Origin of the sequence: Cytobacillus praedii (genome assembly GCF_001439605.1) — a bacterium.
In the GTDB taxonomy this organism is placed as follows: domain Bacteria; phylum Bacillota; class Bacilli; order Bacillales; family Cytobacillaceae; genus Cytobacillus; species Cytobacillus praedii.
Genome location: NZ_LMBX01000022.1, coordinates 671 through 58,341 on the forward strand (window position 1 = coordinate 671; position 57,671 = coordinate 58,341).

62 protein-coding genes and 1 tRNA gene (1 of these 63 cut by a window edge) are annotated in these 57,671 nt (G+C 36.7%); 9 read left to right on the plus strand and 54 right to left on the minus strand.

From position 1 onward, the window contains the following. The 3 genes from ASU02_RS27080 to ASU02_RS19550 form a co-directional block, all read right to left on the minus strand. Positions 1-168, minus strand: a 168-nt coding sequence (locus tag ASU02_RS27080; protein WP_232426303.1) for a transposase, incomplete at both ends; no start/stop codon positions are given. Between the two features lie 312 nt (positions 169-480). After that, on the minus strand, positions 481-795 hold the full coding sequence (locus tag ASU02_RS19545) for a metal-sulfur cluster assembly factor (RefSeq protein WP_057766753.1): 315 nt from the start codon (positions 793-795) through the stop codon (positions 481-483). Between the two features lie 117 nt (positions 796-912). Beyond that, entirely contained in the window at positions 913-1,656 is a 744-nt protein-coding gene (locus ASU02_RS19550; protein WP_057766755.1) for a hypothetical protein, read from the minus strand. Between the two features lie 178 nt (positions 1,657-1,834). Here ASU02_RS19550 and ASU02_RS19555 point away from each other — a divergent pair, with 178 nt between their 5' ends. After that, on the plus strand, positions 1,835-2,071 hold the full coding sequence (locus ASU02_RS19555; protein ID WP_057766757.1) for a helix-turn-helix domain-containing protein: 237 nt from the start codon (positions 1,835-1,837) through the stop codon (positions 2,069-2,071). 91 nt (positions 2,072-2,162) lie between these two features. Next, entirely contained in the window at positions 2,163-2,360 is a 198-nt protein-coding gene (locus ASU02_RS19560; RefSeq protein ID WP_057766760.1) for an alpha/beta-type small acid-soluble spore protein, read from the plus strand. Between the two features lie 46 nt (positions 2,361-2,406). Here the strand turns inward: ASU02_RS19560 and ASU02_RS19565 are convergent, their stop codons facing one another. Next, entirely contained in the window at positions 2,407-3,537 is a 1,131-nt protein-coding gene (locus ASU02_RS19565; protein ID WP_057766762.1) for an amidohydrolase, read from the minus strand. Positions 3,538-3,796: 259 nt separating this feature from the next. On the opposite strand from ASU02_RS19565, the gene ASU02_RS19570 reads away from it, so the two are divergent. Both ASU02_RS19570 and pepT read left to right on the plus strand, forming a co-directional pair. Then, positions 3,797-4,279: a hypothetical protein gene (locus ASU02_RS19570; RefSeq protein ID WP_057766764.1), complete on the plus strand. Its 483-nt coding sequence runs from the start codon at positions 3,797-3,799 to the stop codon at positions 4,277-4,279. A gap of 94 nt (positions 4,280-4,373) precedes the next feature. Further along, entirely contained in the window at positions 4,374-5,612 is a 1,239-nt protein-coding gene (pepT, locus tag ASU02_RS19575; protein WP_057766766.1) for a peptidase T, read from the plus strand. A gap of 127 nt (positions 5,613-5,739) precedes the next feature. On the opposite strand, the gene ASU02_RS19580 is transcribed toward pepT, so the two are convergent. The 11 genes from ASU02_RS19580 to ASU02_RS19630 form a co-directional block, all read right to left on the minus strand. Beyond that, positions 5,740-7,020, minus strand: a complete 1,281-nt coding sequence (locus tag ASU02_RS19580) for a TRAP transporter large permease (protein ID WP_057766768.1) — start codon at positions 7,018-7,020, stop codon at positions 5,740-5,742. Continuing rightward, the gene (locus ASU02_RS19585) at positions 7,017-7,499 is read right to left on the minus strand and encodes a TRAP transporter small permease (protein WP_057766770.1); all 483 of its coding nucleotides are present in this window, start codon (positions 7,497-7,499) and stop codon (positions 7,017-7,019) included. The genes ASU02_RS19580 and ASU02_RS19585 overlap by 4 nt, the downstream gene beginning before the upstream one ends. A gap of 16 nt (positions 7,500-7,515) precedes the next feature. Further along, complete coding sequence (locus tag ASU02_RS19590) at positions 7,516-8,541, minus strand: TRAP transporter substrate-binding protein (RefSeq protein WP_057766772.1); 1,026 nt, start codon at positions 8,539-8,541, stop codon at positions 7,516-7,518. Positions 8,542-8,557: 16 nt separating this feature from the next. Then, entirely contained in the window at positions 8,558-9,094 is a 537-nt protein-coding gene (locus tag ASU02_RS19595; RefSeq protein ID WP_057766774.1) for an adenylyltransferase/cytidyltransferase family protein, read from the minus strand. A gap of 562 nt (positions 9,095-9,656) precedes the next feature. Continuing rightward, positions 9,657-10,439: a 2-keto-4-pentenoate hydratase gene (locus tag ASU02_RS19600; protein WP_057766777.1), complete on the minus strand. Its 783-nt coding sequence runs from the start codon at positions 10,437-10,439 to the stop codon at positions 9,657-9,659. Positions 10,440-10,621: 182 nt separating this feature from the next. Then, positions 10,622-11,377 (minus strand): IclR family transcriptional regulator, encoded by a 756-nt coding sequence (locus ASU02_RS19605; RefSeq protein WP_057766778.1) that lies wholly within the window; start codon positions 11,375-11,377, stop codon positions 10,622-10,624. Between the two features lie 26 nt (positions 11,378-11,403). Next, a complete protein-coding gene (locus ASU02_RS19610) occupies positions 11,404-12,885 on the minus strand; it encodes a 4-hydroxyphenylacetate 3-hydroxylase family protein (protein ID WP_057766780.1) in 1,482 nt (493 codons plus the stop codon). 12 nt (positions 12,886-12,897) lie between these two features. Further along, positions 12,898-13,365, minus strand: coding sequence for a flavin reductase family protein (locus ASU02_RS19615; RefSeq protein WP_057766782.1), 468 nt, complete (start codon positions 13,363-13,365; stop codon positions 12,898-12,900). A gap of 346 nt (positions 13,366-13,711) precedes the next feature. Then, complete coding sequence (locus ASU02_RS19620) at positions 13,712-14,893, minus strand: NAD(P)/FAD-dependent oxidoreductase (protein ID WP_057766784.1); 1,182 nt, start codon at positions 14,891-14,893, stop codon at positions 13,712-13,714. Positions 14,894-14,929: 36 nt separating this feature from the next. Then, a complete protein-coding gene (locus ASU02_RS19625) occupies positions 14,930-15,364 on the minus strand; it encodes a DUF1641 domain-containing protein (protein ID WP_057766786.1) in 435 nt (144 codons plus the stop codon). Between the two features lie 327 nt (positions 15,365-15,691). After that, positions 15,692-16,630: a COX15/CtaA family protein gene (locus tag ASU02_RS19630; protein ID WP_057766787.1), complete on the minus strand. Its 939-nt coding sequence runs from the start codon at positions 16,628-16,630 to the stop codon at positions 15,692-15,694. Between the two features lie 227 nt (positions 16,631-16,857). On the opposite strand from ASU02_RS19630, the gene ASU02_RS19635 reads away from it, so the two are divergent. Continuing rightward, a complete protein-coding gene (locus tag ASU02_RS19635) occupies positions 16,858-17,565 on the plus strand; it encodes a class I SAM-dependent methyltransferase (protein WP_057766789.1) in 708 nt (235 codons plus the stop codon). Positions 17,566-17,696: 131 nt separating this feature from the next. Here the strand turns inward: ASU02_RS19635 and ASU02_RS19640 are convergent, their stop codons facing one another. The 7 genes from ASU02_RS19640 to ASU02_RS19670 form a co-directional block, all read right to left on the minus strand. After that, on the minus strand, positions 17,697-18,980 hold the full coding sequence (locus ASU02_RS19640; RefSeq protein ID WP_057766791.1) for an MFS transporter: 1,284 nt from the start codon (positions 18,978-18,980) through the stop codon (positions 17,697-17,699). Positions 18,981-19,092: 112 nt separating this feature from the next. After that, the gene (locus ASU02_RS19645) at positions 19,093-20,460 is read right to left on the minus strand and encodes an alkaline phosphatase family protein (protein ID WP_057766793.1); all 1,368 of its coding nucleotides are present in this window, start codon (positions 20,458-20,460) and stop codon (positions 19,093-19,095) included. 121 nt (positions 20,461-20,581) lie between these two features. Then, positions 20,582-22,057: a sodium:solute symporter family protein gene (locus tag ASU02_RS19650; protein WP_057766795.1), complete on the minus strand. Its 1,476-nt coding sequence runs from the start codon at positions 22,055-22,057 to the stop codon at positions 20,582-20,584. A 2-nt stretch (positions 22,058-22,059) separates the two neighbouring features. Further along, a complete protein-coding gene (locus tag ASU02_RS19655) occupies positions 22,060-22,242 on the minus strand; it encodes a hypothetical protein (RefSeq protein WP_057766797.1) in 183 nt (60 codons plus the stop codon). Positions 22,243-22,409: 167 nt separating this feature from the next. Continuing rightward, complete coding sequence (locus ASU02_RS19660; protein WP_057766799.1) at positions 22,410-23,045, minus strand: FMN-dependent NADH-azoreductase; 636 nt, start codon at positions 23,043-23,045, stop codon at positions 22,410-22,412. Between the two features lie 762 nt (positions 23,046-23,807). Then, positions 23,808-24,506: an ABC transporter permease gene (locus ASU02_RS19665; protein ID WP_057766801.1), complete on the minus strand. Its 699-nt coding sequence runs from the start codon at positions 24,504-24,506 to the stop codon at positions 23,808-23,810. A 4-nt stretch (positions 24,507-24,510) separates the two neighbouring features. Continuing rightward, positions 24,511-25,326, minus strand: coding sequence for an ATP-binding cassette domain-containing protein (locus tag ASU02_RS19670; protein ID WP_057766803.1), 816 nt, complete (start codon positions 25,324-25,326; stop codon positions 24,511-24,513). Positions 25,327-25,504: 178 nt separating this feature from the next. Between ASU02_RS19670 and ASU02_RS19675 the strand changes: the two genes are divergently transcribed. Next, complete coding sequence (locus tag ASU02_RS19675; RefSeq protein ID WP_057766805.1) at positions 25,505-26,659, plus strand: acyl-CoA dehydrogenase family protein; 1,155 nt, start codon at positions 25,505-25,507, stop codon at positions 26,657-26,659. Positions 26,660-26,716: 57 nt separating this feature from the next. Here the strand turns inward: ASU02_RS19675 and ASU02_RS19680 are convergent, their stop codons facing one another. Together ASU02_RS19680 and ASU02_RS19685 are read right to left on the minus strand one after the other, a co-directional pair. After that, complete coding sequence (locus tag ASU02_RS19680) at positions 26,717-27,181, minus strand: CBS domain-containing protein (RefSeq protein WP_057766807.1); 465 nt, start codon at positions 27,179-27,181, stop codon at positions 26,717-26,719. A gap of 102 nt (positions 27,182-27,283) precedes the next feature. Beyond that, the gene (locus ASU02_RS19685; protein ID WP_057766809.1) at positions 27,284-27,943 is read right to left on the minus strand and encodes a TetR/AcrR family transcriptional regulator; all 660 of its coding nucleotides are present in this window, start codon (positions 27,941-27,943) and stop codon (positions 27,284-27,286) included. A 160-nt stretch (positions 27,944-28,103) separates the two neighbouring features. Between ASU02_RS19685 and ASU02_RS19690 the strand changes: the two genes are divergently transcribed. Further along, positions 28,104-28,340 (plus strand): DUF2187 family protein, encoded by a 237-nt coding sequence (locus ASU02_RS19690; RefSeq protein WP_057766811.1) that lies wholly within the window; start codon positions 28,104-28,106, stop codon positions 28,338-28,340. A gap of 390 nt (positions 28,341-28,730) precedes the next feature. On the opposite strand, the gene ASU02_RS26525 is transcribed toward ASU02_RS19690, so the two are convergent. From ASU02_RS26525 to ASU02_RS19765, 17 genes are all read right to left on the minus strand, one after another. Continuing rightward, a complete protein-coding gene (locus ASU02_RS26525; protein ID WP_157684547.1) occupies positions 28,731-28,871 on the minus strand; it encodes a hypothetical protein in 141 nt (46 codons plus the stop codon). Between the two features lie 77 nt (positions 28,872-28,948). Continuing rightward, a complete protein-coding gene (locus ASU02_RS19695) occupies positions 28,949-29,704 on the minus strand; it encodes an amino acid ABC transporter ATP-binding protein (RefSeq protein ID WP_057766899.1) in 756 nt (251 codons plus the stop codon). A 22-nt stretch (positions 29,705-29,726) separates the two neighbouring features. Next, on the minus strand, positions 29,727-30,440 hold the full coding sequence (locus ASU02_RS19700) for an amino acid ABC transporter permease (RefSeq protein WP_057766813.1): 714 nt from the start codon (positions 30,438-30,440) through the stop codon (positions 29,727-29,729). 13 nt (positions 30,441-30,453) lie between these two features. Next, on the minus strand, positions 30,454-31,161 hold the full coding sequence (locus ASU02_RS19705; protein ID WP_057766816.1) for an amino acid ABC transporter permease: 708 nt from the start codon (positions 31,159-31,161) through the stop codon (positions 30,454-30,456). A gap of 36 nt (positions 31,162-31,197) precedes the next feature. After that, positions 31,198-32,067, minus strand: a complete 870-nt coding sequence (locus ASU02_RS19710) for a transporter substrate-binding domain-containing protein (RefSeq protein ID WP_057766817.1) — start codon at positions 32,065-32,067, stop codon at positions 31,198-31,200. A gap of 156 nt (positions 32,068-32,223) precedes the next feature. After that, positions 32,224-32,505: a hypothetical protein gene (locus tag ASU02_RS26530; protein WP_131236755.1), complete on the minus strand. Its 282-nt coding sequence runs from the start codon at positions 32,503-32,505 to the stop codon at positions 32,224-32,226. A 40-nt stretch (positions 32,506-32,545) separates the two neighbouring features. Continuing rightward, positions 32,546-34,210, minus strand: coding sequence for a PAS domain S-box protein (locus tag ASU02_RS19715; protein WP_057766819.1), 1,665 nt, complete (start codon positions 34,208-34,210; stop codon positions 32,546-32,548). A gap of 269 nt (positions 34,211-34,479) precedes the next feature. Next, a complete protein-coding gene (locus tag ASU02_RS19720) occupies positions 34,480-35,256 on the minus strand; it encodes a sulfite exporter TauE/SafE family protein (RefSeq protein ID WP_057766821.1) in 777 nt (258 codons plus the stop codon). A 128-nt stretch (positions 35,257-35,384) separates the two neighbouring features. Continuing rightward, positions 35,385-36,512 carry an MBL fold metallo-hydrolase gene (locus tag ASU02_RS19725; RefSeq protein WP_057766823.1) on the minus strand — a complete coding sequence of 376 codons (1,128 nt, stop codon included), beginning with the start codon at positions 36,510-36,512 and terminating at the stop codon, positions 35,385-35,387. A gap of 45 nt (positions 36,513-36,557) precedes the next feature. After that, positions 36,558-37,130, minus strand: coding sequence for a sulfurtransferase TusA family protein (locus ASU02_RS19730; RefSeq protein WP_057766825.1), 573 nt, complete (start codon positions 37,128-37,130; stop codon positions 36,558-36,560). Between the two features lie 67 nt (positions 37,131-37,197). Beyond that, positions 37,198-37,677 carry a DsrE/DsrF/DrsH-like family protein gene (locus tag ASU02_RS19735; RefSeq protein WP_057766827.1) on the minus strand — a complete coding sequence of 160 codons (480 nt, stop codon included), beginning with the start codon at positions 37,675-37,677 and terminating at the stop codon, positions 37,198-37,200. A 60-nt stretch (positions 37,678-37,737) separates the two neighbouring features. Next, positions 37,738-37,965, minus strand: coding sequence for a sulfurtransferase TusA family protein (locus ASU02_RS19740; RefSeq protein ID WP_057766829.1), 228 nt, complete (start codon positions 37,963-37,965; stop codon positions 37,738-37,740). 81 nt (positions 37,966-38,046) lie between these two features. After that, positions 38,047-38,646: a methyltransferase domain-containing protein gene (locus ASU02_RS19745; protein ID WP_057766831.1), complete on the minus strand. Its 600-nt coding sequence runs from the start codon at positions 38,644-38,646 to the stop codon at positions 38,047-38,049. Between the two features lie 629 nt (positions 38,647-39,275). Then, entirely contained in the window at positions 39,276-40,928 is a 1,653-nt protein-coding gene (locus tag ASU02_RS19750) for a CoA-disulfide reductase (RefSeq protein ID WP_057766833.1), read from the minus strand. A gap of 49 nt (positions 40,929-40,977) precedes the next feature. After that, a complete protein-coding gene (locus ASU02_RS19755) occupies positions 40,978-41,274 on the minus strand; it encodes a rhodanese-like domain-containing protein (RefSeq protein WP_057766901.1) in 297 nt (98 codons plus the stop codon). A 22-nt stretch (positions 41,275-41,296) separates the two neighbouring features. After that, on the minus strand, positions 41,297-41,656 hold the full coding sequence (locus ASU02_RS19760; protein WP_057766835.1) for a rhodanese-like domain-containing protein: 360 nt from the start codon (positions 41,654-41,656) through the stop codon (positions 41,297-41,299). 68 nt (positions 41,657-41,724) lie between these two features. Then, entirely contained in the window at positions 41,725-41,985 is a 261-nt protein-coding gene (locus ASU02_RS19765) for a metal-sensitive transcriptional regulator (protein ID WP_057766837.1), read from the minus strand. 219 nt (positions 41,986-42,204) lie between these two features. Between ASU02_RS19765 and ASU02_RS19770 the strand changes: the two genes are divergently transcribed. Beyond that, a complete protein-coding gene (locus ASU02_RS19770) occupies positions 42,205-43,800 on the plus strand; it encodes a catalase (protein WP_057766839.1) in 1,596 nt (531 codons plus the stop codon). 397 nt (positions 43,801-44,197) lie between these two features. Here ASU02_RS19770 and ASU02_RS19775 read toward each other — a convergent pair whose 3' ends face one another. The 13 genes from ASU02_RS19775 to ASU02_RS19835 form a co-directional block, all read right to left on the minus strand. Further along, positions 44,198-44,767, minus strand: a complete 570-nt coding sequence (locus tag ASU02_RS19775; protein ID WP_057766841.1) for a histidine phosphatase family protein — start codon at positions 44,765-44,767, stop codon at positions 44,198-44,200. 33 nt (positions 44,768-44,800) lie between these two features. Next, positions 44,801-45,256: a GNAT family N-acetyltransferase gene (locus ASU02_RS19780; RefSeq protein WP_057766843.1), complete on the minus strand. Its 456-nt coding sequence runs from the start codon at positions 45,254-45,256 to the stop codon at positions 44,801-44,803. Between the two features lie 34 nt (positions 45,257-45,290). Further along, positions 45,291-46,127 (minus strand): alpha/beta fold hydrolase, encoded by an 837-nt coding sequence (locus tag ASU02_RS19785; RefSeq protein ID WP_057766845.1) that lies wholly within the window; start codon positions 46,125-46,127, stop codon positions 45,291-45,293. A gap of 29 nt (positions 46,128-46,156) precedes the next feature. After that, the gene (locus ASU02_RS19790; RefSeq protein ID WP_057766848.1) at positions 46,157-46,744 is read right to left on the minus strand and encodes a GNAT family N-acetyltransferase; all 588 of its coding nucleotides are present in this window, start codon (positions 46,742-46,744) and stop codon (positions 46,157-46,159) included. A gap of 514 nt (positions 46,745-47,258) precedes the next feature. Beyond that, the gene (locus tag ASU02_RS19795; RefSeq protein WP_057766850.1) at positions 47,259-48,665 is read right to left on the minus strand and encodes a sensor histidine kinase; all 1,407 of its coding nucleotides are present in this window, start codon (positions 48,663-48,665) and stop codon (positions 47,259-47,261) included. A 2-nt stretch (positions 48,666-48,667) separates the two neighbouring features. Continuing rightward, positions 48,668-49,375 carry a response regulator transcription factor gene (locus ASU02_RS19800; protein WP_057766853.1) on the minus strand — a complete coding sequence of 236 codons (708 nt, stop codon included), beginning with the start codon at positions 49,373-49,375 and terminating at the stop codon, positions 48,668-48,670. Between the two features lie 72 nt (positions 49,376-49,447). Next, the gene (locus ASU02_RS19805; RefSeq protein ID WP_057766903.1) at positions 49,448-49,810 is read right to left on the minus strand and encodes a YxeA family protein; all 363 of its coding nucleotides are present in this window, start codon (positions 49,808-49,810) and stop codon (positions 49,448-49,450) included. Positions 49,811-50,066: 256 nt separating this feature from the next. Next, complete coding sequence (locus tag ASU02_RS19810; RefSeq protein ID WP_057766854.1) at positions 50,067-51,992, minus strand: ABC transporter permease; 1,926 nt, start codon at positions 51,990-51,992, stop codon at positions 50,067-50,069. Further along, positions 51,993-52,748, minus strand: coding sequence for an ABC transporter ATP-binding protein (locus tag ASU02_RS19815; protein ID WP_057766856.1), 756 nt, complete (start codon positions 52,746-52,748; stop codon positions 51,993-51,995). Between the two features lie 255 nt (positions 52,749-53,003). Beyond that, positions 53,004-53,075, minus strand: a tRNA-Val gene (locus ASU02_RS19820). A gap of 219 nt (positions 53,076-53,294) precedes the next feature. After that, the gene (locus ASU02_RS19825; protein ID WP_198317470.1) at positions 53,295-55,241 is read right to left on the minus strand and encodes a TRAP transporter permease; all 1,947 of its coding nucleotides are present in this window, start codon (positions 55,239-55,241) and stop codon (positions 53,295-53,297) included. 4 nt (positions 55,242-55,245) lie between these two features. Next, the gene (locus tag ASU02_RS19830) at positions 55,246-55,773 is read right to left on the minus strand and encodes a DUF1850 domain-containing protein (protein ID WP_057766861.1); all 528 of its coding nucleotides are present in this window, start codon (positions 55,771-55,773) and stop codon (positions 55,246-55,248) included. A gap of 125 nt (positions 55,774-55,898) precedes the next feature. Then, on the minus strand, positions 55,899-56,900 hold the full coding sequence (locus ASU02_RS19835) for a TAXI family TRAP transporter solute-binding subunit (RefSeq protein ID WP_057766863.1): 1,002 nt from the start codon (positions 56,898-56,900) through the stop codon (positions 55,899-55,901). Between the two features lie 386 nt (positions 56,901-57,286). Between ASU02_RS19835 and ASU02_RS19840 the strand changes: the two genes are divergently transcribed. Next, positions 57,287-57,671, plus strand: the 5' portion of a protein-coding gene (locus ASU02_RS19840) for an alpha/beta hydrolase (protein WP_057766865.1). It continues 341 nt past the right edge of the window; 385 of the gene's 726 nt are visible here — the first part of the coding sequence; it begins with the start codon at positions 57,287-57,289; the stop codon falls past the right edge of the window.

Below are 57,671 nucleotides of genomic sequence, written 5' to 3' on the forward strand. Positions count from 1 at the left end.
GAATCGATTGATTGTACGATAACTGGGTTCATATTCCTGAGCGAGCCACTTCATACGAATACTGTCTTTTAATAGGGCTTCGATTTTGCGCCCTGAGAAGACAGATTGTGTGTAAGCACATAAGATAATTTTTAGCATCATGCGTGGATGGTAAGCAGGAAAGCCCTCNATTTCGAAGAAATGGTTCGAACGCTTCATGAGGGATACTTTCAACTAAATGATGGACGTGGAAGGCAATATCATTTTTTTGTAATTTCACTTCTAAATCTAAAGGCAAAACTAATNAGATTCATGATATAATTTTTAAACATAAGGACCCTTCTTTCTAAGATTTTGTGTGGTAACTTTATCTTATCAGAAGTGGTCCTTATTTTTTATGCAAAAAATAATCAAAGCCGGTGGGATTTTACTCGTCGTAAAATTCCACCGGCTTTTTCATTTCAGAGGTGGGTTTTGTCCCAGCCTCATTTTTATTGATAATTATCTGTGGATGCCTAGTGCGAGCTGAGCATAACGTGACATTCTATCCTTTGTCCAAGGCGGGCTCCAAACGATATCTACATCGACCTTACTAATTTCCGTAATATTATCTACAATGGCACTTTTCACTCCGCCTACAATTTGTCCAGCCATTGGACACCCCATTGATGTCATCGTCATGACAATATGAACATCATTTTCTTCATTAATATTTACTTCATATATCAAACCTAAATTCACAACATCTATGCCTAATTCGGGATCTATAACCAATTCTAGTTCTTCAATTATTTTCTCTTTAAGCGCGCTGCTCATTGACTGACCTCCTTGATTCGATTCATCATTGATATCTATTATCATTATAGAAAATAAAAAAAGACAAAGCAGTGAATCGCATCACACTTTATCTCTTCATTTACATTAGGTATTGGATTAGTTTAAACTCCTTAAAGGCTGTCTGGCAAATTGGGATAAATAATTTGTATTTAACCTGCTATGCTGAGAGATTAAATAAGCTGACTGGGTTGCGTTTTCTTTTCTTAACGTATTAAGTGCCTTAATCATCCCTTCAGCAGTTTCAATCCCAATCCCATGGCCAAAATATTGTCCATTCCCTAAATAAACGGTATTCTCCCCTGTCCAAACAGGATGACCATAATCTGGATTATAAAAATAAACGACATCACCGGGAATAAAGTCTCTGCCTACTTTTGTAATGATGCCTAAATCACGGTCATAGTTCCAGTCCCAAACAAGAAGCCTCTGGAACAACGTATTAAAATAGCTTGTCGAGATCGAATCAAGTACAGCTTTATAATAAATGATTACAATGGCTGTTGAACATTCAAATGCATATTCTTGACTATTTATAAAGATATCATTAATTGCTTCAGAGGGCAGAAAAGATGGATCTAATAAATATCCGTATTTTATCTTCTTCCAAATTTTCGGGTTAAATTTAGAGGTTTGAAATGGAGCAAATGCAACCTTGCTTTCATGAAGCTTTCTAGCTGTCAGTATAATATTTTCTCTTAATTGGAGGTCAAATAGCAATTCATGGAGCGAACCGTACGTATGCTGCAATGGACTATTCTCTAGAGCAAGGTATATCTCTCGCTTTATCCCTTGAAAACTGCCGACAGCTGGCTTTAATCCATAATCGCTAAGAACGATCATTTTTTCCCCAGCCCTTCTATAAGGTTTTATTTTACCTTATGGCAATTTTCCCATCTTGGTTCCAATATCCCTTACTCTAAATAATACTTTTCCACTGTTGGGAATAGAATTTACTTTACAAAAGATTAATATAAATGCTAACTTATAAAAATAAAAAAGTTTTTTAAAAGGTGAGAGCATGAATAAAGAAATCATAAAATTCATACGTGAAAGCTATAATATGACACAACGAGATTTTGCTAAAATTGTTAGTTGCAGTTTTTCGCTAATCGCCTTAGTAGAACTTGGGAAAAGACGAGTAACCTCTAACTTAGAAAGTAAAATTAAAGTGGCTTTCGATTTAGATGATCAACAGCTGCAATCAATTGCCTCTCTGGTATCAGAATTTAGCAAAGGCATTCCACCCTTTATGTAAACGTGTGATGAATCAAGGACCCAATAATCGGTTATGTTAAAGGTGGGCAATCATAATGTTGCTCAAATAATCGTGGTGGGAGTGATGTATCATGGCAAGAAACAAACTTTTAGTACCCGGTGCTGAAAATGTCTTGGAGCAAATGAAGCAAGAGATTGCGGGTGAGTTTGGTGTTCAGCTAGGTGCTGATACGACCGCACGAGCAAATGGCTCCGTCGGCGGGGAAATGACGAAACGTCTTGTCGCTATGGCCCAGGAGCAATTAAAAAATCAGCAAGGTCAATCTTGATGATTTTTTTGGAAGAGACCCTAAAAGGGTCTTTTCCTTTTATCTGCTATTGAACTTGATCCCTCTCTACTAACAGCTTCACTAAAATCTTTGTTCCATAGATAAGTGCCTCTTGATTAAAAGACATATTTGGATGATGCAAGCCTGGACTTAAATCACAGCCTAAACCAATCATTGTTGCAGCAATGTCAGGGTTATTTAATGTATAAAAATGAAAATCCTCTGCTCCAGGAGATTTGCAAATTGGCTGAAGATTGTCTTCACTCAGAACAAAACGTATCGCACTTTCAGCTAATTTAATAGCCGTTTCATTCTTTATTGCTGCTGGCGAATACTCTACGAGACTAAAATCAATGACAGTTTCCGTTAATTCAGCAACTTTCTTAATGGTATGCTCTGATTGTTTGATTAACTTTTCCATTGTTTCATTTGTTTCTGCCCTCAAATCAAATGTAAATCTTGCAGATTCTGGTATTAAATTTGAAGCTTCTCCCCCATGTAGCTCAGTTATTTTTATTGAATAAGGATATTCATCCTTTAAACGGATTTGCCTAATTGCCTGAACCAACAGCGCTGCGGCTTCCAACGGATTATTCCCTTCTTCAGGACGAGCTGCATGTGCCTGGACTCCTTTAATTACCCCTTTAATACTTACGGTTGAACCGTGGATAATAACAGGAGATGCTTTTTCATAAGGAACCTCAAACTTTGGACGTAAATGAATGCCTCCAAGAAATTTTACATTCTTTAACGCACCTGCCTCCATCATTTTCAGTGCACCTTCCGCTTTCTCTTCTGCTGGCTGAAAAATAAACCTGACCGTATGGATAAGCTGTTCACTTGTCTTTGCAAGTGCGAGTGCAGTAAACAACACCATTGTACTATGTGCATCATGACCACATGAATGATTAGCCTGAACCCTTCCATCCACTTCCTGCACCAACGCATCCATATCTGCACGAAGCGCTATCACATCTGCTTTTCTTCCTGGTATTTCTGCCACCAGTCCATAATGATCTGGAAATGTCTGAACACGAATACCCGAAGCTTCAAGCATATCTTTTATATAGTTGGAGGTTTTCTCTTCCTTCCAGCTTGGCTCTGCAAGTAAATGAAGCTCTTTATACGTTCGCAAAATATGTTCCCGCTCGCGATCAATAAATAATATCGGATCCAATTATGTATGCCCCCTGTCGTAATAGTCAAACAAATTAATAACATCATATCCAAAATTGAATCCTATTGAAAGAAAAATGTTATAGTTGGATAGAGTAAATCTTCAATCAGTGGAGTTTTTCTTCAACCCCTCCTGATTGAATATGCACTAATCCGAATTTACGGGCTGCTGATCCCCTCATAGAATTACTTGTCCCTCTACTTCTCAAAATGGGGTCTTACATCCCTTTATCTCCGTTAAGGGCGGAAGGAGGGTAAATATGATTGCTAAATGGCTTACTATCAATTTAATTACTGTCATAACAATAATTTTTTGGAGTCTATATCAAGGGTATGATTCAAACTATATCTTTATCGGAAAAATGATCGCACAAGCCGCATTTATTTTATTTTTAATTAATGTAAATATGTATTTTGTATTCTTTCTTATTCGCAAAAGCAAGGTGAGAAATGTAAAGGTAAGGCTTGCAAAAATATCCAAAAGAATGATGAAATATCATATCCCTATTGCTGTTACTGCTGCTTCACTAATTATCGCGCATGCAATGATCATGATTGCCGCACATTTTGATCATCCTTGGATAACAAAAACAACAAGCGGTATGATCACCATGTGCTTAATGCTAATTCTTATGTATAGCGGATTGCTGCGCAGATGGAAGGCGACCGGGAAAAGAAGAAGGTTTCATTATGTAATGGCATTTTTATATATAGGATTTGTTTTTATTCATATCTTCATTTAACCATCCCCCATCACCCTTTAACACTAAAACACTAAAAAACCAAAAGATTATGATAAAATAAGCTTGAGATCCAATTAAAGGAGATGTTCATAAGGTGAAAAATGAAATTATTGAACGATTTACTACCTATGTAAAAGTTGATACACAATCGAATGCAGACAGTGAAACCTGTCCTTCGACACCCGGACAACTAACCTTAGGAAAAATGCTCGTTGAAGAATTAAATTCAATTGGCATGCATGAAGTAACGATGGATGCAAATGGGTATGTAATGGCAACCCTTCCAGCAAATACAGAAAAGAAAGTTCCTACAATCGGATTTCTTGCACATTTAGATACAGCCACAGACTTTACAGGTACAAATGTGAAGCCGCAAATCGTAGAAAACTATGATGGAAACGATATCACCTTAAATAGTGATTTACATATCGTCCTTTCAACGAATGATTATCCTAATTTAAGCCAATATAAAAGCCATACTTTAATAACCACAGACGGCACTACTCTTCTTGGCGCTGACAACAAAGCTGGAATCGCAGAAATTATGACTGCAATGGTTTACTTAATCAATCATCCTGAAATTAAGCACGGAAAAATTAGAGTAGCATTTACACCAGATGAGGAAATTGGCAGAGGACCCCATAAATTTGATGTAGAAGCATTCCAAGCAAAATATGCGTACACAGCTGATGGAGGCCCACTTGGAGAACTCGAATATGAAAGCTTTAATGCAGCTGCTGCAAAAATCACGATAAAAGGGAATAACATTCATCCTGGGACAGCAAAAGGGAAAATGGTGAACTCCGCCAAAATCGCCATGGAGTTCAACAATAAATTACCAGCGAAAGAAGCACCTGAATATACAGAGGGATACGAAGGATTTTTTCATTTATCCTCTATTAATGGAGACGTTGAGCAAACCGTTTTAAACTATATTATTCGCGATTTTGATAAAGAAAACTTCAATAACAGAAAAGCAACAATCGAGAATATTGTCAACGAACTCCGTAATCAATATGGACAAGATTCTATTATCTTAGAGATGACCGATCAGTATTATAATATGAAGGAAAAAATTGAACCTGTAAAGGAAATCGTCGATATTGCTTATGAAGCAATGGAAAGATTAGACATAAAACCGATCATCAAGCCGATCCGCGGTGGCACAGATGGCTCCCAGCTTTCCTATATGGGTCTGCCGACACCAAACATTTTCACTGGCGGCGAAAACTATCACGGCAAATACGAATTTATTTCCGTTGATAATATGGTGAAGGCAACAAATGTGATTTTGAATATCATTCGGATTTTTGAGGAGAAGGGCGAGATTTAAGATACTTTAGCCTAGGTTCAATAGTTAGATTGAAACCTAGGCTTTTTTGGTTAGATTTATTATTGTTTGATCTGCTTTCATAACACTTATTCACGCGTATTCGGATTTGAAGCGAAAATATGGTTTGTTACAATCCAAAGGTTTTAGGAATAAATAAAACCGCATCACTCCAGTAAGTAATTACAAAAAGGATAACTATTGCCACAGCTAAAAATGGCATAGTGGCTCTCATTAATTTCTCAATTTTCACTTCTGCAATTGAAGACACGATAAATAGACCTGTTCCTACTGGTGGTGTTAATAATCCAATTGTTAGATTAATACAAACGATTAATCCAAAATGAATGGGATCTATTTCAAATGCGGTTACGAGTGGCATTAAAACTGGGATTAGAATAATAAGAGCTGCAATTCCATCCAGGAACATCCCAATAACAATTAAAGCGATATTCACTAATAACAGGAACACAAACGGATTTTCTGATATTCCAAGCATAACATCTACAAGAATTTGTGGAATTTGCTCAAATGCAATCATCCACCCGAAAATATTAGCCATTGTAATTAAAAATGTAACCGTAGCTGTATTTATCACTGTGCTAATTAATATCTTCGGAAATTTCCTCCAATTAAATTCCCTGTAAAAAAATGATCCCACAATAAAAGCAAAAAGACATGCTACTGCTGCAGATTCCGTTGCGGTAAAAATACCGCTAAGGATTCCAATGATAATAATAAATGGAACGAGCATTGCAGGGAGCACATTCCAAGTGTTTTTTCTGATTTCCTGAAAGGATGCCCTTTCACTTTTTGGAAAGTTCATCTTATAACCAAGAAAACTAATTAACGCAATGAATGCAAGTCCGTATAATATTCCGGGGATTATTCCTGCCATGAAAAGTCCGCCTATAGAGGTTCCGGATAGTGTCCCATATATGATAAATATCATACTGGGTGGAATAATCGGAGCAACAATGGATGAGGCAAGGGTTAAAGCAGATGAAAATTCCCGAGTATATCCCTCCTTCTCCATTTCAGGGACCATAACTTTACTCATCATTGCTGCTTGGGCGTTTGCAGAACCTAAAATAGAAGCAAGGAACATATTTGATACCACCGTTACATATGCAAGACCACCACGTATATGACCTAAGAGTACTCTTGAAAAACGTACTAATCTTGAGGTAATCCCTCCCTCATTCATAATTTCCCCAGTTAGCATAAATAAAGGAATCGCCAACAATCCAAAGTTTTCCAATCCTGAATATAATCTCATTGGTGTCGATTCTAAAAGAGAAGAATCTCCGACGAGAACAAAATATATCACAGTAATCATTCCGAGGACCATTGAAATAGGGATACCTATCAACAGCAATACTATGAATATTCCAATAATAATAAATGTCATTCCGCTCCCTCCCTTTTTATAGAAGCTGGAGAAAGTCGAGCGATCAAATGTATAGCAGCAAAGGAAAGGCCAATTGGAACAGCACTATACGGAATCCACATTGGCAATAGCAATGAACTTGATTTTTGAATATGCACAGAAGGGAGAAAAATCCATTTATATGTGAAAAATAAAATAACACCTAAAAAAAGAATCATACTAAGCAGCTGGATGATCATTAATATCTTTTTTTGATTACCTGTAACTTTGTCCATTAAAAAAGTAATTGAGGCCTGGGAGTTATACTTCAACCCCCAGCTCCCTCCTAGAAATGTAACCCAGATCAGCAGGAATATTGACACTTCCCCAGCCCATGTAATTGGTGAATTAAAGAAGTAACGAAAGGCGACAGAAAAAGTTACTATAATAACCATAGCTGCCATTAGTATGATCATTAATATTTCTTCAATTTTTGTAATGACATCACTAATTCTTGTCATTTTAAATCCCCTTTCATTATTTACGGTATGTCTTAATAAATTCTTTGATCAGCGGGGATTTCTCGCTGTATATTTGATCAAATTCATCGATTTGTTTCTTAAACTCCTTTGGTGAGATCTCATAAATTTCCATTCCATTTTCAGACAGCTCATTTTTAAATTCTTCTTCCTGGGCTGAGCGCGTTGTAACAGCAAACTCAATTGCAGCCTCTAAGGAGTCGGTAACTATTTTACGATCTTCTTCAGGCATCCCTTCAAATTTTGATTGATTCGCGATAACAACTGATGGCCATACCATATGGTTTGTAACTGCACCATATTTAGCTACCTCATAATACTTATTAGTTATCGTAGCATCAAGATCCATGTCCATGCCATCGATTACACCCGTTTGGATTGCCGCATAAACCTCAGGCAGCGGTAGACCTTCAGGTGCAGCCCCTGTTGAACGATAAAAGTCTTGCATTGGTGGGCTTGGAGTAACCCTCAGCTTCAATCCATTCATATCAGCTGGCGTCTTTACTTGTTTATCTTTAAATATCATGACACGTTGTCCCGCAAATAAATAATCAAGTCCCTTTAGTCCCTGTTCTTCCAAGGAAGAAAGGATTTTCTTTGATATATCAGACTTTCTTGCTTCATTTGCCTCTTCAAGTGTTGTAAAACCATAAGGCATAAACCATGCGGCAAATTCTGGTGCTCTAGCACTTAAATATGCAGCGGTAATTAAGCCGAAATCGATTGAACCACTTTCGATTTGCTGTACCATATCGGCTTCAGTTCCTAGTTGGCTTGCAGGATAGATCTCTAATTCCAGCCTTCCGTCTGACCGACTCTTTAGTTCTTCTCCAAATTTCTCGGCTGCTTTATGCCACATATGATCAGTAGGGGTAATATGGGCTAATTTAAATGTCTGCTTTTCTCCGCTCTTATTTCCGGAAGATGAACCTGTAGTTTTTTCCTTACTGTTTCCGCATCCAGCTGCAAAGAGAATTAAAGTTAATATTGCACATAAAGAAATAATTCTCACCCATTTTGACATTCTTTCTCCTCCTAATTTAAACTAGTTTATCAAGTCCTAAAAATGCAGCAGCTAACTTTCTATCCCCTTTAGAAAGTAATTTTCGAATACGGGTAGAAGAGATGACTTTTCCTTCTTTACAACATACCGGGTAAATCGTTTCTACTAAGAAATGACTTTGCAGCAGAGGTATATCTCCTAATCTATTTCTTCCAAACCTAAAGTCTTCTCCAACTATTATCAGTTTTGGATTTAGTTGTTTGATATCTTTAATAAAGGCATTCGCACTCTTTTGTAGATAAATCATATTAAATTGTTCGACGATGCAATGATTGATCCCAAATGAGTGGATTCTAGCTAATTTATCTTCTAATTGTGTGAGGATTAATGCATTCTGAAAATAATGTCTTGGCGGGGGATCAAATGTACAGACAACTGTTTCAACGCCTAACTTGTTTCCCTGGTATTTAAGTTTCTCTAATACATTTTGATGACCTATGTGTACACCATCAAAAGCACCAATAGCTAAAACACATTCTGCTAATATAGGGAACTCCCCATAAGAAATTTTCATGTGAGCTCCTCCTAGAGCAATTCTTACGCTATACCCCAGTAACCCAACTCGGACGGTATTTCAATTATTCTTCAGTTACAAAAGCACTTTTAGCATATGACTTTGTGAACTCATCAATTTTTACTCTTGTCAGCGGGAGACCCAGTGCCATACTACTTGCAATTGGAGCAACAATTTCAGCATATCCAACTGGTGAAATCTAGTTAATAGAATGAACAATCAGCTTTTGTACCGACAAATGGTCCAATCGCTGCAGGATACAAATCGATAACTTGTTTGCTTATATTCTTTTATGCTTATCATGCATAATATGGACCACTGCTGTTGCCGTATCAAATTAAATACTGCAAGTTTAGGACTCTCTAAATATCCATCCATTCCATTATCAATAACATGATGACTCTATGACTGCACTTATTAATCCATCTGAATGTGGGTCAATTACATCATTACGGACATTTCCAATATTTTTGATCAATAATATTCACTAAATCCGTCCCATTACTTCGAGAACCGCTTGTGCCTACTTTTACTTTTCTTGATATTTGAAGGTTTCTTCCTCCTACTCAAAATGAATAGACACTCCACCAAGTATCTCTCCAAAGTCTGCGTAAAAAGTATCGCCTGATTTTGCGTCAATCGCTGCTGACAGTGCTCCAGATAAAATAATTTCACCCTTATTCAAAGTAATTTTAAATTCATGTAATTTATTTACCAGCCAAGCTACACTGTTTGCTGGATTACCCAAAACATCCTCTCCTTTTCCCTCATTGATGAACTCCCCATTTTGAAATAACTTCATTTTGATGGAAGAAAGATTAATATCCGATGGAGAAACATGCCTGTCACTTAATATATATAAGCCTGATGAAGCATTATCAGCAATTGTATCTGGCAATGTAATCTTCCAATCTAATACACGGCTATCAACCACTTCTATACTTGCTACTAAATAGTCTGTTGCTTCTAATACATCTTCTGCTGTCACATTAGGACCTTTTAAATCTTCTTTTAAAACAAATGCAATTTCTGCTTCAACCTTTGGCTGAATAACTGACTTTTTTGAAACCACAGCATTCTTCCCTAGTTCCATCCCATTAAGCAAATGTCCGTAATCTGGTTCATCTATACCAAGCAGCCGCTGCATTGCAATAGATGTTAAACCGATTTTTTTCCCAGTAATCTTCTGTCCGAGTTCTTGTTTGCGATTAATGGTTTCTAATTGGATTTGGTACGCTTCTCTTTCATTTATTCCAGGTAATACCTTAGAAGGAGGATCAATCCTCTTACCTGTTTTTTCTGCTTCAATAAATTTTGTAGACCATTCAATTAAATTAACTACCATCTCTTTTCTCCCTTTAATCACTGTTTGATAGTGAATGTTAGTAATTACACTATAATTTGCGAAACTAGGCTCTCCTCCTTCACGATCAATTCCTCTATGCTTTATTCCTCCGAATGAGTCCGCAACTTTCTTTAGTTTCTTATTAAAAAAGACAACCTACAGATCATTCTTTTTTAACAAACTTAGTAAGGTAAAGAAATATAGCCCAACTGTTTTGAAATAGCCTGTGCGGACCTAACAACAGACTGAATAATCAGTTTATTCTCTTTGCCTTTCATGTAATTTGGTTCTCCAACAAAATTTAATGAAGCAATCACTTGCCCATTATAAGATTTAATAGGTGCTGCTACTCCATAAAGACCAAAATCATTTTCGTCATCACTTATTGCATAGCCCTGCTGTTTTATTTTCTTTAATTCTGCATATAATTTAGTTACACTTGTAATCGTATTAGTTGATTGTTTTAAAAGTCCTTTCGCTAGTGTTGGCTGAATAAATGAGGGATTAAAGGCAAGTAAGACTTTTCCGCTGCTTGTACTGTATGCAGGCCGTCTAGTAGTACCAATGAAAGTTGGTACTACGTCAGCATCTGGGGATGTAGTTTTGAAAACAAATCTAACCTCTCCCTCATGAAACATACCAATGTGGGAGGTCCCTTTAAATTGACGTACAAGATTAACTATAATAGGACCAGCTTCTGAATGAATATCCTGTTGGTACATTACCTTATTGCTCCATTCTAGAAGTTTCCATCCAAGTCTGTATTTCCGATCATTCCCTTGGATCAAAATTCCCTCTTTACACATCGATTTCACAAAATGATGAGCAGAACTTGGATGAATTCCTAGCTTTTCAGCAATCTCAATATTACCTAACGAAGGTTCACTATCAGTAAATAAATTAAGAATTTTAGTGATTCTTTCAACGGAAGAAATCATCTTGCTCCCCCTTTTACTTGTACAGATTACAGTTCTATAGCTTCTGCTTCATCTATTATAGGTTTGGCCAATACTTCTTCCACCATCGAAAACTTCTTCCCTTTTTTATATTTATTGTAAAAGATGGCCCTCTTTCTTACAGGGTCTCCTGTATAGTACCGTTCGTATTGAAGCAGCCTCATTCCAAATGCTTCTCCACATAGATCCCAAGCTAATTTAAAGAGCTTTATTCTCTCTTCAGAGGACACCCCATGTCTTCCTGCATAATGATTATCCATATCAGCATTTAACTCAGGATGTTTAAAATCATTTTCAGTAGGCATCATTAATAACCCGCCTGCACCTATTGTCTGCATCACTTCAATTGCACGAGGATACATTTCTGGAAGCATGCCTCGTATAGTTTCAAGTGCATCTGCATCCGGCATGGCTTCACCCTTATCATTAATTGTGTATTCATATTCAGCCACACGGAGCAGCGCTCTTATTACTTCAACTGATTGGACGATCTCCCCTAAGTCCCTTTGTACATTTAAATACACATCGACTCCAATAGAATCAGCTAGTTTACAGGCAACTTCAACTATAAATGCTAGTTTTATATATCCCCTAACACCTGATTGATGGGCAGGCTGCTGTGCAATACCTGTCATCGGATAAAGAAGATTCGCGGCTTCCACATTGTTGTATAAGAATATCCGGTCCCATGGTACAAGCACATCATCAAATATTAGCAGAGCATCTGCTTCTTCATAGCGTGAAGCAAGCGGATGATCAAATTGTGATCGAGTTCCATCTTGCATTGGCTCTCGGCAGATTATTCTAAGTCCTGGTGTATCGATTGGAATCGCAAATGCTAAAGCATACTTTTCATCACCTGGTGCGAAGCCTGGGAATGAATAAATAATGACTTCATCTGTAATTGGAGCCAATGTTGCCAGCATTTTCGCTCCTTTTACAACGATCCCATCTGGAGTTTCATTAACTGTACCTAAATGTGTATATATTTCTTTTTGTTCATGGGAGGTTTTACTCCGATCATTTTGCGGATTAACGATCGCATGTGTTAGAAATATGTCATTATCTCGCAGGTATTTATAATAATTAATGATGTTTTTTGCCCAGTTTTTATTATACTTTTCAAGAAACCATGCATTTTGAGCGAGTGAAGTTACTACTACATTTAAAAAGTCAGGAGTTCTCCCCATCAATCCATATGTCATTCGAGCATAAACTTCAAATAACTTGCTTCTCTTCTGTAAATCTTCTTTTGATTTAGGAAATAGAAAAGCATTACTTACTCGCATCCCTGTTTCCTCGCATATATGAGTGATATCATCCTGATACTTCGGATCATGCTGTGCATCATATAGTTTAGCTATTTCATTTATTGGCTGTTTAAAATAAGGTTCATCATAAATATTCTCTACTATTCTTCCGCCAAGCCATACTTCTGGCTTCCTAGATTTGACTCTATTAATATAGTCCTGTCCCGTTTTAATTCCCATAATAAAACCTCCTTAATTAACAAGTACCTTAGTAGAACCCATTTTTCCTTGATAAAATAATAGGGCTTCGCCTTCTTTACTATGAAAGTCTAATATTTCTCCGATAAATAGTACATGATCACCAGCATCATATTCCTTCCATGGTTTACACTCGATCCATGCCGCACTGTCATTTATCTTTGGTGCAACCCCTGAAATCACCCAATCAATTATTAAAGAATCCTGTTGCTTCCCAGCAAATTGCCAGGCAATCTTTTCTTGCTCTGCTGATAAAATGTTTATCGTAAAATTGCATCCTTTCATTGCATTGTAAGCGTTTGCTTTTTTGTCGATAGAAACAAGTGCCAGCGGTGGATCTAAGGATACGGAAGTAAAAGAATTAACAGTAATCCCCCTTTTTTCAATTCCTTCAAACCAAGTAACTACCGTTACACCTGTAGGGAATTTTCCAAAACAATTTCTTAAATCACGAGTGTCCATCTATTTCTCGCCTCCAAAGTAACATTTATACCGTTATTATAAAGGAAACTATTATTTAAAAGATTCAGAAATTTCAGTATTTGAAATTTAATCTATTTTTATTTTTACCTTCATTTAACTTTAACAGTGCCTTAAATGACAAAAAAAATTCCTTAAAGATACCCAAATTTAAAGAATGAGCATAAAAAACGAACTAGCAGATTACCTGCATGCTGGTGCTAAATGGGATTATTATCAGTGTCTGGACATCAATATAAATAAATTATTGATGAGGCATAAAATAATCACAAAAAGAACCGTTGTCTAGCATGATCAGATGCTAAACAACGGTTCTTTTTGTGTTATATTAGTAAGCTAAACTAAATAGCCCTTTAATATGTGATAAGTAACGAACATTACTTGCTTCTTTCATTAATGAAGCAGGCATGCCTTTTAGGGAAGTATTGTTTGCACCAATTGTTGCAACCGCATCTTTGCGTCCAAGGCTAGCAAGTGTACCAGAATTAACTGGTGCAAATGCTTCAAATGTTTTGTCTTGAAGGTATGCATAAAGATTGTACCCAACAAGCTCACCCATTTGCCATGCATTTTGAGCAGTTGGTGCGTACGGACGTCCACCTTCTGCAGGGAATGCAACAGCACTGTCACCAACAACAAATACATCTTTGTGAGAGCTTGATTGCAGGAATTCATTTACTGTTGCACGGCCACGATCACAAGCAAGACCAGATTCTTCAACGATTGGAAGAGCTTGGATTCCGCCTGTCCATACAAAAGTATTGGCAATAATTTTTGTACCATCTTTTAGGTCAATTTCATTTCCGCTAACATTTGTAACAGGAAGACCCGTTAAGAATTCTACTCCACGTGCTTCAAGGCTTGCAGTTGCACGTTCGATAAGGTGATCCGGCAATACTGGAAGAATTTTTGGACCTGCTTCAACAAGCTTGATCTTTAATTCTTTAGGATCTACCCCATAGTTCTTGGCAATTTTCGGCATATTATCAACAATCTCACCAACTAATTCAACACCAGTTAAACCGCCGCCGCCGATTACGATTGTTGCATCTGCTTCATTTTTCGTATTCGCATATTCACGAATTTTGCCTTCGATATGATTGAAGATATTATTTGCATCGTCAACTGATTTCAGAACCATGCTATTTTCTTCAAGTCCTGGGATACCGAAGTAACCTGTTTTACTTCCTAAAGATACTACAAGTGCATCATACGTTAATGTAGAACCGTCAGAAAGCTTCACTTCTTTATTATCTACAGAGAATGATTCAACCTTTGCAATCTTAAGATCAATATCTTTACCTTTGAAAAGCTTTTCTAATGGCATAGAAACAGCTTGCTCAGAGATTGTTCCACCTGCAAGACGGTGTAATTCCGTAATGATTTGGTGTGTTGGATATTGATTTACTACTGTAACATAAGCTTCATTACTATCTAAATATTTACGAACAGTTAGAGCTGAAAGAAGTCCGCCGTAACCTGCACCTAGAATAACAATATGTTTCGTCATTATTTTCCCCGTCCTTACTTTGTTGTATAGAAAGAATTATTTTTGGCTGCTGCGTTCTGAAGAAATTTCAAGATAAGCTGTTATAAAACGGAAAAGTTTTTGCGCTTGAGGGTCTTTAAGCATTTTTAAAAGACCAAAAAGACCGATTACTTCATGGCTTTCTTCTGCACGATCCTTTGCTTCAATCGCAGTTGCAGCAATACTTTTCACAGAATCTTTAACAGGATCTACTATTTCTTTAATCGCTCCAACAGTATCATTCTTTAATACGTCATCAGTTGCAACTGATTGAGCAAAGTCATAAGACTTATTTAATACATTAAGAAGTTCAGTTAGTTTTGGCAATTGATCTACTAATGCTGTTAAAGACTCTTGAACTTCTGGTTTTAACAGCTGATCAATGATATCTTGTCTTTCAAGATTGGATGACATTTCTTGTTCTGGCTTTGTTTGAGTAAGCGTAGCTGTCATTTTCTATTCCCCTTTGCATCTAAAAATATTTTGAAAATAATAAACTGAAAGGAAATTGTGACTTGTGTGATATTTCACAAAAAAGTTCAAAAAAAATTCACTTGCTTGCTTCCTATCAGTTACCCCTTAACTACTATACTCCTATCTTTTAAGAATTTCAAATACATATTTAAAAATATTAACATTACTATTAACTTAAAATTCTAGATTAATAAAGATCTGCATTATCATCGGTTTTATAAGCAATTAAAATACATCCATCACTCATTCCAATAAAAAAATGCTGGTCCATAATTTTGGACCAGCATTTTTTTTATAGTTATATTTTCACATCTGACTTTTATTATTTGCATTCACGGCTATTCTTGGCTTTCTTGTTAAAGGCATATGAATTCCTGCAAAGGCCCTTGCCTCATATACAAAGCCGAATAATGCCGTTCCAATCGCTAAATGCAGGACTGCCCACGGGATATCTAGATAAGAAATAACTGTAAATGCGCCAATTAGAAGTTGCAGCAACACTATAAGTAATGAAAGGAGCATGCGATTTTGCATAGCAACTCCCCATCTTTTTGAAAATGCCCAGTAGCTGATCAGCAGCAGATAGATTGTAGATATGACCGCTAATACTCTATGTATCGTTTGAAGGATGCCAGGTAATGTATTTGGCAGGAGTGAATCCCCGCATGTAAGCCACCCACATGCTAATCCATATGATTCATGCTTAATATAGGCTCCAAAAACGAGTGTTAAAAGTAACAAGACCAATACAATATTTAGATGATTGATTATGTGTTTTCGTTTTTCAATATTTATAGAAACAGTATGAATTTTACCCTTCGATTCCTTCATACCCGTTTTCCTCCAAAGCCAAATAAGGCTTGCTAGGAATATCATTGCAACTAATAAATGTCCTGTTACAACAATTGCAGGAAGATCAAGAATGACTACAACTGCTCCAAGAAGGATTTGTACGGTTAACATGAAGAGCATTCCCCACGCAACAGAACGAATAGTTGTATTTGAATGTGATCGAATGATCTTTACGAATAATAATACTGCCATAATTCCGAGAATGGCGCCAATTACTCGATGAGCAAATTCAATTAGTGTATCACCTTGCAAAATAGGGATAACAGCTCCATTACATAACGGCCATTCTGGACCGCAGCCCATGCCAGATTCTGATGATGCAACATAGCCACCAAAAACTATCAAAAAGTATGTCAATAAAATAGTAAAGAACGCTAATCTACCGCGAGTCAATAAATACACCTCTCCCTTTATTAAAAAAATTTAGAATTTTATTTTTATTTTAATAGAGGAAAATCAACTAAACGGTGATATGAATCACAAACAATCTGCATTCGCTAATAATAGTGGTATTTCGATAAAAGAAGTGTTTATTCGCTATGATGATAATCACAGTGTTTTTTCATCATTTTCGTATAGTTAAGATAGAAAGAAATAAAGACAAGAAGGATGATTTCAAGATGTCATTTTATAAAACATTAACACCCTATTATGATCAAATATTCCCAGCAAATAAAAATACACAACAATTTCTATCCGCTCATTTATGTAAAGGCGGAAAAATATTAGATGTTGGTGCTGGAACGGGGAATATGGCACTTGCTCTTGCAAAGGAAGGATTCGCTGTCACTGCGACTGAGCCTGAAAAAAGAATGGCTGAAGAGATTCGCATGAAGGCATTAGCAGAAACTATTTCACTTAATGTTGAGACAAAAACTATGCAGCAAGTAGAAGAATTTGCTGAAACCTATGACGGCATCTATTGTATTGGCAACACGCTTGCACACTTAAGAAATTTGGACGAAATTGCCCAATTCTTTCAGCTAGCCTTCAAAAAACTAAATAAAAATGGGGTTTTTATATTTCAAATAGTAAATTTTGAAAGAGTATTAGAAAATAAGGAGTTTTCCTTTCCTGTGATAAGAAAGGAACATTTTGACTTTCAACGCCAGTATACATTAACTGGAGACAGGATCCTTTTTACTACTGCTTTAACAGTGGCAGGGCAAACGGATTCCAATACCATTCCATTATATCCAGCAACAGCGAGTCAACTGCTGCCACTGCTTGAAAGCTGCAGATTTAAAGAAATTAACACATTTGGGGATTTTAATAGCACCCCTTACTCTATCAATACACCCGCTTTCATTGTTACCGCGAAAAAATAATCCGGTCACATGCATCCCGGTCGTGGTTTTAGCTACACCCTTACCCATACAAGATATTCAGGAATTCTCCCCTGTGCATTCAGAAAGAAAAAAGCTGCAATCAGTAAAATGGATTGCAGCTTTTTCTCACATCAGTGTGTAGTATGGGATATTGGCTGTTCTGTTGCCACTCCCCCATGCTTTGGAACACGAAGTAGCAATACCCCGCCAATGGCAAATAAAATAACGAGACTGAATACCCCACTATTCGTATTCCCTGTGATTTGTGCGGTAGCACCAACGAGCACAGGGCCGGCTATCGCAGCAAACTTACCAAAAATATTATAGAAGCCAAAGAATTCATTTGAAGATTCCTTTGGAACCAGTTTAGCAAAATAAGCACGGCTTAGTGCTTGAACCCCGCCCTGAACTGTTCCAACTAGCAGAGCAAGTACCCAGAAATCTATGGCTGTTTTGAGGAAGTAAGCATATATGCAAATGAAAATATACATAAGAATTCCAACCATTATGATTCTTTTTTCATTAAACCTTTGTCCAAGCTTTCCAAATAGTACTGTAAACGGTGCAGCTATCACCTGCGTAACAAATAAGACAATTAATAGAGTTGTTGAGTCGATTCCAATGTCAGAACCATAGGCTGTTGCCATCGTGAAAATTGTATGAACCCCATCAATATAAAAGAAATAGGCTAATAAGAACAAAAATAACGCACGATAGGCTTTAATATTTTTCAATGTAGTAAAAAGCTTCTTAAAACTAGCAGAAACTGGATTCGGTACACGCTCTTCATAGTAAATTTGCTCAACATTTTTCAGCATCGGCATTGTGAAAAGGCCCCACCATAAAGCTGTAATGACAAAGGCAATCTGACTGGCAATTCCCACAGACAACGGGATAACAGCTTGCTGAGCTAAAATAATAATAGCAATAGATAAGATAAAAGGAATCGTGCTGCCAATATATCCGAGGGCAAAACCATTTGCGGAAATACGGTTCATTCGATCTTCACTCGTAACATCTACAAGAAAAGCATCATAAAAGATATTTGCCCCAGCAAATCCGATTGAAGTCAGCACAAAACAAATTAATAAGATCAGCCATTGTTCAGTTGGGACAACTGCTAGGATTAATGTAAAAACAATTCCTAAACAGGCAAAAAAGGTAAAAAATCTTTTCTTAAATCCTCTAAAATCAGCAATCGTTCCTAGTAGAGGAGCTAGTATGGAAACGATTAATGTAGCAATTGAATTGGCATATCCCCAATAGGCAGTGGATGTTGCGGCAGAAATCCCTGCCGATGTTGCAGCTGATTTAAAATACAAAGGAAAAATGGCAGTAACAACAACAATGGAATAGGCCGAGTTCGCCCAATCATAAAATACCCAGCTGCGTTCAGGTTTGGACATTTTCTTCATTAAACAACCTCCTTATAATAAATGCGGAAGGGCCTTCGGAAAGGTGTTCTATACCTTTCTGGGAGGCTTGGGTTGATGACCCCAAGTGGCTAGGCGCTGGAGCTTGACCTCCTTATTTGTCCTGTAAATTTAAGAACTTTTCTATCACTTTCCCATCCGTATTACCTAAGTCCACACCTAGCATTCTAGCTAATGTAGGACCAATATCAATAAGTCTCATATAAGGAATTTCCTCATTCGAAAGCACCCCTTTACCAGAGGCAAGGAAAAATGTAGAATAATCTTGCTTCTCTGGCGAATATCCATGACAGGCGAGCATATATTTATTATTTTCCCAGACATCTTTCTGCGTCACATGTTTTATATACTCGCCCTCATGAGGCTCAAGAAAGTAAAAGCCATGACTTGCCTCAACCATAAAAGCACATGTAGGATCTGCACCTCTACTCCCAGCCTCCTCTCCAGTAAAGATTCTTTCAATGCCGTTGTCAGGATCGGCTATTAATTCATCTAGAATATTTTTCACCGCTTGTTTCGTTTGATTGTCATTATTATTTTTCAAATAAATATATGCTGAACCGTCACAGCCATTGCAATAGGCCTTCCAATCGGTTATTTTCCCTTTAGAATTAATAGATATTAGGTTCTTTTCCCGGAAAATTACATTTAAATGAACAGCTTTATTTTCATCCAATGCACTATGATCCCCAAGAATTACAATTGTTGTTTCCTCATATCTTCCGCTTTCCTCGAGTGCATCCAAAATACGTCCAAGTCTTTGATCATGGCGGTGAATAGCATCTGTTGCCTCATCTGAAAACACGCCATAATTATGTCGCATCGTATCCAGATCAGTAAAATGAACGAGTAGTAAATTTGGTTCTTTCGTCAAAATTGTATGAACCGTTGATTCTAAAACAAAATCATCCAATTCTGGCTGGTTTAATCCATTTCGTATGGAACCAAAACGTTTATTTAGCTCCCATTGATAGGAGGGGGTTCCACTCATAAGCGAAACGAAAATTTGGTTTTGCCACGGCCGATTCGGAAATATTTCTGGCAAATTGTATTGAATACTTTTTGCTTTCCCAGTAACTGGCCATAAAAGTGCCGCTGTTATTAGGTTGGCTTTGCACGCTTCATCGTATAATGTCGTACCTTTAATTGCACTTCGAAACCAATTCCAATCAGGAGAAGCAACACCTGGCTGTAATAATGTATTATTAATCACCCCATGACGAATCGGATAATTCCCTGTAACAATCGTTGCATGACATGGATATGTAACAGAAGGATAAATCGTTTCCACATTTTTTGAAAACGATCCTTTTTGAAAAACCCGAACGAAATTTGGCAGTGAATGGATGAGCGGGAAATCTAATGCAGATAAACAATCAAAAGAAATAACAATCATATTTTTCGTTAATGCAGTCAATATGAATAGCCTCCATTTGAAAACTCTTACTATATATTTTACCATTATATAGGAATGAGTTATATGTAAATATATTTTATTTATTATGAAATTTTTGTAAATTATTAAATTAATATAAATAAGCTCCCCTCTTCAATCGAGGGGAGCTTATTTTATTTAGCTCTGCTTATACAATTTTACTTCTTTTTAATTCTGTCTTTAAGTAACTTAAAAACTCATCCGCTTTTTTCTCAGGAGCTTTCGTTATCAAACTAACTGCAATATAGAGAATCGCCGAGATAACTATGCCCCATATTCCTGAAGCAAGTCCTAACGGTTTTAATTTGGCAAATTCTAATATAATCACCATAACTCCACTAACAATTACACTAGTTATTACGCCAGCAGCTGTTCCTCTTTTCCAAAAGAACGCGCCAATTATAGCTGGCACTGTAACTAGTAAGCCTGCTGAAGATGCTACTGACAGCACGGCAATTAGGTTTACATTCATCTGTGCAAATAGATAAGCTAATATGGCAATGATTGGTATAACAATTTTCCCAACAAGGAGCTGATCTTTATCACTCGAGTTTTTCTTCATGTATCCGTATACGTCCCTTGCAAATAAAGAAGATAATGTAAGTAAAATAGAATCAATCGTCGAGATGGCAGCTGCCATAATTCCAACCATCACTATTGCCGCAAGAATTGGCGGAACTAAATCAGATGATAAAATTTTGGGTGTGGCCAGATCTGGATTTGCCAAGTCTGGAAACATAGCGGCTGCAGAAAATCCCCATATGACAGAAACTAGCGTATACACAAAACCGAATATTAAAAATCCCATCAGCATCGTTCTTAAGCTCTTCATTGAAGCTGGCATAAATAATCTTTGGCTTACTTGTGGATTAGACAAACTAAAGAAAAACCAAGGAATCGTTAATCCTAAAAAGGTAAAAAAACTAAAAAATCCGTTTCCAGGAACCGTTAATGATTGTGGTTGATTTGTCTCCAGCGTTTCAAAGAATGAACCGACACCACCTAATCCATTGATAATGAGAATGACAACTATAGTCGATGAAATAATCATGAATAATGCTTGTAAGGAATCCGTCCAGGCAACTGATCGAATACCAGCAATATAAGAAAAAACAATGGCAAGGACTGTCGCAATTACCACACCAGTAGTAAATGGGATTGCATTATTTGTCATTCCCTGCAAAAGGTAGCCCACCCCGGCAAGCTGAACTGCACTGTATGGAATTAGGAATAGACAGCTGAATATGGATACAACCATTGCGACCTTTTTATTATTATATCGATCACCTAACATTTCGGATGGTGTTACATACCCGTATTTCTTCCCGACTAACCAAAATCTCGGACCAAAAAAAGCGACTAAAGATACACCCATAAAATAGATGATTTCAAAACCAAATGCACCGACGCCACCTTTGTATGTTAATCCTGCTAATCCAACCAGCATAAAGGCACTATAAGTTGTTGCACTATAGCTTAGCGCAGATACGAAGCCGCCTAATTTCCGATCTCCTAGAAAGTAACTGACCATATTCGTTTGTTTTCCACTTCTTGATAAAAAAGCAATAAATAATGAAATAATAATATAAATAGCAATTGTCCACCAAACCATATGTGTACCCACAATTATTCACCCCACTTCCTCGTTATTAAATAATTAATTCCAATAATCGCTATTGCCAAAATTGTCCACAATAAAAAACTTCCATACCATGCAGCTATGTTCGTAAACAATGTATATGGAAGTATATAACCAAGCAAAACAATCACAAGGATTAATAAAGCCCATTTCAATTCTGTAGATTTCATGAAATCACCTCCAGCTACTAACATAAAAATATAGCAAATTAACAATCTTATTATACACCAGGATATCCAACTGTAAAGACACTTGTATTTAATTAAAAAAATAGCCCTAACTCCTTAGATAGGAATTAGAGCTATTACTGCTGTTATTTTGTCAAACATGAAACGTATTAGGCATGAACTGGTGATAATTTACCAGCTGAAGCTTTGACACGCTCCATACCTTCTGACACGATTTCTTCTGCACGGTCAGGGTATTGATTATGACCCCCGATAATCACTTCTTCAATTTGCTGAATACCAAACAGATTCATAATTTGTTTTACATAATTTACACTCATTTCAAGAGGTGCCATTTGTGGTGTTGAGTAATCTCCCCCACGTGCATTTAAAATAATTACTTTCTTTTCAGGCACAAGTCCAACTGGACCATTTTCTGTATATTTGAAAGTCACACCTGCACGGTAAATATAGTCGATGAAAGTTTGTAGTGCTGCTGGGATTGTTTGATTCCATAATGGAAATGCAAATACTACTGTATCAGCTGCCATAAATGCATCCATCGCTTTTGTTGAAGCAGCAAGAATACGTTGCTCGATATCATTTAATTCTACACCTTGTGCAGTTTTTCCCATCGCATTGAAAAAGTCCTGTCCGAAATATGGCATATCCTCTGCGAAAACATCGAATGTATTTAATTCAATATCGGATACTTTTCTTGCTTCCTCCATGAAAACTTCATACATTCTACTTGAAATGCCCTCTGTTGCAGGACGATTATTAGCTTTAACTACTAAAACGTTCATTATATTCTTATCTCCTAACTATATATCTATTTATTACCTCGAAATAAAATATGTTTAATTCAAGATACATTGATATACTACAATAATAGTCTCAAATCGTCAACAATTATAACTCTTATTATAATCGGGACTTTCATAAAGTTAAGGAAAAACCGTAACCAAGAAGAGGTTCCTAAACCAATTAAAGACATCGCAGTTATAGGAACTGTAAAAATTAATTGATACCTATCGTTTTACCGATTAGAACACTTTTAATAAATGGGACCTCACCTTGGAGTATTCCTGCAATTATTTCTTCTGTCATTTCAGCACCTTCTTTACTGACTGCTATTACTGCCAGAAACGCTGCTATTAACCGAAATACTATTTATTCCAATATTACTAATGAGAGCATCTTGAATATATGACGGAAAAACGAAGGTGAAATAGCAATCTTCATCTGGATGATTGGCAATTTCATAATCAAGTTCCAGATGAATTTGGTCAACTGATTCAGTTATTTTACTTTCAGCTTTTATTACTTCATAGTCTTTTTATTCACTGCATCCTGTCAGAAATCAACAGATTAATAGAATTGATGCTATGAATAAACAGTATACTCTCTCCATCTATTTCCTCCCCATTGACTCATAGTAGCAATTTTTATTCATTTATAAGTTCTTCTCCTTTAATTGAACAGAGACTTCTAATTGGATCTCCTCGCTGCCGAATGTAAAAAAAGTGAATCAATCACTAAAAATTGATTCACTTTCCATATTTTAATTACCGTTCCTTCTTTAAAAATAACCAAACTGCTATTGTAGCTGCTAAAACGATATAAGCAATCACAAAAATAAGATCAAACCATAAGCCATTGTTAACATTGAAATCATTGTCCATATGGTCAATAACATTAAAAACTGGCGGGAATATCCATAGGATCCATTTCAAAAAGACTGCCGTTTCTATCAATGACTTTGATGCAAGTGAACAAACTAATACAAATACAGCTGATAGCCAGGCGTACTTATTATCCGCTAAACGTGTTGCTGAAAAAAGTGTTCCGACTAAAGCTCCTAAAATAGCAAAAACAGTGTGGCAAAAAAAAGTTAACAGATAGTATTCAATTGTCATTCCTGCTTTAAAACTGCCAGTGAAAATTGGAAAAAACACTGCAAACAGCATGAGTGGAACCATCATAAGAAGGAGAGCATACCACTTGCCTCGCAAGTATCTCCACTTACTTCCCAAATGTGAGAAGAGAATATGCTTTTCACTTTCTTCCTCTATCGATAACATGCCCATCGCTATCCATGTCATTACTAAATATATTGCAATGGATGAAACTCCATAGCTGCTTAGTATTGGCACGTTTTTATATGCATACAAAATAAATATCCATGCAAGGTATAAGACGACTGGGGGAATAAACTTTAATGACCGGATAAAGTTTAATAGTTCATAACGGACAAATGCTGACACTTTCCTACCTCTTCTCTATTAATTCCACAATTGAGCAGCCACTTTCTAAGAGCCTGGTTAGAACTTCATCCGAATGTTCACTTAATACCGTTATCTCAACTGTACGTTCTTCTATATAATGAAAACGAATATTAGGAATCTCTGAAGCTACTGTTTGATTTGGAACAATAACTTTTATATATTTATATTTTTCTTTTTTTTCCTTTTTATCATCAGCAATGATCCTGCCATTGGCAACAGTTATCACCCGATTGGCCAAACCATCGATTAATAGTGACTCATGTGCAGTAAAGATGATTGTAAATCCTGTATTAATTGAAGCTAACTCGTTTAACAGTTCTACTTGTGTCGATTCATCTAAGCCTGTTAATGGTTCATCCAGTAAAAGTATATCTGGATCAATTAGCAATGCTTGAATTATTCCCGCTTTTTGCTTTGTTCCCTTTGAACATTTTTTTAAAGGAGTATTCAAAAAGTTTGTAATAGCGAATATTTCCGCATACTTATGTATTTTCTTAATGAGTTCAGACTCCGAATTGCCGTTCATTTTACCTATTAACAGTAAATATTCCTGCATTTTAAAACGGATATTCTCAGGAAAATGCTCTGGGACATACCCAGTTTTGCCCATACCCCTTCTTACTTGACCAGATGTGTTTTCATATATGCCACCAATCAGTTTTAATAAACTGCTTTTTCCTGAACCATTGTGTCCAGTGATAGCAACCTTTTCTCCTCGTGAAATACAAATAGAAAGATCATGTAAGATATTTACACCATCAATCTTTTTCCCAGCCTTATCTGCTTCAAAAATGATCATTCGCTTGCCTCTACTCTTTTTTTCTTTATTTTACCATTTATTTCTGCTGTTTTTAACTTTTTATTCCAAAGTGTATAATGGAATCTTTTTTCAATTAGATGTATAATTAAAAGTGAATTTAAACCGATAGGATTAATAAGAAATGGAGTGTTTATTAAAGTTAGGGGATGATGGATAAATGAAATTTCAAGATACTCAAAGCATGGATAAGCGACTTGAATTAATAAGCAAACTTTCTAAAACGTTTTTAGCTAGATCGGCAAAGATTGATGAAGATGGAGCATTCCCATTTCAAAATATATCTGAACTTAAAATGTCTGGTTACACATCGTTAACACTCCCAAAAAGATTTGGCGGCGAAGAAATTTCTCTTTACGATCTTGTTCGTTTTCAAGAGTTTATTGCCAGAGGGGATGGAGCTACCGCATTATCCATCGGATGGCATATGGGAATCATTCAGGATTTAGGAGAAAAAAAAAGCTGGAATGAATCCATGTTTCAGATGTTATGTGACGATGTGAAAAATGGAGCGCTAATAAATAATTGTGCTTCTGAGCCACAAACTGGCAGTCCTACCAGAGGCGGAAGGCCTACCACTTCAGCAGTAAAACAAGAAGGGTATTGGCTGATTAACGGCAGAAAAACATTTACGACCTTGTCTCCTCTCCTCGATTACTTTAATGTAACTGCTTCTATTCCGGAAAGTGACCAGGTTGCTTATTTTTTAATACCAAGAACAACTCAAGGCGTTGAAATTGAAGAAACATGGGATAGCATTGCAATGAAGGGAACCGGAAGCCATGATTTAGTATTAAATAATGTCAGGGTTAAAGAGGAATACTTAGTTGAGTATATTGAACCTGGGAAAAAAGGAGCTTCTGGATGGCTGCTTCATATTCCGGCTTGTTATCTTGGAATTGCTCAAGCTGCAGCAAGCTATGCGATTGAATTTGCCAAGAGCTATTCACCTAATAGTATCCAGGGAACAATCAGTGACCTTCCTAATGTTAAGCAAAAGATTGGAGAAATGGAATTAGAATTAATGAGAGCAAGACATTTTCTCTATTCGGTAGCTAACCAATGGGATCATTCAGCAAAGGATGAACGTGCTCATATGAATCCTGAATTAGGTGCAGTTAAACTTTCCGTCACAAACAGCGCGATTACAGTCGTCGATCTTGCAATGAGAATAGTTGGTGCACGCAGTTTATCTGAGAAAAATCCGCTGCAGCGATATTATCGGGATGTCCGTGCAGGACTGCATAATCCTCCGATGGATGACATGACGATTCTGCTGCTGGCGAATGATGCGATTAATAGATGCAATGATTGAACATAAACAATAAAAAAGCTGAATTCCCATTTTATGGACTTCAGCTTTTTATCTTCTCTAAATCTCTTTTAGGATCGATTTTTGAATTTTCCTTATCACATCGCCCCTGCTGATTACACCAACAACCCTATTATTTTGGTTAACTACTGGGAGCTTCTTAAAATGATGTTTGGACAATAATGTAACTGCATGCTCGATTTCATCATCTGGAGAGACGGTAATAAGCCCTTTGGTCTTGGCGATTTTGATGATTTCCTTCTCTGTTAGATCTTTTAAACGGCTTTGCAGATTTTCCTCCCCCAAGTATTCCATATAAAAGACGAAATCATAGACACGCTGCTCAATTGGCTTTATTGACCTCAGAATATCCCCATCGGATACCATTCCTACCAGCGTCCCATCCTTTTCGCAAATGGGCAAACCGCCAACTTTCTTTTCAACAAACATAGTCATTACTTCCTTAATGCTATCGTTTGGATGAGCTTTAATTACATTTGTTATCATGAATTCTCTAACCTTCATGCCTCAACACCTCATTGTTGGAACAAATAGTATAAAATATGAATCATAGTTCAAGTATTTCATTCTAGGTTTTTGAAGTCAAGCTAAAATGTGAACTAGAGGTCACCTTTTGCTTTCAGCTTTACTTACACACAATTTCTCCATAATTTGGGGAGGAAAAACAAGCCGGCAAATAACCTTAGCCATTTCATCATATTCTAATGGACTTCCACTTTGTTCCGCTTTTTCAGGACTGTTTTCAACCATTAGGATGATAGTCCAAGCAACAATATCTAAATCCAAGTCTTTCCATGTAAGTCCCTCATCTTTGGCACTTTGTAATCCTTTATAAATTCTTGCATGCAAACTCTTTCTTGCTTCCAGCATGACCTCTGATAGCTCTGGGTCTTTCGGCAATAGCTCTGGAAGAACTCGATGTATGCCAATTGCCTCTAAGGAATTATTGTAGTTTTCCAAAAGGGATGCAAGCAGTTGTTCAGGATTCCGGTGCATCCAATTAGGTACAGGCGGCATTAGCTTTTCCATTTTATCCTCCAATAATGCTAATAGCAGCTGCCTTTTATCAGAAAAATAGCGATAAAATGTTCCAGTTGCTACCCCAGCATAGGAGGCAATATCTTTTGCAGTTGTTTGCTCATACCCTTTTTTTATAAAAAGACTTCGCCCGCTCTCAAGCAAAGCAAGTCTTTTTTGCTGTGCACGAATTTGTTTTGGTATAGAAGGAAATGTCCCTACCAGCTGCCCTTCATCTCTTTCAGACATCAAAATCACCTCATTCTTTATCATATCACATTCGAAAGATGAACCAAGGTTCACTTTAAAATTGACAGATAATTAGTCACATGTAATAATTGAACCAAAGTTCATGTTTTTTCGCACATCTTAGATTTCCGATCTCAAATTAGATAGGGGAATGTTGAAAATGCACATAAGTAAAATTGCTAATGAAGGGGATCAAGTACGTTTTAAACGGAACAATCTTTCGATTAATGGAGAAGTTATTAAGGTGAAGGAATCGAGTGTAATTGTACAAATTAGTCCTTCGGATGCAGAACGAATCAGAATTGACACACTCTATACCGTTGTGTCTCATCGGAATTATAAGCTATTGAATACAAACAAGCATTTGTCCTTTTCAGATTCAGTGGAAGGTTTGTAACACTGGAAGAAAATATATACGAAAGACCCAATTTCTCAATAATATCCATGAGAAATTGGGCCTCGATCAGAATATATTCCATTGACACTTTATCGAATTTCTTAATACCAATAGTGCTTCATCCGATGCGTTTATTTGGATGGAACAAATTGGTGCAAGCATAAATGGCTGATTCTTCATTATAATAATTGCCTCTTCTGCTTATTCGTTTACGCGTTTAATGTCGTTAGAAGCAAATAATGTGTGATCAACACCACCGACTTTTGTTGCATTCAATCTTTCTTCTAAGGAAGGATTCCCCTTTGCACTTGTATACCAGCTGATCCCATCTGCCTGATTATCATTAAATCTTTCTTAATGTGCATGTTTCCCACCTGACTGAAGAATAATCTACCCTTTTCTAGCTGCTTCTAAGACCAGATAAACACATGGCCGAGAAAATTCATCAAACGATGGTTCATCGAATAAATCTGGATGTGCTTTTCCTTTACAGCATAGAAAATCCCGTCGTTCCTGTATTATTAAGTCCATCTAATTGGGCAATCATCCTTTTCTTCAGATAGTATTGCCTCAAAACGATACTTACTTTGCCACTGACTCAACAATATCTAAATATAATAAGTAAAATCCTCCGGCAATACCCTCTTTAAAAATTTTCTCGTACGTTCTTCTTTTGGATGGACGAAAATATCCTTTGGTGACCCCTCTTCTACAACAACTCCTTCATCCATAAAGATCACTCTGTTTGCCACATCTTTTGCAAAAGACATTTCATGTGTGACAACTAGCATCGTTGTTCCCTCTTTTGCGATATTCTTCATAACAGTTAGTACTTCACCGACCAGTTCAGGATCAAGTGCAGAAGTAGGTTCATCAAAAAGAATAATATCAGGATTAATGACCAACGCCCTGGCAATGCCTACCCTCTGCTGCTGTCCGCCTGATAATTCACTAGGATATGCATGGTATTTTTCTGACAGGCCTACCTTATCCAAAGCTTTTTTACCTAGCGCATTCGCTTCCATTTTTGGCATCTTTCTTCCGATAATCAGTCCTTCGGTTACATTTTCTAATGCCGTTTTATTATTAAATAGATTGTAATTTTGAAAGACGAAGGCAGTTTTCTTCCTTATTGAGTGGATCTGTCTCTTTGATGCCGTTTTCAAATTTATATCTATCCCGTCAAAAACGGCTAGCCCCTGATCTGCCTTTTCAAGAAAGTTGATGCATCTCAGTAATGTTGTTTTCCCTGAACCGCTTGGTCCAAGAATGACAACAACATCACCTTTATCTATTTTTAAGTCTACTCCTTTCAAGATCTTATTTTGACCGAATGATTTATGGATGTTTTTAATTTCCAGCATCTTGATCACCCCAGCTTCCTTCTCATGCATTTACTGCCTTATACTTTATTAACCGTTTTTCATAACGCTTGAAAGCATATTCTACTAAACTACATAGAATCAAATAGACTAGAAAGATATCGATATAAGCCTCTACATAATTGTAGCCCACATTTGCAGCTACTTTAGCCCTTAGAGTGATTTCTTGCAAAGACAAAGCATACCCCAGTGAGGTTGCTTTAATCAGATTAACCGTTGCAGTACAAATATTTGGTAATGCCACAACTAATGTCTGAGGGATAATAATTCTTCTAAAGGCTTGCACATTTGTTAAGCCAACAGACTGTGCAGCTTCTAGCTGCCCTTTACTTACCGTACTTATTGCCGAACGGAATACTTCAATTAGGATGGCTGTCGTATTGAAGGAAAAAACGATGAAAGCGTACCAAATTGGATTCACATCGTACACATTCATCTCGAGGTTATATTTAGTAAATATCGAATCGAGCAATAAAGGGATGCTGCTATATACAATAAAAATTTGAACGATAATAGGCGTTCCCCTTACAAAAGAAACGTATATTTGTGCAAATTGATGCAGTACAGGAATTCGGTTGATTCTTGTTAAGGCAAGTATAAAACCAAACGGAAGCGCGACAAGCAAAGCTACAATTGTGATGGCTAACGCGATAGGTACCCCTGATAGTGCAACAAAAAATGTATCAACCAAAAATTTATAGTCAAGTCCTTCCGACATTTTTTTCACCACCTTACATCGTCTTCAATGACTGTTTCCCCTTACTTAATACCCTTTCTAATTTCAAGAAGAATTGTTCAATCGCAATTGACAGAATCCAGTAAATAATTGATAATGCGAGAAAAATTTCTAACGCATGTGCATTGTAGTTACTAGCAATAATAAGGTTTGCCTTCCCTACAATGTCAATTAACCCGATGGTATATGCTAAAGCACCTTCCTGGAGCAACGCTAGCAGGCTATTGCCAAAGTTAGGAAGTGCGACAACCAACGCCTGTGGAAAAATAATTCTTCTGTATGCTTGGGCATTACTTAAACCTACGCTGACAGCTGATTCAAACTGGCCTTTATCAATCGATTCATATGCAGAGCGAATGACCTCACACATTAACGCCCCAAATTGAAGCGAGAAAGTAACAATCACAAAAACCGCTTTATCAATATCATTTAAATCCATGCCAAAATTATTGCCAATGGCCGGAATCCCATAATAAACTAGGAAAAGGAGAACAATGGAAGGTGTACACCGTAGTATCGTTATATACCCATTGGCTATATTCCTAGCAATCTTGCTTTTTCCTAATTTGGCTGCTGCTAAGATAAAGCCTATAATTGTACCAAATAGTACAGAAAAACTAGCCACCATAAATGTCACTTTTAAAAAGGGAAGTAACATTGATATCGACTGCATAATATAAGTAGCATCAAAATACTTCTCCATACTTCCTCCCTAACTGCTTTTTCTCAAGAGCTGCTATTATCTGTTTACTTTATCCAATACTTCAAACAAATCTCTGCCGTAGAATTCCACACTATATTCATTTGTCTTTTTTTCCACCTTCAGCTGTTTTACAGCTTCATCATAGGCATCAGCAAATTCCTGTTCTTTTTTATTAAAAAGCGGCCAGGTTTTTATTACTGCGAATTCCTTATAAACAACATCATTTTTTAAATGATGGTATGGACCATCCTCAGCAGTCACTTGTTTTTCAAAAGGTCCCTCAATCATAACGCCTCCGTCTACACGGCCTTCATTTACCCACTGAACAACATCAACTGAAAATTCATCACCAGCTTTTAGCTTTACCTTATTACTTGGATTAGCTATGTTATATTCATCGATAATGGTATATTGTGCATTATTCGCAGCAATTGGAGCTAATGTAAATCCTGCTGATGCAAAGTCTGACAAACTTTTAATATTCTCATTTCCTTTTTTTAATACGAGGCCCGCACTGCTTAACCCTATGAATTCTTTAGGAAATATAAATTTCTCCGTTCTTTCCTGCGTCCAGAAAGCATTCTTTACACCCACCTGATATTTCCCTTGTTCCACACCTATCAATAAGTCATCACTTGATGTACCTACATATTCAAATTCGTATCCTGGTAGTAATTCATCCACCTTTTTCATTACTTCCACATCATATCCAGTCGGATTCCCATTTTCATCAATCCAGGACATTGGTTTTGAAGCTTGATCATAGGCTACTTTTACTTTCCTTACATCAGACTGATTATCTAATGAACCACCAGACTCCGTGCTGGTCTTAGTACCTGATCCACATCCTGCCAATATCATGATGAATACAAAGCCTGTTACTAAAGATTTTAGGAATATTTTCATTAATATTCACTCCTTCACTAAATACCAATAAAACACAGTTGTTTAATCGGATTAATATTAATAAGATGTTAGCATTATCTAAATTTTCCGTCAATGAATTTTTATTAAATTTTATCAATAAAAAACGACACTCTTTGCAGAGTATCGTTTTCAATTTTATTTAAACTTATCAGGGAACTGCTTTACGATTCCTTCTGTTAGAATATCTCCCATATGGATTAAATGTGTTTCATTGCGATCTGCAGAGCGTATATCTTTGTCCCAATCCTTTTCCAATCTCGCTAAAACCTCATCTGTTGTCAATTTCAAATGGGTATAGAACATGTCTGTGAGTTCCTTCTTCGACCAATTTGGATTGGCAGCTGTTAAAAAAGCTACGATTTGATCCGCATTTCGCGCAAATGCCTTTCTATTACAAAAAAAATCATGTAGGTCCAACCTACATGATACGCTAAATGATATTACTTCAGTGCTTTTTTCATCTAATCCGATACGTATTCCTTCCAGCTCTTTTTGCCTCATAAAGTGCAATGTCAGCAGTCTTTAGAATGCCTGATTCAGTTGCATTTTCATCTGCTACAATAGCAATCCCAATACTAGTTGTAATTTTCAACTTAATATTGTTAATAATCCATGGCTCATCCATAGATTTTTGAATTTGCTTTGCAAATGACGCTGCCTCATATTCTGACTGTCTATTTGGTAAAAGAACAGTAAATTCATCCCCTCCAAGTCTGGCAACTATTTCATCGTCTTGAAGGCATTTACTAACTCTCTTACCAAACTCTATTAACACCTCATCGCCAATGTCATGACCCAATTCATCATTGATACTTTTAAAGTGATCAATATCCATGATGAATACAGCAAATCCTATTTTATTTTTCTTAGAATCGATTAATATATGAGTTAATTTCTCTTTAAATAGTCGGCGGTTTGGCAAATTGGTTAATGAATCATGGAATGCAATATGCTTCAGCTTTAGTTCATATTCCTTTTGCAAGTGTATGTCTCTTGTCACACAGACCATATGTATGAATTGACTTTGATTATCAAATACCGGAGTTCCACTTAATTCACACCAAATCCAGCCTTTTGTTTTATGCTTGTTCAATACTTGCAGCTTCCATGATTTTTCATTTTTTATGGATTGTAAGACCGATTCCCACATTTTATCTTTATGTTCCAGATGAATATTATGAAAAAAGTACTTTCCTAAATATTCCTCCTTGTTAAAGCCTAACACTGTCTTATATGAGGGGGATACATATATAATTTTCCCCTTTTCATCTAACATCGTTATCAAATCTTGCGAGTTTTCTGCAATAATTCTAAAACGCTGTTCACTTTCCTGATACATTTTCAGAATCGTTAATTGTTCGGTAATATCCTTTAATATCCAATAGATACCAACGACATCCCCATTAACAATTGTGGGTGTGAATTTTGCAATTACTTCCACTCGGTTACCAGACTTATTGGTAATAGCAATATTAAGATGTTGATTTTTTCCTTCAACTGCACGATTAAAACTATCCATTATTGCATTTATATGTTCAACAGCAACCAATGAAATAAAAGTTGAATCGATTAGGCTATTCGCATCGTAGCCAGTCACATCTTTAACAGCAGCATTGCCTTTTATGATCTGACCGTTCCTATTAATGGAAAAAATAGCATCAACATTAAATTCATACAAGGAACGATATCGCTGTTTGCTTTCAAGAAGACTGTCCCAATAGCTCTTTAATTCAAATTCACCCCATTTTTTCTCTGTTACGTCATGAACAACTGCAACGATATGTGTACATTTGTTTGATTCATCGAAAAGAGGAGATAGTGTTATTTCTGAGTAATACATTTCACCTAAAAGAGAAGTGTTTGAATCTTCATATGTTACACTTTCAAGGCTAATAACAACTTTTTTATATTGTTCAATTAAAAAATCCGCTCTTTCGGCTGCATATACATCATCTATTGATTGTCCGATTACACTTTTAGTAAGTCCGGTTTTCTCCATAGCGGCACGGTTCAAATAAACATAGACAAAATCCAAGTCATTAATAACCTTCACGATGAAGACACTTTCTTTTATACCTTCCATTAGAACACTATTTAATAAATCCCCTTTGATTTCAAACATCAATCATCACCCTTCTTACATTGCTCCTACTAAAATAATTTATTTTTCCCTCTAGTTATGAGGGTAATAGTATTTAACCTATTTCTTCAGAATAATACTACACATTTTCAATTTCCTTAGCAATAACTAAAAAGTATCATATTTTCCCTTGGTCCTTTATTCGATAAAAAATAGACCACGATAGGGTCCAAAAATCTAACGTCCGTATTCACTTGGAGAACATAAGAAAAAGACATTCTGATTATGTCTTTTTCTTACAAACTATTAATTTATAAAATATTTAGCCAAATCTTTACTGACGTTACCAGAATTAATAAAGCTAAAATCATCTGTAATACTTTTGTATTCATCTTTTTGCCGGAATGAGCTCCTAGAGGAGAAGCAATGAGACTTGCAGCCACCATGATAAGTGCAGGAAAATATTCAACTTGCCCTGTCATAATCTTCCCGGCAGCTGAACCAATTGATGAGATAAATGTTATGGCTAGTGAGGATGCAATAGTCATACGTGTAGGTATCTTTAGCACAGTAAGCATAATTGGCACTAACAGGAATGCCCCTCCCGCACCAACGATTCCTGCCCCTATTCCAACAATTAAGGCAAGGAATGCTGCAATCCATTTATTAAATACCACCTCATCCAAAGGAATATCGTCAATGCCCTTTTTCGGAACGAACATCATTAATACTGCTAGTAAAGCAAGGATTCCATAAACGACATTGATTCCACCTTCAGTCATATGAGTTGAGCCAAATCCGCCAATAAAACTGCCTATTAGAATGCTAGTACCCATGTAAGCAATTAATGTTTTATTTAAATATCCACCTTTTCGATACGCCCAAACACCGCCAATCGTTGCAAAAAACACTTGAATGGCGGTTATTCCAGAGACCTCATGTGAACTAAAATTTGCCACACCAAGTACTGTGGGAATAAACAGCAGCATCGGGAAGTTAATAATCGATCCCCCTACCCCTAGCATCCCAGAAATATAAGAACCAATAAATCCAATTAAAAAAATCGTAATAATAAATTCAATATCCATCTTATTTCCTCCTAATAAAAGGGAACCTGTTCAGGCTCCCTTTTTATATGAGATTATTTTTCTCTAGAATGTTACTATTGTACTACTCTACTTATATTTAGAGTCGATTGTTATTCCTGCATTAAGATTTATCTTACTGCACAGCGATTAGGACCAATTTCCATTTCACGTTGCTGGTTTTCATCAGGATTAATCTTCCCCATATTTGTTTGACGAATTTCCTGGTAAGCGTTTGGCTGAGGCGGCAAATTTTCAGTTACAAGTTTTCTAAACTCATGTTCATTTTCAATGTTTAATCCATGATTATTCTCAAACAAAGCACCTAATTTTTCTGCAACACTTCCATTTTCATTTATTTCATCAATGATCATAAAGTGTGCCGGCAGAACGGTGAGTTCCCAGGAAAGCTCTCGATAGCGTGAGTATAAACTTTCTCTTAAATCTCCAACCCAGTCCTCCGCCATTCCAGCAAGATCAGGTCTTCCGATCGAATCAATGAATAGAATATCCCCTGAAAGTAATAACTTTTCATCAACGACAAACGAAGTGGAACCAATTGTATGTCCCGGAGAATATAATGCGTGAATATCAATTGCTGTATTTCCAATTGTCACGATACTTCCACCTTCAAGCGGATTGTAATCAAAGGTTACCTCCTCTGCGTCTTTAGGAGGCAGCCAGTAGGCAGCATTTGTTTTCTCTGCAATCATTCTGCCGCCTGATATATGATCTGCATGTAAATGTGTATCAAATACATGTGTAATCGTTACATCCAAGTTTTTAGCAAATTCAAGATAATGATTAATCATACGTGTGGCATCGATAATAGCAGCTTCACCATTTGAAACAACCATGTAGGATAAGCAGCCTTTACCAATACGAACGAATTGATAGATTTCTCCACCGTTGTCTAGATCCCCAACTTTCACAGGCTCTAAGTGTTCACTCCAAGCCTTCATCCCTCCCTCAAGAAAGGATACTGATAAGCCAGCTTCCGATAGCATATCGGCTACCATGATTGAGGAGCCCTCCTTTGCACATACTACGAGTATATCTTTATCTGAAGGCAGCCTATCTAGGATATCATCGACCCCCTCAAGCAATTCAAAGTAAGGAACATTCAAATATGAGAAGTACCGTCCTTCAATTTTCCAATCTGCAAAATCTGCATTATTTCGCACATCTAAAATAAATAGTTCTTCTTTATTAATTACTTTTCTTGTCACTTCTTTTGCTGTCATTGGTTTAACTGTCATCACATTTACCCCCTATGGTATATAATGGATTAAAATTTTTTACCTCTATTGAACACAATCCGTATCGCCAGACCATTGACTCATGCCAGGCAGGACATTAACAACATGGGTAAAGCCTTTTTCTGTTAACTTTTGGGCAGCAAGATCACTGCGGCTTCCTGTTCGGCATACAACGAAAATATGATCCTCTTTATTTAATTCGTTTAATCGATCTTCTAACTCTCCTAACGGAATAGATCGTGCATTTGGAATATGATTAAATGCAAATTCTGCCGCTTCCCTGACATCTAGTACAACGATATTTTCATTTGCATTTCGCTTTTTCTCAAGCTCTTCATTATTAATTACATTTGGATGCTTTTTCTCAATTGTTTCATCATTAGATGATTTTCTTAAATAATGCTTTAATACATCACCCTCTTCGAGTGTTCCCAAATACTGATGACCGCTGCTCGTGGCCCATGCTCTTAAGTCTGCTTTCGAGCCTTTATCAGTCGCCAGAACTTCTATAACTAGACCAGCTTCCAATTCATTCATCGCCTTTTTCGTTTTCACTATCGGCATTGGACATGCTAATCCTTTTGCATCTAAACGTACATTTGCTTTAATCGTTTCCATTTTAATGCCTCCCAATCATCACATACCTACTGAGGTATTATTGATTAAAAATTTTTCTCTATTTTTCTTAGATAAATAAGTTTACATTCCCATCTTCTGCATCAGCCAAATATGCAGCGACACCTGCATATTCAATATTCTCTAATAACTCTTCTTGCTGCAATCCTAATAAATCCATTGTCATCGTACATGCAACTAATTTAACCTCTTGTTCTTGCGCCATTTCAATTAGCTGCGGAAGAGACATCGCATTATGCTTTTTCATAACATCTTTAATCATTTTAGGTCCAAAACCAGCAAAGTTCATTCTGGAAAGTCCCATTTTATCTGCCCCTCTTGGCATCATCTTGCCAAACATTTTTTCCATAAAGCCTTTTTTAACTTCAATCTGTTCATCTTTACGCAAGGCGTTTAATCCCCAAAATGTATGGAAAATTGTTACTTCATGATCATATGCTGCTGCACCATTGGCAATGATATAAGCTGCCATTGCCTTATCATAATCCCCACTGAATAATACAATCGTTGTTTTTTTCTTTTCGCTCATAATTTCCTCCGTTAAAAATAATTTACAGTTACCCGTATAGGTATTTATGAATCTAAAAAATTAGCCCTTTTTAATCCAAAACTTTAGCACATCATTTTCTTCTTCGTGCTTCAAAAACTCATGTCCACTTGATTTTGCCCATGCGGTTAGATCATTTTTAGCACCTTTATCGGTTGAATGAACCTCTAATACTTGACCAGATTCTAGTTCATTAATTGCCTTTTTTGTTTTGACGATTGGCATTGGACATGCTAAACCTTTTGCATCTAGTACTTTATCTACTGTCATATTTAATTCCTCCAATTTTTTATTTTACCATTACCCCTATAGGTATATTATTAAAAGAAAAAAAGAAAGTCAACCAAAAATTTATAGCCGTTTTTGTCCAACAAACTGGATCACATGGGATAAGCCTTGATGCAGATCTCCTTCATTTCGTTCAACCTCTCCCATGAAAAAGTGAACAATACGCCAATCTGAAAATGTTTGCAAAAACTCTTCAGGGGTATATAAAAAGCCAATATCTTTAGGTCCCCCGCTTTGATATGGAATTTGACCGGTTGAATATACCTCAGATATAAAATATCCACCTGGCTTAACTGCCTCTTTAATTCCTATAAGTGTTTTCATACGTAATTCTTTTGGAAAATGGCCAAAAATACATACTAGCTCATCCCAAAACCCTTTTTTCCAGTGTGCTCCATTTAAATCGACTAGTTCAGTATGAACAGTTACACCGCGAGTTTCAGCAAGCCGTTTCGTTTTTGTCAATCCGGAAGCCGCATAGTCCCAAGCAGTTACATTCATTCCTTGTTCAGCTAAAAAAACTGCATTCCTGCCTTCACCTTCAGCAATAGCCAAAGCATTACCTGATAATTGAAGTCGTTTCTGTGTTTCTGCTAGAAACACATTCGGTTCAGTCCCATAAACATAGCTCTCATTTTGAAAACGAATATTCCATGGATTCATATTTTATCCTCCTCAGTAAAGTGTTTTTGTGAAGTCTTTATAGTCGGATCACTATAAATTGGCCCCCGCCTAATATAGTTTTCGTATAATCTATTTTCACATGATCAAAATACACAAGATCTCTTTCGTTAATCAAAAAGTGAATGCCACTTTCTTCTACAATTTTATCAGTGTCTAAAGCTGACTCTTCCAGAGTCAGGCGGGCTTGGGTCCTCCTCAGCCAATTCCCATCGATAAGCGAATAAACAGTGTTTATCCATCAGTAATCACATCTTGGATTCCTTCTCTAATAATTGATATTGCTGCTTGAGTTATTTTCACCATACTGTAAACCCTTATAAAACCATCTCCAATTATCCATATGGGTATATTACCTGTTTTTTTATTGTCAATCTGCTCGATTGGAACTTATTTTCTTTTGAAAAGCACAATCTCTATAACTTTGACAGGCAACTATAAACTGAAGTAATTATTTTACTCATTAAAATAGATCTATCCAATCATCTATCAGCACATTTCATAAATAAGCGCCAATATTGATTAAAAAAAGCAGGTAAATTTCATTTGTATAGAATTCTCCCTGCTTTTTATGTTAAAACATTTTTATTGTTTTCCCAGATAAAAGCCTCTTAATTGCGTTTGAAAACAGAAGAATACGTTTTCCATCCGCCATCAACATTTTTAACATGGTACCCATTATTTTTAAGAATCCGGCTTGCTAAATATCCTCTTAGTCCAACCTGACAACTAACATAAATGGTTTGATTCTTCGGAAATGAGTCTAATTTTTCACGAAGTTCATTTAAGGTTATATTTATAGAACCTGCTATAAATCCATTTTCACGTTCTTTTGGTTCCCTAACATCAATTAATAATCCGCCTTCCGCAATAATTTCATCTACTTCATGCCATTGTACCTGTTCCAGTTCCCCTTCAATGACATTTGTTGCTACATATCCCGCCATGTTCACTGGATCTTTTGCAGAGGAATAGGGCGGGGCGTATGACAATTCTAAATGGGTTAAATCTTCAACCGTTAACCCGCCCTTTATTGCAGTTGCAATCACATCTATTCTTTTATCAGCTCCATCTGCTCCAACAGCTTGAGCCCCAAAAATCCTTCCCGTTTCTTGATCAAAAATTAATTTTAAAGAGATTGGGGCAGCACCTGGATAATATCCTGCATGAGAGCTTGGATGAATATGAACAACCTCATATAGGATGCCTAGACGCTTTAGTGTTTTTTCGTTATTACCAGTTGAAGCGACAGTTAAATCGAACACCTTCGCGATTGAAGTGCCAAGAGTACCTTGATATTTTTCTTTTTTTCCCATCATATTATTTGCAGCAATCCGTCCTTGGCGATTAGCCGGGCCAGCAAGCGGAATCATCGCCTTCATGCCGTTAATGTAATCGACTATCTCCACGGCATCGCCAACAGCATATATATCCTCATTCGAGGTTTGAAGATATTCATTGACGATGATACCACCTCGATCGCCTAAAGTTAAACCAGCCGATTTTGCCAATTCATTTTCCGGCTTTACGCCAATCGACAAGATCGTCATATCAGTTTCTATTACAGTCCCATCTGACAAGTTAATTTTCCTGCCATTGTCAGCAAATGATTGGACACCATTTTCTAAGATTAGCTTCACACCTTTATCGATTAAATGGTTATGCAAAATACTTGCCATTTCGAAATCAATCGGTGCTATAATTTGATTCGCCATCTCAATAATTGTTACTTCTATCCCTCTATCCGCGAGGTTTTCAGCCATTTCAATCCCAATGAATCCTCCTCCGATTACAACAGCATTCTTAGGGTTTTGGTTATCAACATAGCTTTTGATTTTATCTGTATCTGGAATATTTCTTAGCGTAAATAATGTTTCATTTTCTTCTAATCCAGGGATTGGCGGAACAATTGGTTTTGCACCAGGCGAAAGCAAAAGCTTGTCAAATGTTTCTTTATAAATTTCATCAGTCAGTAAGTTTTTTATAGTAACTTTTTTGTTTTCTGAATCGATCGCGATTACTTCACTTAAATTTCGAATATCCATATTAAACCTTTCAGACATTCCCTTAACCGTTTGTACTAACAATTTTCCTCTCTCTTTAATCGTTTCACCAATATAATAGGGCAAACCACAATTAGCAAAAGAGATATATTCGCCTCGTTCAATAAGAATAATTTCTACATCCTCGCTAATTCTTCTTAACTTTGCAGCAGCAGTTGCCCCCCCAGCAACCCCGCCAACGATGATAACTTTCTGTTTCATAACTTCCCCTCCAAATATATACCTTCTTAGGTATTTTTTCTATCAGTTATTATTCAACTTTTCCTTCCCACGAAAGCATACCGCCAGACATATTAATGACTTGGAAGCCATGACTATCAAGCAATTGAGCTGCTCTTCCACTTCTTCCACCAGATCGGCAAACAATAATATACTCCTTTGTTTTCTCTAACTCATGCATGCGAAATTCAACTAACCCTAATGGAATATTAACTGCTCCTGGAATCTTCCCCTCGGCAACTTCCTCCGTTTCTCGTACATCGATAATATTGAGTTCCTCACCTTCATTTAAAAGTGTTTCTACTTCTAGCGCAGTAAATGTTTTCATCATTCATTTCCTCCTCTTCACGTTATGACCAGGCGCTCATGCCGCCTTTTACATTCGTTACATTTTTAAATCCTATTTGTTTTAATAATTTACTAGCTTTATTGCTTCTCATACCGCTTTGACATATTACAATGACCTCAGTATCTTTCGATAGCTCTCTTGCTTTTTGAACTAATTGATTAAGAGGTATATTCCTAAATCCACGAATATTGCCCGATTGAAATTCGCCCGGTGTCCTTACATCAATAAATTGTTTATTTTTATTTCCTAACTCTTTTTTCAATTCTTCTGTACTAATTTGTCTTACACCTTTTGCTGGTAAGATGCGTGACAAGATTAAAAGAATGACAAGCACGAAAATAATATACTTTATATATTCCATTAGTATTCCCTCCTATTTACCCCTATAGGTATATAAAATTCTAAAAAAAGAAGTTTCCTTCTTCTTTTTTACCTGCTTTTCACAAGCAGGTTAACTGCTTCTTTAATCAATTCATCTGTATTTTCTCCCTTTCTTTCCGCCTCGAGAACACATTCCACTAGATTAGAACTAACAATGACACCTACTGTACGATCGACAGCTGAACGAACCGCTGACAATTGTGTGATCACTTCTTTACAATCTTTATTGTCTTCCATCATTTTCAAAATCCCTCGTAACTGCCCTTCCATTCGCTTTACTCTATTTTTAATTTGATCATTATACTCCATGGAATAACCCCTTTCTATCACATAAGTTCCTTTTCTTATAACGTACAGCACAGAATTAGTATGGATTTTATGTTTTTATAATATACCCTTATAGGTATATTGTCAATGGAACATTTTTAACTAAAGGAGGATTTTTTTATCCTTGCTGGGGAAAATAGCCTATGAAGTTCAAAAATACTATGTATACGTATGTTTATTTACACCAAAGGAGATAGGAAGATGACAAATGAACAGAGCAGGCATGAAACAAATGTAGAAAACGAAAATACGTTAACGAACAGGCAAGGTCACCCTGTTACAAATAACCAAAATATAAGGACCGTTGGAAATCGAGGACCTGCTACATTAGAAAATTACGATTTCATTGAGAAAATCAGCCACTTTGACCGAGAGCGTGTGCCTGAACGTGTTGTCCATGCACGAGGTGCTGGAGCGCATGGCTATTTCGAAGCGTATGGAACTGCCGGTGATGAAGCAGTTTCTAAATATACACGTGCAAAGTTATTCCAAGAAAAAGGAAAACAAACTCCTGTATTCGTACGATTTTCATCTGTTATTCATGGCGGGCATTCCCCTGAAACTCTTCGTGACCCACGTGGATTTGCAGTTAAATTTTATACAGAAGACGGAAACTGGGACCTCGTTGGGAATAACTTAAAAATCTTCTTTATTCGTGATGCAATTAAATTTCCTGATATGATCCATGCCTTTAAGCCAGATCCAATTACCAATATTCAAGACAGCCAGCGCTTTTTTGACTTTTGCGCGAGCTCTCCTGAAACATTCCATATGGTGACACTTGTTTATTCTCCATGGGGAATTCCAGCCAATTACCGAATGATGCAGGGCTCAGGTGTAAACACCTATAAGTGGGTAAACAGTGATGGAGTGGCAGTGCTTGTTAAATATCATTGGGAGCCGAAACAAGGAATAAAAAACCTAACGATGAAAGAAGCAAGCGAAATTCAAGCAACGAATTTCAATCATGCAACACAAGATCTATATGAAGCGATTGAGCGTGGAGATTACCCTGAGTGGGAGCTTCTTGTTCAAATCATGAGCGACGATGAGCACCCAGAATTAGATTTTGATCCACTTGATGACACCAAACTTTGGCCAGAGGATCAGTTCCCATGGCTTCCAGTTGGAAAAATGATTCTAAACCGTAATCCAGAGGACTACTTTACAGAAGTAGAACAAGCTGCATTTGGAACAGGTGTCCTTGTGGACGGTCTTGATTTTTCAGATGACAAAATGCTTCAAGGGCGAACCTTCTCCTACTCCGATACTCAGCGCCATCGTGTGGGAGCGAATTATTTGCAGCTGCCCATTAATGCGCCCAAAAAACGGGTAGCAACAAATCAAAGCGGTGGCCAAATGCAATATAAGGTAGATCGCGCCCCTGGGCAAAACCCGCATATTAATTATGAACCATCTATCTTAGGGGGATTAAAAGAAGCTGAACAGATAGGAAAGGAATACTCTCCACAGATTGAAGGAAAGCTTGTCCGCCAATCCATTGACAGGCAAAGCAATACGAAACAAGCTGGTGAAACGTATCGCAGATTTGAACAATGGGAAAAGGATGAACTGTTAACAAACCTTATTACAGACCTTTCAACATGCGATCAGCGAATACAAGAGAAGATGATTGCACTTGCTGAAGAAGCTGATGATGAGTATGGCAGAAGACTAAGAGAAGGAATAGCTCAAGCATCCAAAGAGGGCTCCAATCAAAAGCCGCTAGGAAACAGAGGTGGAGATAAAGCACCTAAGAAGGCAATTGAAAAAGGGCATGATGCTGATCCATATTAAATTTAAATGAGTATCCGTGAGAGTTATTCGTGAAAGGCATGCAAAACAGATTATCTTAAAAGAATATATGGCATGAATATTTGAATAAGTATTCATGCCATATTTTATTTCTGTATGACACTTTATGCAGTAAAAAGGATTACTTGTTTGATGATTTTACAAAATATTTTGTCTGACCTTAAGCCAGCTTCAGACTTCTACGCAGGTTCATAAGGTAGCATATTCGTACTTGATGCCAACTTCCAACTAGTTTAGTATTTTCTAGTGCTATAATATCCGAACTCCCACCCTCTTCAGACAGGTTTTCGATTTCATAAGTTTTCACGTCCAAATCCAGAGGACGATTTTCGGATAAATTCAGAAAAAGTCATGAGAAAAAGAATACCCAATTATTTATTTAAAACTCTGCCTCTTCGCTCTTTAAAACCCGCCAAATTCTTTCACAATGTACTTCATCATTTTTAAATTGCAAACAATAAACATCTGGATTACTTAATTGAAGCCACTCATCAAAGCCAAAAGATTTATTATAGGATTTCAACAGTAATGACATGATGTTTCCATGTGTGACGAGTACCGAATTTTGTGCATGGCTTTCGATCATTTCATTTACAGCCTGTATGATACGATCCATTGCTTCTTTACTAGATTCTCCACCCTCATACTTTAAATCCAAATCATTGAATGTCAGCTTAAGTTTTTCGAGCCAATCTGGCATCGAACTTGAACTAAGCACACGTTCAGCTAATCGCTCATCCGTCTCAATCTCAATAGTTGCCTTCTGTGCAAAAGGCATAATTGTTTCGACAGCACGTAAAAAAGGGCTTGAAATAATTCTGTCGACTTTAAAAGAACTGAGAAAATCTGCTAACCTATCTGCTTGCTTCATCCCCTCTGCTGTCAGTTGTGATTCGGGTGGCTGTCCCACAGCTTGGCAATGTCTAATCAAATAAATTTTCTTTTCCATATTTCTCTCCTCTTTCATTAATACCTGCAACGATCAATTCAAGTCCTGTGACAAACGAATCATATCCCTGCACCAAATTCCATTTTCAAAAATATCTTCCTCGTAATGTCTTATAAAAAAATCTGTATCCACACCAGTAATTCTAAATCCGCATTTTTGATAAAGGGCCAATTGTCCTACACTTGAATTCCCGGTACCTATTTCAATCGTCTTGTATCCTTTTTCCTTAGATCGATAAATGGCATCTAGTATTAATTTCTTCCCAATTCCATTTCCTTGTTCAATCTCAGATACAGCAACATTTACTAACTCAACTGTTTCAGGTCTAGTTGAAAGTAAAACATATACACCAATGATTTCTTTACTTTTTTCAATAACATAGCACTCCCCACGGTTCACATAATCCTCTACTAGTTTTCGAGACGGGTCTGCTAATAATAATAAATTCATTGGCGCTTTTTCAGTAGTATTCAATCTTCGAATTTGCATTGTATCCCCCTAATTTGTGTACATATATAGTCTCTTATAGCTGCTCGAATTCATTTATCATTTCAAGAAAAAGCCGCTGTTCCTCTATATATGGCACATGATTACTATAGTTAAAAACATACATTTTTGATTCAGACATATACCTATGAATTTCTTCTGAAAAGGTTAGCGGGCACTGGGTATCGTATTTTCCACAATAAATTATAGCAGGAGTTGAAACCTCAGATAGCAGATCAATAATGTTGTAGTTTGGCAGCTCTTGATAGGAATAATACTCTAACCTTTTTCGAACTACTCTTCCACTGCTAGGTTTAGAAAAGTATTCATTAAATTTAATAGGATGATACAGTGACATCTCAGTCCATTCTCTATTTGCTTTTATTCGATCTTCCTTTGTTGATTCAGATGATTTCATAATTGAAAATAACTCTATAAGTCTTTCATTTAATGGACTATTTACACTATACATACTGCCTTCATGCTCCATATATTTATTTGAAGCAGCTGCCCCGCCAACTAGGATTTTTATAAGTGAACTTGGATAATTTATCGCATACATAAGACCGAGCATGCCTCCTGTTGAATGCCCAGCAAAACTCCATTTATCAATATGTAATGCAACTCTAATTGCCTCTAAATCTTTACAAGATTCAAGCATGCTTAATTCTTCTACTTCTGCTTTACATGAATTCCCCGCTTCCTTTAAGTTGATTAAGAAAACCTGAAACTTCTCAACAAAAACATCTGCAAAGTAATTTCCTAACTCACTGTATTCACTGTATAAATGAGTAACGCATAAAGGACTTCCCTCTCCACAAATGAATATTTCGAACCTGCCTCTAGAAGTTTCTATCATGACTTTTTTCCACATGGAACCAGCTCCATTCTAACAAAAGCTTATTAGCAGAGGATTTTTTCATAGCAAGAACATTCGTGCACTCTTTTAAACTTTCCTTTTATATATTCTTTATCTTGTCCAACATAATGGGCAAATGCATGAACAGGAACTAGGTTTGGCAGCACAATTCTTATTTGTTCGTTTAGCTCATTCCCGCTATCCAAGTAAACGTGTAAATATGAATCAGACTTCTTAAAGTTATTTTTTTCGTACCACATATTTACCCAATCATCATCTCTCGTCCATGCTTCCAATCGATTTAGCTTTTTCTCATTTGCTAATTTCTCAGCTCTCTCCAGCAATTGTTTAGCAATCCCTCTTCTGCGAAACTCTGGATGTACCGCAATATGCCAAATCATCCCGCCAAGTCCAGTTCCTCTAGAACAAACAGTTCCTTCATTCATTTCGTATTCGATATCTATAAGCCCTACGATTTGTCCTTCATTTACTGCAACTAGTTCAATAGATGGATTTTTATATTTTTCTTTTTCTTTTAATACATGATCAAAATATGCCGTATCAAGAAATGATAGAACTCTGCAGCGCAGCCAACCTATTTCATCATTTTGCGTATAATTTCTAATTTCCATAAACGACTCCTCTTTAAATGATAGTCCAAATAAAAACTTGTTTTGAGGAACTCTTCCCTAAATAAATAAAGACCTCGCATCCATACGAAGGTCTTTGTAAGTGAATTTGCATTTCAGTTCATATTGGTTTGAAGAAGGAAAGAGTCAACGTATGTAACATCAAGTATGCAGTTTATATTGTTCATATAAACCTCCTCCTCTTCCTCTTATTTCCATACATATAGAATTATACCGAACCTTCAGAAAAAGTAAACAATAATTCGTCTCTTTTCCTTACAATAGTCTCAAAATTAATTATATATATATTGCTTCTATACTCCTTTATCCAGTAAAAAACACTATTTCTATTGGAATAGAAATAGTGTTAACATTCGCATGACCTAAAGAGGGACTTGAACACCCCGACCTGCCAATTTTGGAATTGCAAAATAAAGCCAGTTTAACTGAGCCTAATTCGTTTAAAACGCACAATTTTATAGATCAGCCTAATAAATACATCAAACATTATTATGCATCATATTTGAATGTCAATGGCTGTTCCGCTGCCAATTTCACTATGAATGGTGATTTGACCGTCATGGGCTTTTATAATGTCATATGCTATTGCCATGCCAAGCCCAGATCCTTTATGTGCAGCCCCCGTATTTGTCCCACGATAATACCGGTCAAATATCCTTTCAAGCTCCTTTTCATTAATTCCCTTCCCATTATCTTTGATCATAATATGTGTATGTTCCTTCCTTTCAATGCTTATATCCACCTTTACATCCTCATTGTTATGAACAATCGCATTAAAAATTAAATTATTGATTGCCCGTCGAAAAAGAATGTCATCCACTTCTGCCATTATGTTTTCCTCGTTTACGTGGAACTGGATATTTCGGCTGGCATATTTAGGATCGTTCAATAAATCAATCACAATCTTCCGCAGTAAAGCAACAATATTTACCTCATTTTTATTTAACGATAGTTCTTTATTTTTTAATCTGGTAGATAAATTTAAATCTTCCATGACTTCTTTGATATAAACAGACTTTGCTTCAATAATTCCAGCATATTCCCTTATTTCTTCCGAAGAAAAATCATATTCCGGATCTTTGATCATTTCTGCATATCCTTGAATCGAGGACAGCGGGGTTTTAATGTCATGAGAAATGTTGGCAATCCATTCCTCCTTCATCAAATCTAACTTTTTTCTTTCTCTTTCGCTGAGCTTTAATTGGTCAGCTAAATGATTTAAATTATAGAATACATTTTTATATAAGCCTCTTGATTCAGTATGGTGATTGAATTCATGATTGGCCAATTTTTTAATGCCGTCAATTAGCGTATGCAGTGGCTGGGTAAGCCGTTTGCTAAAAAGGTAGCCAATCAAGAGCGCGATTAAGATGTCTATTAGTAAAATAACCATGCCAATTTTAAACACTCTAATAATATCCTGATTATTAAAGGAGATAAATTGCCGTTGTAAATTTCGATTTTCAATTCCAATCAAATAGCTGAACTGACGGCCACTTTTTTCCTTTTCCCCAACATAAACGACTGTATTTGCATCTACTTCTTTATACTTATATATTTGAATCATATCTGCTGGGGTATATTTTTTCTTGCTATTTGCAGGAGTCCTGAAGCTGTATTCCTCTTTGCCATTTTCATCTAAAATTTGGATCCAGGCATTCTTTTCCACTAACTTTTTTTGTCCTTTTTCAGAAATGGCTACATCATGATTCAATGTGATAATTTCTTGTTGAAAACTTCTCGTAAATTGTTCCGGAGATATTTCCCGGTTTTGAAAAATTGGAACATCGAAGTTGATTTGTGCGGTAAGCAGCGCTATCCCAAGGATGAGATTAATGAAAATAATAAGAACAACAACCAATACAACAGATAATAAATACCTTCCAGTCAGCCTCCACTTCATCCCTATGCATCCTCTATAACGAGCTTATACCCTAAGCCTTTTACGGTCACCAGATATTGAGGATGAGAAGGCTGGTCTTCGATTCTTTCCCGAAGTCTGCGGATATGAACCATGACTGTATTATCCATTCCGAAGAAGTCTTCTCCCCAGACTGCATCGTAAAGCTGTTCTTTACTAATAACCTTGTTCTTGTTTTGGAGAAAAACCTTCATTAATCCCAGTTCTTTGGGCTTCAACTGAATCACTTGCCCATTTTTAGTCAACTGTGCCTCTTCCTCGTTTAATTCAAATGGCCCTGCCTGAATTTTTGTCTCTTTCGGCGGTTCAGACTGCATGTATTCTGCCCGGCGCAAATGAGCTTTTACCCGATAAGCGACCTCTTTGGGGCTAAATGGCTTCGTAATGTAATCATCGCCGCCGATCGCAAAGCCCAGTATTTTATCAATTTCCTCGTTTTTTGCCGATAAAAATAAAATAGGCACTTTTGAAATACTTCTTATTTGTTTGCAGACATCATAGCCTTCCCCATCCGGCAGCATAATATCTAGCAGCACAATATCAGGATTATTTGTTTGAAATTGATTAAACCCCTCTTTAGCTGTAGCCGCAGTGACCACATGATCGATCCCTTCTTTATTTAACACCGTTTTAATCAGCCGTAAAATATCTTCTTCATCATCTATAATTAATACTTTCTTGTTCGTTGACAAAATACTTCCCTCCTTGCTTTCCTATTACATTATAGTAAAAAGGAATCCTCTTTTAAAAGGATTCCTTCATTTTTACTTTGACAACTTCTCACTTACTTTTTTAGGTAGCTCTGCCTTTTTCACTTCCTGATAAGAGGTAACCCCTTTACCATCTTTTACAAATAAAGATAAATAAGCATTTTCCCGAAGCTGTTTTTGAGCAGTAAAGGTCAATGTCTTTTCTCCGCCATCTTTATCAAATGCGGGAAGATTATATTCATAGCTTATATACTTTTCCCCATTATCACTTTTATCTTCCAGCTTCTTTCCTTGACCAATAATTTGAGTATAATATTCATCGGCTCCAAGTCTATTAAAGTTTACATTTTGTAGGATAACCAACCCGCCTACTAAAATCACCGCAATCGCTGCAATCGATCCTATTAATTTTTTCATTATTTTCTCCTCTTTTCTATTGGCTCTTTTCGCAAACTTTGTTGCTTTTAACATAATTAGGTAAAAGTTGATTTGCGCTCCAGGATGGCAGCGACCCGTGGGGTGAGCGCTGAGCCTCCTCGGAGCATAGCTCCTGTGGGGTCTCACCTGTCCAACTCCTCCCGCAGGAGTCTCGCACCTTCCGCTCCAATCAACTAGTCTTTTTGGTAAACGAAAAATCCCTCTAAAAACAACACTCTTTTAGAAAACAGTCTTTCTATTTGATGATTATTTTGTAGTAGTTCCTTACTGTTAAGAAGTAATAGGCAATGTAAATACAAACATAAATGCCTATACAAATGATGACAGGAGTCATTAAATTCGTTTGCATTAATTTAGATAACGCAGTTAATGCCACTATAGAGTGGGCAATACCGGCTAGTAATGGCAAGGCAAATATAAATAAGATTTGTTTTGAAATGGATTTTTTTACTTCCTTCTTATTCACACCGATTTTGTATAAGATTACATAACGGTCTTTATCCATGGTTGCCTCTGTCAGCTGCTTAAAGTAAATAATGCTTCCTGTTGCAGCCAGGAATACCAATCCTAAAAAGCCGCCAATAAAAATGAGTAAACCTGTTGTCTCCATTCCCCGTGCATAATCGGCATAAAAGCTTGAGTAACTCGCTTCCTCCGGCAACAAGGTTTGGACCTCTTTTGTTACTATTTTTGCATCCTCTTCATTTTTCAGTTTGTAAGCTTCCATGTTGACAAGGTTTATTCCATTTGCAAGCTTAGAAAATAACTCATCACTAATAACCACCGTAATACCCGCTGTTTGGAGATTGAGTACATTATATTTCTTCAATTCTTTAAAAGTAATATTCTCGCTGTGGTTATTTGCTTTTAGCGAAATCGTTCCTCCAACATACTTCGGTGAGAAATCTTTGGAATAACCAGCTTCTAGTGCGGCTGCCTCATTTCCTTTTAATGATAGGGATTCCTCTCTATTTTGCGATTTAGCTAATTGATTAAACGTTTTATTGCTGATAATGCTGTATTCCATTTCATCTGAATAAAATTTGCTATGAAGATTTGTAATATCGGCATCCATCATCATTGTCGGAACGGACATGTGATAGATAATTTTATGATCTTTGTCACGTGATATCCGCTCTTTAATCTGGTTAGAAACATTTTTGTCTTTTGCAATAAACATCATGCTATTCGGATTTGCTAGTTCGGCATTACTTCTGTTGTTATAGTAAAAGCTATAGGCCGCTCCTACCGCAGTTAATGTAGTTGCACTCAGAACAGCAATAATGGTTAATGTACGTGCATTTCCCTTTATTCGGTAGAGAAGTTGGGACGTACTGATTAAATTGATTCCATTCCAAAAATGGGTTTTATTTTTTCGTAATAGCTTTAATAAATAAACTGTTAATGTACTAAATAATAAATACGTACCAAGAATGACTGTGACTAAAATGACAAGCGGGGTTATCAAATAGCCTATTTTTCTCCACACTTCTGATTCCAGCATATTTTGCAGTGCAAGCCAGTACCCAGCTCCAACTAACAGAACAGAGATTAACGCAGTGATGACAGAAGCTTTTGGTTCTTTTTCCCCTTCCTGCTCGGCTTTGAATAACTCAATTAGTTTAAAGCGGTAAATTAAACGATATCCGTGTATTGAAGTAATTGCCGTCATTATCGTGAAGACGATAATTGTATTTACAATTGCCTGCGGGGAAATAGCAAAATTTCCAAGCGCATCAAACCCCATGACCTTCATTAAAATGGTGACAAAAAACTTTGACAAAAGGGATCCAAGGATGATCCCAATCAATAGTGCGATAATCCCCATAAGAAAGTTTTCATAAAATAACATTCGGCCGATTTGCTTTTTGCGAACGCCAAGTAAAGAATAGAGTCCGACTTCTTTTTTGCGTTTCATTGTAAAAAAGGAATTGGAATACCAAATAAATACAGCTACAAATATCATGAGCACTACGGATGCACCATTAAAGACCGAGCTAATTTTGGTGGACGAATCAGCTGTTTCCAGTATGGTTTGATCATATTTTAAAGAAACAAAGGTAAAGTAAATAACAATACTGAAAATCATTGAACCGACATATAAGAAATAATTCGTAAAGTTTTTTCGGATATTTTTTCTGGCGATGCTAAATAACGTCATTTAATGCCCACCTCCAAGTGAAGCAAGGACATCGAGTATTTTTTGAAAGAATTCCTGACGAGATTGCTGCAATTTATGAATTTCTGCATAGATTCCGCCATCTTTAATAAATAAAATTCGCTTACAGAAGCTTGCTGCGAACGCATCATGAGTGACCATCATAATGGTTGAAAGGTTCTGCTCATTAAGTGCTGTTAAGCTTTCTAGTAAATCAATAGCAGATTTTGAATCCAAGGCTCCTGTAGGCTCGTCCGCCAATATGAGGCTCGGTTTTGTCACCATCGCCCTTGAAGCAGCTGTTCTTTGCTTCTGGCCCCCAGAGATATGATAAGGATATTTATCAAGTATGCCTTGAATTCCAAACGTATCTGCAATTTTCTCGACACGGTTTTCTATTTCTTTTGCCGGCACTTTTGACAATGCCAGTGGCAACAAGATGTTTTCCTTAACCGTTAACGTATCAAGCAGATTATAATCTTGAAAAATAAAGCCGAGATTGTTACGGCGAAAATCTGATAATTGCTCTTCCTTCATCGTGACAATATTTTGATCAGCAATCATAATTTCTCCTGAAGTTGGCGTATCAATGGTGGATAATATGTTAAGTAATGTGGATTTACCCGCACCCGATGGCCCCATAATGCCGATAAATTCTCCTTCTTTTATATCAAAATTAATATCTGCCAATGCTTTATATTGATTTCCTTTCGATCCGTATACTTTTTGAACGTTTCTTGCACGTAAAATGGTTTTCATTGTAAAGTCCTCCTTGAATGATTACAAATCTGATTATACTGACTGAACCTTACAGCATTTTAATCTAAACCTTACATAAACCTTAAAAAAAACAGCAAATCACATTATAGGATTTGCCGTACTAAATAATTATCATTTCCTTGGATTGATATCTGCCACATAATCAATGTGAGGATAAAAGCAGAAAAGTTGAAAGCAAGACAAAAAAAGCAGAAAACCTTGATAACTCAAGGTTTTCTGCTTCAAAAATTCTAATGACCCGTACTGGATTTGAACCAGTGACCTCTTGCCTGTCAAGCAAGCGTTCTCCCACTGAACTAACGAGTCATAATGGAAATTAAGGGATATCTGCTACCCTTTCAAGGTAGTGTTCTTCTGAACTTGAACACATATCTAAATACATATTTAATTATATGAAAAAACAGGAAAAAGTCAATACTTTTTCATTCAATTACACTTCTCCAAATTAATTAATGCAAATATTTCATTTTTTCGTAAGTTATTAAAATAGGAAGCTCCACTAATGGAACTTCCTATCATTTTATATTAAGCAGCTTGTGGTTTCACCGTATCATCGCGCTTAAAGACATACTGCAGAACGATTAGGAGAACAAATATCACTAATCCAACTATATCTGAAACACCTTCTGGATAAATGAGCAATAATCCTCCAATTACCCCTAAAACCCGCTCTATCCAATTTAGTTTGCGCAGCCAATAGCCAATAACACCTGCGCCGATTGCCATCATTCCTGCTAGAGCAGTAAATACCACCCATATTAAATAATACCACGTTGTATCAATCATCAATAATTCAGGTGAGAGAACGAACATATATGGAATAATGAACGCTCCAATTGCCAGCTTGGTGGCGGTTACTCCCGTCTTAATTGGGTCCCCGCCTGAAACTCCTGCGGCAGCAAATGCGGCAAGCGCAACTGGAGGTGTAATATCCGCAATAATCCCAAAGTAGAATACAAATAAATGTGCGGACAAATCAGGAACACCCAGTAATATAATCGCAGGTGCTGCAATTGTTGACGTAATAACATAGTTTGCTGTTGTTGGTGAACCCATTCCTAGAATGATAGCCGCAACCATCGTAAGCATTAGGGTTGGAATTAGAAGTCCGCCAGCAAGGTCGAGGAGGCCATTTGCCATTTTTAAACCAAGACCTGTTTTTACAACCACACCAACGATAATACCTGCAGCAGCTGTAGCCGCTGCTACTCCTAATGCTGTTCTGGCTCCATCAACTAGTGCATCGATGAAATCTTTTATACTTATACGTGTTTCTTTCCGTATAGCGCTGACTAAAATCGTTATAACAATAGACCATAATGCGGCTCGGATAACGCTCATCCCGCTCATTAATAAAATGATGACAGCCAAAATCGGCAGCAGAAGATATATTTTCTTAAGCACTTCTTTACGATTCGGCATTTCCTCGTCTTTTAATCCTCTAAGACCTAGACGTTTAGCTTCGAAATGTGTCATAATCCAGACGCCGGTAAAATAAAGAAGGGCTGGGATTGCCGCAGCTTTCGCAATTTCCCAATAAGTAATGCCACCGCCAATGAACTCAACCATTAAGAATGCAGCAGCTCCCATTACAGGCGGCATGATCTGTCCACCGGTAGAAGCTGTAGCCTCAACCGCACCAGCAAACTCTTTCTTATATCCAAGTTTTTTCATCATTGGAATTGTAAATGATCCTGATGTAACTACATTAGCAACAGAGCTGCCACTAATCGTTCCTTGCAAAGCACTAGAAAATATCGCAACCTTAGCAGGTCCGCCAATCCTCTTCCCCGCAATAGAAACAGCTAAATCATTAAAATATTGCCCGACACCTGTTTTCACAAGGAATGAACCAAATAATAAAAACAGGAAGATGTAGGTCGATGAAACTCCTAATGGAGTTCCGAGAATTCCTTCTGTTGTGAAGAACATTGTTTGGATTAGGCGATCCAGATTTAGCCCTCGATGCGCTAAGAAGCTTGGCATATACGGACCAAAGATTCCATATAACAAGAACACAACTGCAATAATAGTTATTGGAAGTCCAACTGCTCGACGTGTTGCTTCAAGAACTAATAAAACAGCTAACAACCCAATATAGAAATCAATTTCTGTCAATCGGCCAGCTCTCATAACAATTTCATCAATGAATAATGGCCAATAGGCACCAACGGCAACACCCAGAATGGCGAGGATAATATCATACCAGGCAACTTTATGCTTACGTCCCCTGTCTTTTTTCCGGGCTGGGAATAATAAGAATATAAGGGCTAATGCAAATCCCAAATGGATTGAACGCTGCAGCTGAGCTGTGAGCATTCCAAAAACCCCTGTGTAGAGGTGGAACAATGAGAAAGATAATAAACCTATAAAAACAATCCATCCTATAATCCCTTTTAATTTCCTTGTTCCTGCTTCTGGGTCGTATTTCTCCAGGAGCTTCTGCTGTTCTTCTAATGATAATGACTCCATATTATTACTCAAGGATGTTCACTCCTTTCAATTGCTGAAAAAGATTTATTTTTTCAATTTTTATTCGTACCCAAGTACCTGCCTCGATATAATTTGCAAGCGGGTATTCCCTATTTTTGTATAAAACCCGATGATTTGCCCTTACCTTGCCAATTCTAAGATCAAATAAGGGAAAGGTGCGATTCATATTTTTGATATAATATTTGCCGTCCTTTTGTTCAAATATTTCTCCATCAGTAGCATTTTCAGGCATTCCAATCGCAAAGTCCTCATACATAAGCTCATATTGCTTTATCTTTTTTTCTTCCGTCACAGTATAGCTTTCAACCACATCTGATAGATGAATGGAATGTGTGTATTTAATTTTAAAATTCTTTTCCTTAGAAAATGGGATGTAGGCAAGCACCTTCCCAGTATTCTGGTACTCAAACACCAATGCTTGCTTAATGGGAATGAAAAAAATAATTGCGATGGATATAAGGATGAGGGGGAGCAGAATTAGGATTTGTCTGCCCGGTTTTCTTTCTTTCATGTAAACCCCACCTAATAAATTTACGTACAACACAAAATGTATCTATTAAAGAGAACTTGACCGGTGTAAAAAACCTCTTGAGGTTTTACAGCCGGTCAAGTCTTTATTCATTAGAATTTAGCAGGCTACTCAGCTTTAATTCCTTTTTCATCATAATATTTCTGAGCGCCAGGGTGAATTTCAATTCCTACACCTTTAATAGCATTTTCAGCTTTAATAAGTTTCCCTTTTGCATGAGTAACTTTATCAAGGTTTTCAAATATTGCCTTAGTCACATCGTATACAACATCTTCTGAAAGATCATTTGATACGACGAGCATTGCCTGAACAGCAACTGTTGGCACAGCATCTTTTAATTTATATGTGCCTGAAGGGACCTCGTCTTGAATGTAGTAAGGATATTTCTCGATTAGCGCATCAATTTTATCTTGAGCAATAGGAATAATTACGATGTCTTCTGTTGCAGAAAGTCCTTCAACAGCACCTGTTGGCGTTCCAGCTGTTACGAAAGCTGCATCGATTGTACCGTCTTGAATTCCAGCAGTTGATTCATCGAAAGAAAGGTCTTGCTTATTAATATCATCAAAAGTCATTCCATGAACTTCAAGAATTTGTTCAGCATTTGGGTTTGTGCCAGAACCTGGAGCACCTACAGAAACCTTTTTGCCTTTTAAGTCCTCAACAGATTTAATACCTGATTTAGCAGTTGTTACAATTTGGATCGTTTCAGGATAAAGGGTACCAATCGCACTTACATTGTCTACCGCTGCTCCTTCAAACATTAATTTGCCATCTTTCGCATATGAGGCAATATCAGTTTGAGAGAAAGCGATTTCAGCAGCGCCGTCCTTTAATGTGTTCATATTCTCTGCAGAAGCACCGGAAACTTCAGCATTGGTCTGAATGCCTGTTGCATCAGAAATAATTTCTGCAAATGCTCCACCAAGAGGATAGTATGTACCACCTGTACCACCTGTAACAATACTCATAAACTTAGGCTTATCTGAACCTTTCTTTTCACCATCGCCCTTTTCACCAGAACTTTCCTCAGAACCTCCACATGCAGCAAGAAACATAGAAAGTGCTAATAATAAAACAGCTGTGAGAAGAAAACTTTTCTTTTTCATATTTTTGCCCCCTTTGATAGTTTTACAGATTCTCAGTCTATATATTAACATAAATATTATCATAATTGTCAATAAATACTCAATTTACTAAGTAATCGGTATAACAGAATATTGCCTATTATTAGTTTTCTTTATATATTTCACATCTTAATTTCGCAATTAACTTGCAAAGGACAATCCTTAATTTCCCCTCATCTTTAGTTAAAATTTATTTATTTTCTAGGCATGTTTTCTGAAATTATATCCATATTATAACAGACTTGTTTCTTTCTGGTCGTTAAATGTAAATATCACTCGTTTTTTAGAATCTGAAAAAAGCATTTCCACTTATATTATGTTAAAATATCATGCAAAGCTATACATATCATCAATTGGAGGAATCATCGATGGAAAATTCTAGAGGATCAATTAGAGATGTAACATTCTCAAGTAAAGAGCTGGGGGAAGATGTTGAACTGCTTATCTACTTGCCGGCAACGTTTACTCCTTTATATAAGTATTCAATTTTAATTGCTCCTGATGGAAAAGATTATTTTCAGCTAGGAAGAATTGGCAGAACTGCAGATGAATTATTAAAAAATAGAGAAATTGAGAACATCATTATTGTAGGCATTCCATATAAAAATGTAGAGGATCGCTGGAAGAAATATCATCCAAACGGAGAACAGAACAAAGCATTTATACGTTTCTTAGCGCATGAGCTAGTACCATATTTAGATCAGGAATTCCCTACATATCAAATGGGAATGGGCCGTGCATTAATTGGTGATT

Coding starts and splice junctions, on each gene's coding strand:
- ASU02_RS19545 (WP_057766753.1), bottom strand. CDS start 795: ATGAGCAGCGCGCTTAAAGAGAAAATAATTGAAGAACTAGAATTGGTT.
- ASU02_RS19550 (WP_057766755.1), bottom strand. CDS start 1,656: ATGATCGTTCTTAGCGATTATGGATTAAAGCCAGCTGTCGGCAGTTTT.
- ASU02_RS19555 (WP_057766757.1), top strand. CDS start 1,835: ATGAATAAAGAAATCATAAAATTCATACGTGAAAGCTATAATATGACA.
- ASU02_RS19560 (WP_057766760.1), top strand. CDS start 2,163: ATGGCAAGAAACAAACTTTTAGTACCCGGTGCTGAAAATGTCTTGGAG.
- ASU02_RS19570 (WP_057766764.1), top strand. CDS start 3,797: ATGATTGCTAAATGGCTTACTATCAATTTAATTACTGTCATAACAATA.
- ASU02_RS19580 (WP_057766768.1), bottom strand. CDS start 7,020: ATGACATTTATTATTATTGGAATATTCATAGTATTGCTGTTGATAGGT.
- ASU02_RS19585 (WP_057766770.1), bottom strand. CDS start 7,499: ATGACAAGAATTAGTGATGTCATTACAAAAATTGAAGAAATATTAATG.
- ASU02_RS19590 (WP_057766772.1), bottom strand. CDS start 8,541: ATGTCAAAATGGGTGAGAATTATTTCTTTATGTGCAATATTAACTTTA.
- ASU02_RS19595 (WP_057766774.1), bottom strand. CDS start 9,094: ATGAAAATTTCTTATGGGGAGTTCCCTATATTAGCAGAATGTGTTTTA.
- ASU02_RS19600 (WP_057766777.1), bottom strand. CDS start 10,439: ATGGTAGTTAATTTAATTGAATGGTCTACAAAATTTATTGAAGCAGAA.
- ASU02_RS19605 (WP_057766778.1), bottom strand. CDS start 11,377: ATGATTTCTTCCGTTGAAAGAATCACTAAAATTCTTAATTTATTTACT.
- ASU02_RS19610 (WP_057766780.1), bottom strand. CDS start 12,885: ATGGGAATTAAAACGGGACAGGACTATATTAATAGAGTCAAATCTAGG.
- ASU02_RS19615 (WP_057766782.1), bottom strand. CDS start 13,365: ATGGACACTCGTGATTTAAGAAATTGTTTTGGAAAATTCCCTACAGGT.
- ASU02_RS19620 (WP_057766784.1), bottom strand. CDS start 14,893: ATGACGAAACATATTGTTATTCTAGGTGCAGGTTACGGCGGACTTCTT.
- ASU02_RS19625 (WP_057766786.1), bottom strand. CDS start 15,364: ATGACAGCTACGCTTACTCAAACAAAGCCAGAACAAGAAATGTCATCC.
- ASU02_RS19635 (WP_057766789.1), top strand. CDS start 16,858: ATGTCATTTTATAAAACATTAACACCCTATTATGATCAAATATTCCCA.
- ASU02_RS19640 (WP_057766791.1), bottom strand. CDS start 18,980: ATGAAGAAAATGTCCAAACCTGAACGCAGCTGGGTATTTTATGATTGG.
- ASU02_RS19645 (WP_057766793.1), bottom strand. CDS start 20,460: ATGGTAAAATATATAGTAAGAGTTTTCAAATGGAGGCTATTCATATTG.
- ASU02_RS19655 (WP_057766797.1), bottom strand. CDS start 22,242: ATGAAATCTACAGAATTGAAATGGGCTTTATTAATCCTTGTGATTGTT.
- ASU02_RS19660 (WP_057766799.1), bottom strand. CDS start 23,045: ATGAACGTTTTAGTAGTTAAAGCTAATAATCGTCCTGCAACAGAGGGC.
- ASU02_RS19670 (WP_057766803.1), bottom strand. CDS start 25,326: ATGATCATTTTTGAAGCAGATAAGGCTGGGAAAAAGATTGATGGTGTA.
- ASU02_RS19675 (WP_057766805.1), top strand. CDS start 25,505: ATGAAATTTCAAGATACTCAAAGCATGGATAAGCGACTTGAATTAATA.
- ASU02_RS19680 (WP_057766807.1), bottom strand. CDS start 27,181: ATGAAGGTTAGAGAATTCATGATAACAAATGTAATTAAAGCTCATCCA.
- ASU02_RS19685 (WP_057766809.1), bottom strand. CDS start 27,943: ATGTCTGAAAGAGATGAAGGGCAGCTGGTAGGGACATTTCCTTCTATA.
- ASU02_RS19690 (WP_057766811.1), top strand. CDS start 28,104: ATGCACATAAGTAAAATTGCTAATGAAGGGGATCAAGTACGTTTTAAA.
- ASU02_RS26525 (WP_157684547.1), bottom strand. CDS start 28,871: ATGGACTTAATAATACAGGAACGACGGGATTTTCTATGCTGTAAAGGA.
- ASU02_RS19695 (WP_057766899.1), bottom strand. CDS start 29,704: ATGCTGGAAATTAAAAACATCCATAAATCATTCGGTCAAAATAAGATC.
- ASU02_RS19700 (WP_057766813.1), bottom strand. CDS start 30,440: ATGTCGGAAGGACTTGACTATAAATTTTTGGTTGATACATTTTTTGTT.
- ASU02_RS19705 (WP_057766816.1), bottom strand. CDS start 31,161: ATGGAGAAGTATTTTGATGCTACTTATATTATGCAGTCGATATCAATG.
- ASU02_RS19710 (WP_057766817.1), bottom strand. CDS start 32,067: ATGAAAATATTCCTAAAATCTTTAGTAACAGGCTTTGTATTCATCATG.
- ASU02_RS19715 (WP_057766819.1), bottom strand. CDS start 34,210: ATGTTTGAAATCAAAGGGGATTTATTAAATAGTGTTCTAATGGAAGGT.
- ASU02_RS19720 (WP_057766821.1), bottom strand. CDS start 35,256: ATGGATATTGAATTTATTATTACGATTTTTTTAATTGGATTTATTGGT.
- ASU02_RS19725 (WP_057766823.1), bottom strand. CDS start 36,512: ATGACAGTTAAACCAATGACAGCAAAAGAAGTGACAAGAAAAGTAATT.
- ASU02_RS19730 (WP_057766825.1), bottom strand. CDS start 37,130: ATGGAAACGATTAAAGCAAATGTACGTTTAGATGCAAAAGGATTAGCA.
- ASU02_RS19735 (WP_057766827.1), bottom strand. CDS start 37,677: ATGAGCGAAAAGAAAAAAACAACGATTGTATTATTCAGTGGGGATTAT.
- ASU02_RS19740 (WP_057766829.1), bottom strand. CDS start 37,965: ATGACAGTAGATAAAGTACTAGATGCAAAAGGTTTAGCATGTCCAATG.
- ASU02_RS19745 (WP_057766831.1), bottom strand. CDS start 38,646: ATGAATCCATGGAATATTCGTTTTCAAAATGAGAGCTATGTTTATGGG.
- ASU02_RS19750 (WP_057766833.1), bottom strand. CDS start 40,928: ATGAAACAGAAAGTTATCATCGTTGGCGGGGTTGCTGGGGGGGCAACT.
- ASU02_RS19755 (WP_057766901.1), bottom strand. CDS start 41,274: ATGAAAACATTTACTGCGCTAGAAGTAGAAACACTTTTAAATGAAGGT.
- ASU02_RS19760 (WP_057766835.1), bottom strand. CDS start 41,656: ATGGAATATATAAAGTATATTATTTTCGTGCTTGTCATTCTTTTAATC.
- ASU02_RS19765 (WP_057766837.1), bottom strand. CDS start 41,985: ATGGAGTATAATGATCAAATTAAAAATAGAGTAAAGCGAATGGAAGGG.
- ASU02_RS19770 (WP_057766839.1), top strand. CDS start 42,205: ATGACAAATGAACAGAGCAGGCATGAAACAAATGTAGAAAACGAAAAT.
- ASU02_RS19775 (WP_057766841.1), bottom strand. CDS start 44,767: ATGGAAAAGAAAATTTATTTGATTAGACATTGCCAAGCTGTGGGACAG.
- ASU02_RS19780 (WP_057766843.1), bottom strand. CDS start 45,256: ATGCAAATTCGAAGATTGAATACTACTGAAAAAGCGCCAATGAATTTA.
- ASU02_RS19785 (WP_057766845.1), bottom strand. CDS start 46,127: ATGTGGAAAAAAGTCATGATAGAAACTTCTAGAGGCAGGTTCGAAATA.
- ASU02_RS19790 (WP_057766848.1), bottom strand. CDS start 46,744: ATGGAAATTAGAAATTATACGCAAAATGATGAAATAGGTTGGCTGCGC.
- ASU02_RS19795 (WP_057766850.1), bottom strand. CDS start 48,665: ATGAAGTGGAGGCTGACTGGAAGGTATTTATTATCTGTTGTATTGGTT.
- ASU02_RS19805 (WP_057766903.1), bottom strand. CDS start 49,810: ATGAAAAAATTAATAGGATCGATTGCAGCGATTGCGGTGATTTTAGTA.
- ASU02_RS19810 (WP_057766854.1), bottom strand. CDS start 51,992: ATGACGTTATTTAGCATCGCCAGAAAAAATATCCGAAAAAACTTTACG.
- ASU02_RS19815 (WP_057766856.1), bottom strand. CDS start 52,748: ATGAAAACCATTTTACGTGCAAGAAACGTTCAAAAAGTATACGGATCG.
- ASU02_RS19825 (WP_198317470.1), bottom strand. CDS start 55,241: ATGGAGTCATTATCATTAGAAGAACAGCAGAAGCTCCTGGAGAAATAC.
- ASU02_RS19830 (WP_057766861.1), bottom strand. CDS start 55,773: ATGAAAGAAAGAAAACCGGGCAGACAAATCCTAATTCTGCTCCCCCTC.
- ASU02_RS19835 (WP_057766863.1), bottom strand. CDS start 56,900: ATGAAAAAGAAAAGTTTTCTTCTCACAGCTGTTTTATTATTAGCACTT.